The organism is Asprobacillus argus (assembly GCF_032248395.1).
Taxonomy (GTDB): domain Bacteria; phylum Bacteroidota; class Bacteroidia; order Flavobacteriales; family Flavobacteriaceae; genus Polaribacter; species Polaribacter argus.
Genome location: NZ_JAVTTO010000003.1, coordinates 461370 through 519040 on the forward strand (window position 1 = coordinate 461370; position 57671 = coordinate 519040).

Annotated in this window: 53 protein-coding genes and 4 tRNA genes (2 of these 57 cut by a window edge); 34 read left to right on the forward strand and 23 right to left on the reverse strand. The window is 36.0% G+C overall.

Translation table 11 applies throughout. The features are described from left to right. On the forward strand, positions 1-8 hold the 3' portion of the coding sequence (locus tag RQM59_RS09480) for a hypothetical protein (protein WP_349241868.1). Its footprint begins 490 nt before the window's first position; only the last 8 of its 498 coding nucleotides appear in the window; the start codon falls outside the window, past its left edge; its stop codon occupies positions 6-8. Here RQM59_RS09480 and lepA read toward each other — a convergent pair. Beyond that, positions 5-1801: a translation elongation factor 4 gene (gene lepA / locus RQM59_RS09485; protein WP_349241869.1), complete on the reverse strand. Its 1797-nt coding sequence runs from the start codon at positions 1799-1801 to the stop codon at positions 5-7. The two genes, RQM59_RS09480 and lepA, sit on opposite strands and share 4 nt — an antisense overlap. A 79-nt stretch (positions 1802-1880) precedes the next feature. After that, positions 1881-2984: a TolB family protein gene (locus RQM59_RS09490; RefSeq protein WP_349241870.1), complete on the reverse strand. Its 1104-nt coding sequence runs from the start codon at positions 2982-2984 to the stop codon at positions 1881-1883. 56 nt (positions 2985-3040) lie between these two features. On the opposite strand from RQM59_RS09490, the gene RQM59_RS09495 reads away from it, so the two are divergent. Beyond that, positions 3041-4261 (forward strand): M20/M25/M40 family metallo-hydrolase, encoded by a 1221-nt coding sequence (locus RQM59_RS09495; protein ID WP_349241871.1) that lies wholly within the window; start codon positions 3041-3043, stop codon positions 4259-4261. A gap of 11 nt (positions 4262-4272) precedes the next feature. Then, positions 4273-4812, forward strand: a complete 540-nt coding sequence (locus RQM59_RS09500; RefSeq protein WP_349241872.1) for a YceI family protein — start codon at positions 4273-4275, stop codon at positions 4810-4812. Positions 4813-4814: 2 nt separating this feature from the next. Here RQM59_RS09500 and RQM59_RS09505 read toward each other — a convergent pair whose 3' ends face one another. The 3 genes from RQM59_RS09505 to RQM59_RS09515 all read right to left on the reverse strand — a co-directional run bounded on the left by RQM59_RS09505 (position 4815) and on the right by RQM59_RS09515 (position 6830). Continuing rightward, a complete protein-coding gene (locus tag RQM59_RS09505; protein ID WP_349241873.1) occupies positions 4815-5531 on the reverse strand; it encodes a VOC family protein in 717 nt (238 codons plus the stop codon). Positions 5532-5537: 6 nt separating this feature from the next. Further along, a complete protein-coding gene (locus tag RQM59_RS09510) occupies positions 5538-6503 on the reverse strand; it encodes a sterol desaturase family protein (protein ID WP_349241874.1) in 966 nt (321 codons plus the stop codon). A gap of 63 nt (positions 6504-6566) precedes the next feature. After that, complete coding sequence (locus tag RQM59_RS09515; protein ID WP_349241875.1) at positions 6567-6830, reverse strand: hypothetical protein; 264 nt, start codon at positions 6828-6830, stop codon at positions 6567-6569. A gap of 125 nt (positions 6831-6955) precedes the next feature. Between RQM59_RS09515 and RQM59_RS09520 the strand changes: the two genes are divergently transcribed. The 6 genes from RQM59_RS09520 (at position 6956) to RQM59_RS09545 (ending at position 10850) form a co-directional block, all read left to right on the forward strand. Continuing rightward, positions 6956-7351 carry a hypothetical protein gene (locus tag RQM59_RS09520; protein WP_349241876.1) on the forward strand — a complete coding sequence of 132 codons (396 nt, stop codon included), beginning with the start codon at positions 6956-6958 and terminating at the stop codon, positions 7349-7351. Next, positions 7338-8483, forward strand: a complete 1146-nt coding sequence (locus tag RQM59_RS09525) for a hypothetical protein (protein WP_349241877.1) — start codon at positions 7338-7340, stop codon at positions 8481-8483. Before RQM59_RS09520 ends, RQM59_RS09525 begins: the two co-directional genes overlap by 14 nt. A gap of 222 nt (positions 8484-8705) precedes the next feature. After that, the gene (locus tag RQM59_RS09530) at positions 8706-9056 is read left to right on the forward strand and encodes a c-type cytochrome domain-containing protein (protein ID WP_349241878.1); all 351 of its coding nucleotides are present in this window, start codon (positions 8706-8708) and stop codon (positions 9054-9056) included. Positions 9057-9062: 6 nt separating this feature from the next. Next, positions 9063-9605 carry a YceI family protein gene (locus tag RQM59_RS09535; protein ID WP_349241879.1) on the forward strand — a complete coding sequence of 181 codons (543 nt, stop codon included), beginning with the start codon at positions 9063-9065 and terminating at the stop codon, positions 9603-9605. A 22-nt stretch (positions 9606-9627) separates the two neighbouring features. Continuing rightward, a complete protein-coding gene (locus RQM59_RS09540) occupies positions 9628-9969 on the forward strand; it encodes a hypothetical protein (RefSeq protein ID WP_349241880.1) in 342 nt (113 codons plus the stop codon). Then, complete coding sequence (locus RQM59_RS09545) at positions 9954-10850, forward strand: DUF5777 family beta-barrel protein (RefSeq protein WP_349241881.1); 897 nt, start codon at positions 9954-9956, stop codon at positions 10848-10850. The genes RQM59_RS09540 and RQM59_RS09545 overlap by 16 nt, the downstream gene beginning before the upstream one ends. Before the next feature lie 51 nt (positions 10851-10901). Here RQM59_RS09545 and RQM59_RS09550 read toward each other — a convergent pair whose 3' ends face one another. Further along, positions 10902-11462: a Crp/Fnr family transcriptional regulator gene (locus RQM59_RS09550; RefSeq protein ID WP_349241882.1), complete on the reverse strand. Its 561-nt coding sequence runs from the start codon at positions 11460-11462 to the stop codon at positions 10902-10904. Between the two features lie 81 nt (positions 11463-11543). On the opposite strand from RQM59_RS09550, the gene dusB reads away from it, so the two are divergent. Then, on the forward strand, positions 11544-12545 hold the full coding sequence (gene dusB / locus RQM59_RS09555) for a tRNA dihydrouridine synthase DusB (protein WP_349241883.1): 1002 nt from the start codon (positions 11544-11546) through the stop codon (positions 12543-12545). On the opposite strand, the gene RQM59_RS09560 is transcribed toward dusB, so the two are convergent. The 3 genes from RQM59_RS09560 to rbfA all read right to left on the reverse strand — a co-directional run bounded on the left by RQM59_RS09560 (position 12546) and on the right by rbfA (position 16405). Further along, entirely contained in the window at positions 12546-14618 is a 2073-nt protein-coding gene (locus RQM59_RS09560) for a T9SS type B sorting domain-containing protein (RefSeq protein ID WP_349241884.1), read from the reverse strand. 120 nt (positions 14619-14738) lie between these two features. Beyond that, positions 14739-15941: an ABC transporter permease gene (locus RQM59_RS09565; protein WP_349241885.1), complete on the reverse strand. Its 1203-nt coding sequence runs from the start codon at positions 15939-15941 to the stop codon at positions 14739-14741. A gap of 68 nt (positions 15942-16009) precedes the next feature. Next, entirely contained in the window at positions 16010-16405 is a 396-nt protein-coding gene (gene rbfA, locus RQM59_RS09570) for a 30S ribosome-binding factor RbfA (protein ID WP_349241886.1), read from the reverse strand. Positions 16406-16467: 62 nt separating this feature from the next. Between rbfA and mce the strand changes: the two genes are divergently transcribed. From mce to RQM59_RS09600, 6 genes are all read left to right on the forward strand, one after another. Continuing rightward, positions 16468-16869: a methylmalonyl-CoA epimerase gene (gene mce / locus RQM59_RS09575; RefSeq protein ID WP_349241887.1), complete on the forward strand. Its 402-nt coding sequence runs from the start codon at positions 16468-16470 to the stop codon at positions 16867-16869. 83 nt (positions 16870-16952) lie between these two features. Further along, a complete protein-coding gene (locus RQM59_RS09580) occupies positions 16953-17831 on the forward strand; it encodes a cell division protein FtsX (protein ID WP_349241888.1) in 879 nt (292 codons plus the stop codon). Positions 17832-17834: 3 nt separating this feature from the next. After that, positions 17835-18074 carry a DUF3098 domain-containing protein gene (locus tag RQM59_RS09585; protein WP_349241889.1) on the forward strand — a complete coding sequence of 80 codons (240 nt, stop codon included), beginning with the start codon at positions 17835-17837 and terminating at the stop codon, positions 18072-18074. Next, on the forward strand, positions 18075-18884 hold the full coding sequence (locus RQM59_RS09590; protein WP_349241890.1) for an undecaprenyl-diphosphate phosphatase: 810 nt from the start codon (positions 18075-18077) through the stop codon (positions 18882-18884). It abuts the gene before it with no gap. A 3-nt stretch (positions 18885-18887) separates the two neighbouring features. Then, a complete protein-coding gene (gene truB, locus RQM59_RS09595; RefSeq protein WP_349241891.1) occupies positions 18888-19580 on the forward strand; it encodes a tRNA pseudouridine(55) synthase TruB in 693 nt (230 codons plus the stop codon). A gap of 29 nt (positions 19581-19609) precedes the next feature. Next, entirely contained in the window at positions 19610-20146 is a 537-nt protein-coding gene (locus RQM59_RS09600; RefSeq protein WP_349241892.1) for a hypothetical protein, read from the forward strand. Here RQM59_RS09600 and RQM59_RS09605 read toward each other — a convergent pair. From RQM59_RS09605 to RQM59_RS09620, 4 genes are all read right to left on the reverse strand, one after another. Next, complete coding sequence (locus RQM59_RS09605; protein WP_349241893.1) at positions 20133-20852, reverse strand: hypothetical protein; 720 nt, start codon at positions 20850-20852, stop codon at positions 20133-20135. The genes RQM59_RS09600 and RQM59_RS09605 overlap by 14 nt on opposite strands. Before the next feature lie 47 nt (positions 20853-20899). Further along, on the reverse strand, positions 20900-21382 hold the full coding sequence (locus RQM59_RS09610) for an ABC transporter ATPase (protein ID WP_349241894.1): 483 nt from the start codon (positions 21380-21382) through the stop codon (positions 20900-20902). 75 nt (positions 21383-21457) lie between these two features. Continuing rightward, positions 21458-22048 carry a thioredoxin family protein gene (locus RQM59_RS09615; RefSeq protein WP_349241895.1) on the reverse strand — a complete coding sequence of 197 codons (591 nt, stop codon included), beginning with the start codon at positions 22046-22048 and terminating at the stop codon, positions 21458-21460. Between the two features lie 47 nt (positions 22049-22095). Continuing rightward, positions 22096-23064: an NAD-dependent epimerase/dehydratase family protein gene (locus RQM59_RS09620; RefSeq protein WP_349241896.1), complete on the reverse strand. Its 969-nt coding sequence runs from the start codon at positions 23062-23064 to the stop codon at positions 22096-22098. 179 nt (positions 23065-23243) lie between these two features. Between RQM59_RS09620 and RQM59_RS09625 the strand changes: the two genes are divergently transcribed. From RQM59_RS09625 to RQM59_RS09635, 3 genes are all read left to right on the forward strand, one after another. After that, the gene (locus tag RQM59_RS09625) at positions 23244-23966 is read left to right on the forward strand and encodes a hypothetical protein (protein WP_349241897.1); all 723 of its coding nucleotides are present in this window, start codon (positions 23244-23246) and stop codon (positions 23964-23966) included. A gap of 100 nt (positions 23967-24066) precedes the next feature. After that, entirely contained in the window at positions 24067-27483 is a 3417-nt protein-coding gene (locus tag RQM59_RS09630; protein WP_349241898.1) for a T9SS type A sorting domain-containing protein, read from the forward strand. A 145-nt stretch (positions 27484-27628) separates the two neighbouring features. After that, positions 27629-34048, forward strand: a complete 6420-nt coding sequence (locus RQM59_RS09635) for a DUF8693 domain-containing protein (RefSeq protein WP_349241899.1) — start codon at positions 27629-27631, stop codon at positions 34046-34048. A gap of 55 nt (positions 34049-34103) precedes the next feature. On the opposite strand, the gene RQM59_RS09640 is transcribed toward RQM59_RS09635, so the two are convergent. The 5 genes from RQM59_RS09640 to RQM59_RS09660 form a co-directional block, all read right to left on the reverse strand. After that, on the reverse strand, positions 34104-34577 hold the full coding sequence (locus RQM59_RS09640; protein WP_349241900.1) for a regulatory protein RecX: 474 nt from the start codon (positions 34575-34577) through the stop codon (positions 34104-34106). Between the two features lie 66 nt (positions 34578-34643). Continuing rightward, the gene (locus RQM59_RS09645; protein WP_349241901.1) at positions 34644-38111 is read right to left on the reverse strand and encodes an efflux RND transporter permease subunit; all 3468 of its coding nucleotides are present in this window, start codon (positions 38109-38111) and stop codon (positions 34644-34646) included. Between the two features lie 4 nt (positions 38112-38115). Continuing rightward, positions 38116-39306 carry an efflux RND transporter periplasmic adaptor subunit gene (locus RQM59_RS09650; RefSeq protein ID WP_349241902.1) on the reverse strand — a complete coding sequence of 397 codons (1191 nt, stop codon included), beginning with the start codon at positions 39304-39306 and terminating at the stop codon, positions 38116-38118. 10 nt (positions 39307-39316) lie between these two features. Continuing rightward, the gene (locus RQM59_RS09655) at positions 39317-40723 is read right to left on the reverse strand and encodes a TolC family protein (protein WP_349241903.1); all 1407 of its coding nucleotides are present in this window, start codon (positions 40721-40723) and stop codon (positions 39317-39319) included. A gap of 4 nt (positions 40724-40727) precedes the next feature. Further along, entirely contained in the window at positions 40728-41315 is a 588-nt protein-coding gene (locus RQM59_RS09660; RefSeq protein WP_349241904.1) for a TetR/AcrR family transcriptional regulator, read from the reverse strand. A gap of 128 nt (positions 41316-41443) precedes the next feature. Here RQM59_RS09660 and RQM59_RS09665 point away from each other — a divergent pair, with 128 nt between their 5' ends. The 3 genes from RQM59_RS09665 (at position 41444) to RQM59_RS09675 (ending at position 42829) form a co-directional block, all read left to right on the forward strand. Continuing rightward, complete coding sequence (locus RQM59_RS09665) at positions 41444-42415, forward strand: polyprenyl synthetase family protein (protein WP_349241905.1); 972 nt, start codon at positions 41444-41446, stop codon at positions 42413-42415. A 63-nt stretch (positions 42416-42478) separates the two neighbouring features. Further along, positions 42479-42552: transfer RNA gene (locus tag RQM59_RS09670), tRNA-Ile, on the forward strand. A gap of 88 nt (positions 42553-42640) precedes the next feature. Next, a complete protein-coding gene (locus RQM59_RS09675) occupies positions 42641-42829 on the forward strand; it encodes a PID-CTERM protein-sorting domain-containing protein (protein ID WP_349241906.1) in 189 nt (62 codons plus the stop codon). Here RQM59_RS09675 and RQM59_RS09680 read toward each other — a convergent pair. Then, positions 42826-43413 carry a riboflavin synthase gene (locus RQM59_RS09680; RefSeq protein WP_349241907.1) on the reverse strand — a complete coding sequence of 196 codons (588 nt, stop codon included), beginning with the start codon at positions 43411-43413 and terminating at the stop codon, positions 42826-42828. The two genes, RQM59_RS09675 and RQM59_RS09680, sit on opposite strands and share 4 nt — an antisense overlap. A gap of 59 nt (positions 43414-43472) precedes the next feature. Between RQM59_RS09680 and pdxA the strand changes: the two genes are divergently transcribed. The 10 genes from pdxA (at position 43473) to RQM59_RS09730 (ending at position 52095) form a co-directional block, all read left to right on the forward strand. After that, positions 43473-44507: a 4-hydroxythreonine-4-phosphate dehydrogenase PdxA gene (pdxA, locus tag RQM59_RS09685; protein ID WP_349241908.1), complete on the forward strand. Its 1035-nt coding sequence runs from the start codon at positions 43473-43475 to the stop codon at positions 44505-44507. Between the two features lie 74 nt (positions 44508-44581). Next, positions 44582-45124 (forward strand): YceD family protein, encoded by a 543-nt coding sequence (locus tag RQM59_RS09690; RefSeq protein WP_349241909.1) that lies wholly within the window; start codon positions 44582-44584, stop codon positions 45122-45124. 1 nt (position 45125) lies between these two features. After that, complete coding sequence (gene rpmF, locus RQM59_RS09695) at positions 45126-45320, forward strand: 50S ribosomal protein L32 (protein WP_349241910.1); 195 nt, start codon at positions 45126-45128, stop codon at positions 45318-45320. Positions 45321-45494: 174 nt separating this feature from the next. Continuing rightward, positions 45495-46490: a beta-ketoacyl-ACP synthase III gene (locus RQM59_RS09700; protein ID WP_349241911.1), complete on the forward strand. Its 996-nt coding sequence runs from the start codon at positions 45495-45497 to the stop codon at positions 46488-46490. A gap of 26 nt (positions 46491-46516) precedes the next feature. Next, positions 46517-47005, forward strand: coding sequence for an acetyl-CoA carboxylase biotin carboxyl carrier protein (accB, locus tag RQM59_RS09705; protein WP_349241912.1), 489 nt, complete (start codon positions 46517-46519; stop codon positions 47003-47005). Between the two features lie 56 nt (positions 47006-47061). Continuing rightward, entirely contained in the window at positions 47062-48402 is a 1341-nt protein-coding gene (gene accC, locus RQM59_RS09710; RefSeq protein ID WP_349241913.1) for an acetyl-CoA carboxylase biotin carboxylase subunit, read from the forward strand. Between the two features lie 96 nt (positions 48403-48498). After that, positions 48499-48954, forward strand: coding sequence for an Lrp/AsnC ligand binding domain-containing protein (locus tag RQM59_RS09715; protein ID WP_349241914.1), 456 nt, complete (start codon positions 48499-48501; stop codon positions 48952-48954). A 108-nt stretch (positions 48955-49062) separates the two neighbouring features. Beyond that, positions 49063-50256 (forward strand): DegT/DnrJ/EryC1/StrS family aminotransferase, encoded by a 1194-nt coding sequence (locus RQM59_RS09720; protein ID WP_349241915.1) that lies wholly within the window; start codon positions 49063-49065, stop codon positions 50254-50256. A gap of 15 nt (positions 50257-50271) precedes the next feature. Further along, entirely contained in the window at positions 50272-51003 is a 732-nt protein-coding gene (gene kdsB, locus RQM59_RS09725) for a 3-deoxy-manno-octulosonate cytidylyltransferase (protein WP_349241916.1), read from the forward strand. Between the two features lie 9 nt (positions 51004-51012). Continuing rightward, a complete protein-coding gene (locus RQM59_RS09730) occupies positions 51013-52095 on the forward strand; it encodes an iron-containing alcohol dehydrogenase family protein (RefSeq protein ID WP_349241917.1) in 1083 nt (360 codons plus the stop codon). A gap of 220 nt (positions 52096-52315) precedes the next feature. Here RQM59_RS09730 and RQM59_RS09735 read toward each other — a convergent pair. From RQM59_RS09735 to RQM59_RS09745, 3 genes are all read right to left on the reverse strand, one after another. Then, positions 52316-52400: transfer RNA gene (locus RQM59_RS09735), tRNA-Leu, on the reverse strand. A 21-nt stretch (positions 52401-52421) separates the two neighbouring features. Beyond that, positions 52422-52493, reverse strand: a tRNA-Gly gene (locus RQM59_RS09740). 43 nt (positions 52494-52536) lie between these two features. Beyond that, positions 52537-52610: transfer RNA gene (locus RQM59_RS09745), tRNA-Asn, on the reverse strand. A gap of 183 nt (positions 52611-52793) precedes the next feature. Between RQM59_RS09745 and RQM59_RS09750 the strand changes: the two genes are divergently transcribed. Both RQM59_RS09750 and odhB read left to right on the forward strand, forming a co-directional pair. Next, positions 52794-55538: a 2-oxoglutarate dehydrogenase E1 component gene (locus RQM59_RS09750; RefSeq protein ID WP_349241918.1), complete on the forward strand. Its 2745-nt coding sequence runs from the start codon at positions 52794-52796 to the stop codon at positions 55536-55538. Positions 55539-55561: 23 nt separating this feature from the next. Beyond that, on the forward strand, positions 55562-56773 hold the full coding sequence (odhB, locus tag RQM59_RS09755) for a 2-oxoglutarate dehydrogenase complex dihydrolipoyllysine-residue succinyltransferase (protein WP_349241919.1): 1212 nt from the start codon (positions 55562-55564) through the stop codon (positions 56771-56773). Positions 56774-56844: 71 nt separating this feature from the next. On the opposite strand, the gene RQM59_RS09760 is transcribed toward odhB, so the two are convergent. Further along, positions 56845-57671 carry the end of an inorganic phosphate transporter gene (locus tag RQM59_RS09760; RefSeq protein ID WP_349241920.1) on the reverse strand. It continues 1429 nt past the right edge of the window, so 827 of the gene's 2256 nt are visible here — the last part of the coding sequence; the start codon falls outside the window, past its right edge; it ends in the stop codon at positions 56845-56847.

Consider the following 57671-nt stretch of genomic DNA (forward strand, 5'->3'; position numbering starts at 1 on the left):
AGTATTAATCATTGAGCTTTAACACAGCCATAAATGCTTCTTGTGGGATTTCTACATTACCCACCTGGCGCATTCTCTTTTTACCTTTTTTCTGTTTCTCTAACAGTTTACGCTTTCTAGAAATATCTCCACCATAACACTTAGCGGTTACATCCTTACGCAATGCTTTCGTGGTCTCCCTGGCAATAATTTTTGCACCGATTGCCGCTTGAATTGGAATATCAAATTGTTGTCTAGGAATTAACTCCTTCAACTTTTCAACAATCTTTTTCCCAATGTGATATGCATTGTCAGCATGTAGTAACGCAGAAAGGGCATCCACAGGTTGTCCATTTAATAGAATATCTACACGCACTAATTTAGATGATTTCATTCCAATCGGACTGTAATCGAAAGAAGCATATCCTTTAGAAACTGTCTTTAATCGATCATAAAAATCGAATACAATTTCCGCCAAAGGCATATCAAAAGTTAGTTCTACTCGTTCCGTAGTTAAATATGTTTGGTTTGTAATCTCTCCTCGCTTTTCTATACACAAGCTCATGACTTGACCAACAAAATCTGATTTTGTAATAATAGATGCTTTGATATAAGGCTCTTCTACTCTATCTAGTTTTGACGGTTCTGGCAAATCTGATGGGTTGTTTAATAATACAATTTCTTCAGGGTTCTTTTTAGTATAAGCGTGATAGGAAACGTTTGGAACGGTAGTAATCACAGTCATATTAAATTCACGTTCTAAACGCTCTTGAATAATCTCCATATGCAGCATCCCTAAGAATCCACAACGAAAACCAAATCCTAATGCCGCAGAACTTTCTGGCACAAATACTAGCGAAGCATCATTCAGTTGCAGTTTTTCCATGGAATAGCGCAATTCTTCATAATCTTCTGTATCTACGGGGTAGATACCTGCAAAAACCATTGGTTTCACATCCTCAAAACCATCAATAATTTCGGTTGTTGGTTTTGCAGCATCTGTAATAGTATCTCCAACTTTTACCTCCTTAGCTGTTTTAATTCCAGTAATTAAATACCCTACATCACCTGTTTTTACCGATTGTTTTACAACCTGATTTAATTTCAACGTACCTACTTCATCCGCGAAATACTCATTATTGGTTGCCATAAACTTAATGCGCTGCCCTTTCTTAATCTCCCCATTCATAATTCTAAAATAGGTTTCAATACCTCTATAGGAATTATACACTGAGTCAAAGATTAAGGCTTGTAATGGCGCTTCTGGATCTCCTTCTGGAGCAGGAATTCTCTCTATAATAGCTTGTAAGATATTATCAACTCCGAATCCTGTTTTCCCACTAGCATGAATCACCTCTTCTGCATCGCAACCTAATAAATCTACAATATCATCCGTTACTTCTTCGGGGTTTGCAGAAGGCAAATCCACCTTGTTTAAAATTGGAATAATCTCTAGATCATTCTCTAATGCCAAATATAAATTTGAAATGGTCTGGGCTTGAATACTTTGTGCAGCATCAACAATTAACAGTGCTCCTTCACAAGCAGCAATAGAACGAGATACTTCATATGAAAAATCTACGTGGCCTGGAGTATCAATTAAGTTTAGAATATATTCTTGTCCTTCAAATGTATATTCCATTTGGATAGCATGTGATTTGATGGTAATTCCGCGTTCACGTTCCAAATCCATATTATCTAATAACTGATTTTGCTTTTCTCTATCAGTTACAGAACCCGTATAATCTAACAATCTATCTGCCAATGTACTTTTACCATGATCGATATGCGCGATAATACAAAAGTTTCTAATATTCTTCATTTGTTACATTTGATATTCTAAAATAGTCCGCAAAGATACGTTAATTAAGGGCTTGCGCAAATAAAAATAACCATGACGGTTACTCCTGCCACTCGGCTATAAAAAGATTCGTATCTCTTCCTCCTCCATTATTTCTGTTAGATGAGAAGACCAATTTTTTTCCATCATTAGAAAACACCGGAAACGCATCAAACGTTTCACCATGTGTAATCCTTTTTAAATTTTTACCATCGACATCTATCATATATAAATTAAAAGGGAACCCTCTTTCGGCTTCAAAGTTTGATGAGAATAATACTTTCTTTCCCGAAGGGTGAAAAAATGGACTCCAGTTTGCATTTCCAAGATCCGTTAGCTGTCGTAAATTAGATCCATCTGCATTACAGATGTATAATTCCATGTCCGTTGGCTCTACCAATCCTTGCGCTAATAAATCTTTATATGCTTTGATCTCTTTGTCTGTCTTAGGTCTTGAAGAACGGAAGATCAACTGAGTACCATCTGGCGAAAAGAAAGCTCCTCCATCATATCCTAATTGATTGGTGATTTGTTTCACATCCGTTCCATCTATATTCATGGTATATAATTCCAGATCACCTGACCTTGTAGAGGTAAATACAATCTTATCTCCTTTTGGAGACACCGTTGGCTCTGCATCATATCCTATTTCGTTTGTCAATTGTTTTACAATATTACCTTCTAGATCTGCTACAAAAATGTCATAACTATCATAAATAGGCCATACATATTTTCCATTCTTTCGCAATGGAGCATCTGGGCATTCATTCTGCTTAAGATGTGTTGAGGCGTAAATAATATGTTTATTGTCAGGTAAAAAATAAGCACACGTTGTTCTGCCTTTACCTGTACTGATCATTGGAGGAATTTTGTCTTTAAAAGTTTCATCAGCATTCATCAAAAACATCTGATCACAGCCAACATTCCAGTTTTTATTATTCGATTGAAAGATCAGTTGTTTATCATCAAAGCTCCAGTAGGCCTCTGCGTTATCGCCTCCAAATGTAATCTGTTTAATACTCTTAAAATGAACCTCTTCAGGATAGATCAATGAATCTTTCCCAGCTACCAACTCTACTTCTTTCTTTACTTTCTTTGGCGCATCATTTTTACAGGAAAAGCAAAAAACAGCAATAACTAAAAGACTTAAAATTCTGATTTTCATATGAGTGATAAATAATATTTAATGATTAATTTTGAGCAAAAATAACATTTAATCCCATGAGACACATTCTATTTAGCATCTTTTTACTGAGCTTGATCTCCTGTCAAACAGAAATAAGAAATACTACCATAAAAGAAGACGTTCAGTTTTTAGCTGATGACAAATTAGAAGGAAGGCAAACTGGAACTAAAGGAGAACTTGAAGCTGCTGCTTATATCTCGGAAAGGTTTAAAACTCTTGGATTAAAACCAAAAGGAACGAAGGATTATTTACAACCATTCTCGTTTACTCCAAAAACAAATCCACATGAGAAGGTGAAATTCACAGAAAACAAGGACGGAACTATCACTGGAAACAATGTTATAGGTTTTATAGATAATCAAGCTGCCAACACAATTATTATAGGTGCACATTATGATCATTTAGGATACGGAGGAGATGGATCCTTATATAGGGATTCTATTAAAGCTGTACATAATGGAGCGGATGACAATGCAAGTGGTGTAGCTGTGATGCTGGATCTAGCAAGAAAAATCAAAGAAACGAACACGAATAACAACTATCTGTTCATGGCTTTTTCAGGAGAAGAAATGGGCTTACTAGGATCCAACTATTTTGTTAAGAATCCAACTATAGACACTAAGAAAGTTAGTTATATGATCAATATGGATATGGTAGGTAAATTGAAAAAAGATAGCACGTTAGCTGTTTATGGAACTGGCACCTCACCAATGTTTAAGCAAGTATTAAAAGCACATAACACCGCCTTTAAGTTGATTCAAAAAGAATCTGGAGTGGGCCCAAGTGATCATACTAGTTTTTACCTTGCAGACATCCCAGTTTTACATTTCTTTACGGGCCAGCACGAGGATTACCATAAGCCTAGTGACGATTCAGAAAAGTTAAACTATGCTGGTATGAAACAAATTTCTGAATATATTTTTAAAATAATTGGAGATCTAGACGATAATGGAAAGTTAGCATTCAGAAAAACAAAGAACGAAAGTGATAATACACCGAGGTTCAAAGTTGGTTTAGGCGTTATTCCTGATTATTTATTTGACGGAAAAGGAATGCGTATCGATGGTGTTTCTGAAGGAAAACCTGCTCAGAAAGCCGGATTACAAAAAGGAGATATTGTTATTCAATTAGGAGATAGTGCCGTGATAGATATGATGAGTTATATGAGAGCACTTTCTATCTTTGATAAAGGAGATAAAACCAAAGCCATTGTGAATAGAAAAGGTAAAAAAGTGAAGGCTGAAATTCAATTTTAGTAAATTCTTTCATGAAAAAAATAGTGCTTATACTCTGTTTCATCACTTCATTTCAAGCGCTGGCTCAACAATACTATACAAGAACGGGAGTTACTGAATTAATGGCTTCGGTAAACCTTTATGATTCTATAAAGATCTATAACTGGAGTACAAGTGTAGTATTAGATGCTAAAAACGGAGACCTTTCTGCAATAATCTTTGTAAAGGCCTTTCAATTTAACAGAGTCATATTAGAGAGTAGTTTTAATGATGAGGTAATGGAATCTGACATCTACCCAAAAGCAACCTTTAAAGGAAAAATACATGATTTTGACCCTGAAATCGGAACTAGGAAAGAATTTAAAATAAGTGGAGAACTAACGATAAAGGGGATTCAAAAAAAAGCAGAAACAACAAGTTTCATTTCAAAAAAAAAGAATGGAGAATTATGGCTTATGGCTACATTTACCATGAATCCAAAAGATTTTAATATTAAAATTCCCGATTTGGTGAAAGATCGAGTTGGTAGGTTTATAGATCTGACCGTTTATTTTAAGTTAAAGAAAAAATAATATTATATCTCCTGAACATAAAAAAAAGCTTCTGACCCATCTGAACACATTACTTTATTGCCTTCATCAAAAATAACGTAGCCGCCACATTGTTTAATCTTAACTGTGGTTTCTCGAATATTCCGAACTCCAAATGTACACACCCAATATTGATGTTTTCCTTTAAAAAAATTATCTACCTGTGATATCGTTGCCAGCTTCTCCATTGAAGATTTACAGAATACTTCCACCTGAGTTTCATTTGTCCACATACACCTCCAATTAAATAAATCTTCATAAAACTCTACGGCTTTTTGCACATTTGAGACATGCAGTTCATTAAAGATCAAACTGTTCTCTACTGAGGTCGTGCGGGCATCTAGATACGTTCCTTCATAGACAGTAAAGCCTGCACCTTGTGTATCTCTTATCAAAGCAACTGCTCTAATAGGGTTATTCATATCCACTAATTCTACAATCCCCCCTAAATGTTTCGCCTTCTTCACTATTTCCTCAACACTTTCCACCTGGATGTAGGACATCCAAAAAGAAGGCATTTTTATTCTCTTAAATTTTTCAGGTGTCTCGTATAATCCTGATGTAGCTATATTACCTACATATGCCGTAAGATATCCTTCAGCATCATAATAACTCCAATCAAAAACGGTCTCGTAGAAAGATCTTATTTTCTTTGGTTTGTAACTAGATAGGTCTGCCCAAATAAATTTATTCTGAATCATTTACGTCTATCTTTGAATAGGTTCTTTTGGCAACCAATCCGGCGGTTTTACCAATACCAATAATTTATTTTTAATTCCTTTTACTTTACCCATCTTCGCCCTTAATCTACTCAATCCATGTAAAAAGACCTTAAATGGATTTACGCTATTCAACGGTTCCGAAATTCCATATACTACTTTCTCTTTTTCTGGCTCAAAAGTTCCCAATATTCGATCCCATACGATCAAGATACCTCCATAGTTTTTATCCCAATACTGTCTGTTCGATCCGTGATGCACTCTATGATGCGAAGGCGTATTAAAGATATATTCAAACACTTTGGGAAATTTCCCTACAACCTCAGTATGCAATAGTGTTTGAAAAACTTGTACAAAGACCTCACAGGCCAATAACAAAAAAGGGTTAAAACCTAAGAGTACAGCAGGAATGGAAAAAAATAACGGAAAAACAGAGTCCAAAGGTCCAAATCTATAAGCCACAGACATATTAAAGTGTGGCGAACTATGGTGCACGGTATGTGTAGCCCATCCAATTCCAATCCTGTGCATTAACCTATGTTCCCAGTAGTATAAAAAATCTGCTAAAAGAATGCAACTTGCAATAGTTACCCAGTTGATAAGAAGTTCAGGTAAAATAGCATAATAAGAAGCATACGTATACAACTTAATGACTAATAAAATTCCTAGTACGTACTCTATTCCTATAAAAAGGAAAAAAGTGATCACGTTAGCTATCGAGTCCAGAATTAGATCTTTGTTCAACCTTTTCAAAACAACATATCGGATTAGTTCAATACTAAAAAATGGAACAATAATATAACCTAGGCTTAAATCATTAAATATATAAAAGAGGTAAGCCACCCAATCCGAATCCAACACCTCGAGGCTAAAGTTACTACTTGCCCAATGTGGAAACCACACAACAACCGAAACAATAACAATACTGTATATTACTAATCTTACTCTACTCATCTTTCTATTTTATAGTACAAAACTCTTAAACTTTCCTAAACTCTCTTTTGATATATATCAAAATCATCCATAGAAATGATTATAATCTATGAATAAGGTTGATAAAGAATAGAATGCCATCAATATCCAGCTTAAAATAATGACCCAGTATAAATTTGAAGTTTCTTTTTTATAAATAGGTTCCACAAAATAAGTTACTCCTGAAAATATATCTGGAATAACCCAATAGAAGAATAAAACACCCCACATCCATTCCCAATTCATAAAAACGGCAATATAAACCAGAATCAGTGCTACAATTGTTCTCCATTTAATGTTGCTAGTCATGCCTATAATTTTTCTAAAGTTATCATTTTTTTAAAATTATCCATGCGCTCATTTTTCATTTTTGACATAAGTCAAAAAAAAAGATTGATGAAGCGCTCATCTTTGCACAATCAATACTAATACCAATGAAAAAACTTATTTTCTATTTACTGTTGTTAGCACTCATTTCATGCTCTAACTCTCCTAAAGAACTTGCCGGAATATGGGAAGTAAAAAGTCCTTTTTATAAAGCAATATATTCCATAGAGGATCAAAATGATAAAATGGTCGGAAAGATACTATACTACAACGATGACACCTATATCTACAGAGAAACCGGCACCAAAAAAGATGTTTTTCTTCATCAACTAGAAAAAAAGGGGGACCTCTACATAGATGCTATTTCGGGAGCCACTATTTCTAAAAAAGGAATCACCTTGAAACTTATTGGAAAAGATACTTTAGAAGTCACCTCCTACATAAGAAACAACCCATTAAAAGAATTTTGGATTAAAAAAACAAATTACAATGAACATTACTAAAAAATTATTCATACTAATTTTCGTCACTTCTATTATAAGTTGTGAAGATGGTATAAGAGATATTACAGGCGGAAATACCAATGGTTCACCTACAAACGTTACTGAGGTAAAACCAATAGATATTACACAAGATGGGTTTGACTTTCTAGAAAAAATGCAAGGGCATTGGACTGGAATGAACAGGGTTATTACGGATGATTATCCGTGGTTTGCTTTTGATTACAGAGCTATTTCTCCATCACACATTCATGGAATTCACGAAGGCGGTACAGCAGGGAATCTCCTAACTTCTTTTTTTGTTACTGACTATAAAAACACTAGGACTATCATAGCAAGAAACGGCGGACTACTAAACGGTATTTACAGAAGTAGCTATTTTGTAATGGACAGTATTAGTCAAATTGCGAGTAATGAAAAGTACTTCCGATTTGTAGATGCCATTGGAGGTAAAGGCATTATGTTCTTCGAGTTAAAGTTTAAAAATGATAGCTTGTACTTTAATGCTTATACTAGTAATTTAGGCTTAAGGACACTTCCTACACGTCATATGACCTTTAAAGCCAAAAAAAGAGATCTTGAACTTTCTCAAAGTGCTGCAAACGAAGTTGGGTTTCCTCAAAACATTGCAGCCTGGGATTTTTCAAACGGATTTATAACAGATAATCTTTACATAACCTCAGGAGAAACACGTCCTGTTTCGGCCACGTTTTTAGCGCAAGCCAATAATAACGATGTATATACTTTGGCAACGCAGTCAGGAGATCCTTTTACAATATTGGATCACCCAAGGTTAGGGTCTTTAACTATAAACATGGACAGAAATACTCAAATTACAGGAGATGTACTGCTATGCTATTTATCCAAAAAACCATTGACAGACACTAATGGTTTTTTCACTACGGATGCAGATGCCTATGAAACCATTCTACATTTCCCCGCTTTAAGCGCTGGAGAAGATCGGTTCTTTTATTCGTACTTACATCCGGGCAATTATTATGTAACTATTGTTGCCGACAAGGATAATAGTTTTGGCCCAAGTCAAGGAGATTTTAGTTCTAGAAGTACACTAATTACCATTGGAAATGAAGAACACAAGACCATATCTATAACCAATATTAACATTCAAAATTAATTGTTAGATTTGTTAGGGCACAGAGCGTTTGGTTACAAAAACCAACGTAACACAACTAAATATTTTTCCTTTTTAAAGCTGTTTTTTCCGCTTTATGAAAGTTTTGTTGCTTTCAAATGAGGTTTTGTATTTAGTTTGTCCTATCAAATCGATTCTTGCACAGTTATTTAGAAACTTGTAAATTAAGGATCTCGATTTGTTTGAAAACTTAAAAACATCACAATGAAAAAACACCTTTATGCGCTTCTAGTTATCGGACTCATCATGTCATCATGTACCACTGCTGAAATTCCTTTAGAGGAAGATCCAGATCCGATTCTTACGACTATTACTTATACGGCAGATGTAAAACCTGTTATTGACAATAACTGTGTTACCTGTCACGGTGCCGTCAATCCTAACGCTGGTTTAAGTTTGACTACGTATTTACAAGTAAAGAACGCTGCCGAAAATGGAAACCTTATTGCAAGAATGAATAACGCTTTAAATCCAATGCCTCCTGCGGGAATATTGCCTGCTCAGACTAGAGCAATTATAGATAAATGGAGAGACGATGGCTTTCTAGAAAACTAATATATTATGAAAAAACTACTATTCTTATTCGTCCTTATTACTGCTCAAACTGTTGTAGCACAAACATACTTTACTAGAACAGGCATGACTGAATTCAAAGCTTCTGTAGAAGCATTTGAACCTGTAGAAGCAAAGAACAGCAGTACCACTGCAATTCTAAAAGCTGGATCAGGCGATATTGCTGCTCAGCTTTTTATCAATGCTTTTCAGTTCAGAGTTGCGTTAATGCAAGAACATTTTAATGAAAATTATATGGACTCTGATAAATTTCCTAAAGCAGTTTTCAGAGGAAAGATCAAAGATTTTGATCAACAATCCATAGATCCAAACAAGGAATACTCATTAACAGGCTCGCTCACTGTACGAGGTATTAAAAAAGATATCCAAACTACAATTAAAATAAGCACCTCTAATAATACAATCAAACTAACTTCATCTTTTTCGGTAGCTCCAGAAGACTTTGGAATTAAAATTCCAAGCATAGTGAGTAATAAAATCGCTGAAAAAATTAACATCACACTAGATTATGAACTTGTCGAAAAGAAGTAAAATTATATTGTTCATATTAGTTATGGGGATACTTACCGCTGCTGCGGTATATCTCTACGCTATGAGACCTCCTGCGAAGATTGAATCTAAAGCTGTTGATTTTTCAGGCACTTCTGATAGTTTTATGGCTAAAGTGAAGGAAGATGCTACCGTTTGGGAAAATAAAGTAGTGTCATTAATGGGTAAAATCACAAGCAAAGATGACAAAGGAATTACACTTAGTAACCAGATCTACTGTCAGTTTAGAGATGATGTCGATTCCTCACTTTTAAATGTAGGATCAGAAATTACATTAAAAGGTCGTGTTATAGGTTATGACGACCTGCTTGAAGAATTAAAACTAGATCAATGTATCATTCAATAATTAAATCAACCATGCCAAAAAAATATTTTTTACTCATCGCTTTTTCAATTTTATCATTTACCTCCATACAAGCTCAAGATGATCTGTTGGATGAACTTGATAGTGAAACAAAAAAAGAAACCCAATTCGAACTTCCTGCTTTTAAAGCAATGAAGATTGGAAACCTGCAATCTACTAAAGTAGCAGATAAAGGAGATTTATACTTATACGTTTCCCATCGATTCGGAACCTTGCAAAACGGACTTAAAACCTTCTTTGGGTTTGATGATGCAAACACAAAGATTCAACTGGTATACGGTTTTTGGGAAGGTGTTCAAATGGGAATCAGCAGAGAGTCACTTGGACAAACATATGCTGCCTCTTTAAAAGTACGATTGGCCAAACAGAGCGACAACATGCCATTCAATTTTGTTGCGTACGGAACTGCTAATAGAAATACTCAACTAAGTGAAACCCAATACCCTTTCTTAAAATCTGGAGATCGAATGAGTTATGCTACGCAATTACTAATTTCAAGAAGGTTTTCTAAGAATTTTTCATTTTTAATTGCGCCATCATATATTCGTCAAAATCTTCAAAATATAAATCTGACTGGTGCCAATAATCATAATCAGTTTGCCATGGGATTAGGAGGGAGAATAAAAGTGAGCAAACGAATGAGCATTAATATGGATTATGCTTATAATTTTAATAGAGATAGTAATTCATTATTTAGTGATCCTCTTACTATTGGTGTAGACATCGAAACCGGAGGTCATGTATTCCAATTACTTTTTTCGAATGCGCAATCTACTAACGAACCAGGTTTTTTAAGTAATGCTGAAGGAAACTGGGGAGATGGCCATATCTTTTTCGGATTTAATATCGTACGTGTATTCTAACAATAGATCATATAATTATTTGAGAAGGGCTTTCTACATGGAAAGCCTTTTTTATTTACCTCTTATCCTACTCAATGTTTCTTGGGTTATTCCCAACATCGAAGCGATATGTCCCAAATTTGCCCGCTGCGTTATACTAGGAAAAACCGCAATCAATAATTCGTATTTCTCTTTAGCCGATAAGAAATAATATCCTTTGTAAAACTCGTCAATGGCCGCAATTTGCTCTTCCAACATTAGTCGTACAAATCTTTCTAGTTCAGGATGTTTTAAATACAGTTCCTGCCAATCATCATAAGACAATGAAATCAACTTTGATTCTTCCGTTACCTCTATGTATTCAGTTGATGGTTTTTTTAAGAGATAACTATGCCATGAAGTAATCATTCCTCCTTCAGGATATATCCAATGGGTGATATCCTTCCCTTTCTGGTATAGATACGTTCTTACCGTACCAGACTCCATATAATATAAATGTCGTGATGTTTTGCCTTCTTCAGCTAACATCGTTCCTTTTGGAAATACTATGGCTTTAGCCAATTCCTTTATCGTATTTTCAGCTTCCGCTGACAAAGAAATATAGGTCTTTATATAACTAATAAATGTATCCATTGATTGCAAAATAAGTAAATTCCATGCAGGAATATATAGATACCGCTTGCTATTTGTTATTTTTGTCAAAAATTTAAGCCTTTGGTAAAAATAGATCACATAGAGTTACCTGATTTTCCATTATTGCTAGCGCCAATGGAAGATGTTTCGGACCCTCCTTTTAGAGCATTATGCAAAGAAAACGGAGCGGACGTGGTATATACCGAATTCATTTCTTCGGAAGGCTTAATTCGTGATGCAGCAAAAAGCGTGATGAAATTAGATATCTATGAAAAAGAACGTCCGGTTGGTATTCAGATCTTTGGAGCCAATTTGGATTCTATGCTGCGTTCTGTAGAGATAGTAGAAAAAACAAATCCAGATATTATCGATATCAACTTTGGCTGTCCTGTAAAAAAAGTAGTTTCTAAGGGAGCAGGTGCCGGTATTCTAAAAGATATTGATCTTATGGTAAAATTGACGGAAGCCATGGTAAAGCATACCAATCTTCCTATTACTGTAAAAACACGTTTAGGGTGGGACCATGATTCCATTCGCATTGTAGAGGTTGCCGAAAGATTGCAAGATGTTGGATGTAAAGCCATTGCTATACATGGAAGAACTAGGGCTCAAATGTATAAAGGTGATGCAGATTGGGGACCAATTTCCGAAGTGAAAAACAATCAAAGAATGCACATTCCCGTATTCGGAAATGGAGACATCACAAGCCCAGAAAGGGCCATGGAAATGCGAGACAAGTATGGTCTGGATGGAGCTATGATTGGTCGCGCTTCTATTGGGTATCCTTGGTTCTTTAATGAGGTAAAGCACTATTTTAAAACGGGAGAACATTTAGCAAAACCAACTATAGCACAACGCACCGAAATGGCTAGGCGTCACCTGCAAATGTCTATTGACTGGAAGGGAGAACATTTAGGTGTGGTAGAAACAAGGAGGCATTATACTAACTATTTTAAAGGCATTCCGCATTTTAAAGAGTATCGCTTAAAAATGGTAACTTCAGATGATCCTAAAGATGTGTTTGCTACTTTTGATGAGGTTGAACAAAAATTTGGAGATGCATTGATTCCAAAGATTGGATAGTTATTTCCGCAACAAACTAAAATGACCTCGCACTTTTCTAACAGTACCATCTTGTTCTATAAGACGAACTTCATACCAATAATCATTTGATGGTAGGGCACTACCCGCATACATTCCATTCCAACCGATATCTTGTAACGTAAATTTTCCTAGTGGTTTCCCGTATCTACTAAATATGGCAACACTAGCATCTTGGTAATACGCTCGTTCCAGGCCTCCAATACCCCAATAATCATTCACTCCATCTCCATTAGGCGTAAAGAAATCAGGAAAATTTAATAAGGATAATTCAAAAGAACGATTTCCACAACCTGCTTTGTCTCTAATATTTAACAGATAAATCCCTACTTCTAAATTCGTGAAGTTGGCGTTACTTTGATAATCGGCAATAACGTTAAAGTTCCCATCCAACAATTGAAATTCGTAGTCCACTCCGCGTATATTATCCAATCGAACACGAATCGTATTACTATCCGAATTGTCAATTATTTCAATATGATCTCTTGTAATTTCACTAATGGTAGATCCTACAATAGTCACTGGTTTTATATCCGAAGTACATCCTGAAGAAGCCGTAGCAAATACTTTATAAGCCCCTGAATCTAACTCCGAGATATCAATATCATTTCCAATAACAACATCATTCGCATCTAACCATGTAAAAGTGTAATCAGCACCAAAATGTTGAATAGATATGCTTTGTGTGAATTCATCTAATTTACAAATAGTTCCCTCCCCAAGTATTTCAAAATTTGGTTTTTCATGAATCCTAATAACATTTTCCTCCGTATAGGTACTGGCGCCAAAAACAGCATTAACACTTACCGTATACAGACCTGGTGTATTGTATATATGCGAAGGTTCCAGTAAGGTAGAAGTATTGTCAGTTCCAGAAGATGGATCTCCAAAATCCCAAACTACGGAGTCTGGTTCATTAGATAATAAAAAATCAGTTGGACTCCCTGCGCAGTAATTTTGGCTTTCAAATGTAGTCAAGGCATTAGGTCTTGCAATAAAATCAGGTAACCCTAAACGAGACTCCCTCAAACCAAGTGACAAACCATCATGTATATAATTACAAGCAGTTCCTCTTTCTTCAGGACTATTTATGACTCCTAGATAATCACTTAAACGAGCTACATATATTTTGTCATCCGGACCTAATTGCATTTGCCAAACAGATTGAGAACCTGTTGGCGTAAAAACATTCATTCCTGAAGATGGTATGTCTGAAGCACTTATGTCGTATTGATAGATTCCCCTTTCATCTTCAGAAATATATAATAAGCTACTTGAGGGAGAAAATTCTGCCCCATAGTTAAAACCTCTCGTATTTAAAACTATCCCATTCGTTACTGTTCCATCTGAAATATTGAAATCGAACAATTCTGCATTTGTCTCTGTACACATCACTAATTTACTTCCATCCGGAGATACTTTAATACTCCCTACCGAGAAAGTTCCTCCAAATGCAATTGTACTTCCAACCGGACTTGTTATTCCGATGTTACTTACTCCAGAAGGAGTTACTCTAAACGAACGAAAGTTATTATCTAGCTTATCATGGGTTATTACCCAAACATCTTCTCCATTTTCATGTAAAACAGCAGTCAGTTTTTCTGTGATGTCATCGATTAGCATCCTATTTTTAAGACTGGTAATGCCTCCTAAACCGCCATCTAAAGACATGTTTACTTCAGAATAATTTAACCCATTACTTCCCTCGGTTCCAACAGTAAAAATGTAATAAATATTAGCATCGTTTGGTTTTGGGACGATCAAGGCTGATTGCGTTGACGAATCCCCACCGAGCAACTCTGTACCATTTAACATCACTGCATGGTTTCTGTTCCAAACGGTAACTCCATCTGTATAGAATAATAAGTTTCCAAAACTATCCGAAATGGAAGCGCTTCCCTCTTGTGTAAGCATAGCTGAATTTCCAAGTGATATGGGAGTTCCGCTATTAAAATCTAACCCAGAAGTACCAAAGTACCAGAAGTTTGCTTCCTTTTGGGCATGCACGGAACAGGCCATAAGAAAAGCTACCACCAAAATTCTAAGACTCCCCATACCCCTAAGATACTAATTTTTAGTTTTTTAAATTAGACGTAAGAACCTATGAATTCTTAACAAGGTCGTTGAAAATTCTCTTAATACTGTGATAAAATTTGGTTTCTCAAAAAAAGAGTATTATTCCTCTACAAATTTTTGAGAGATCCTACTACTAGCAATTTTTGCAGCTAGATAACCGAGGGCTATGATGGTGAGTGCTACAATAATAAAATTTTCTAATTTAAATTCTACAGGATATGCTATATTCTGTGTAATCATAAATAGCTCATACTTTTGTTGTATAAACACCATCACAATTCCTAAGCTCAAACCAATAAAAGTCCCTATCACCGTTAATAAAAAACCTTGAAGGACAAATATTTTCTTGATCTCTTTTAAAGAAGCTCCCATATTAAATAATGTCTTCAGATTCTGTTTTTTATCTATGATCATCATAATAATAGCTCCAATCACATTGAACAAAGCAATAATAACAATCAGCGTGAAAATCAAATATGACACAAAATTTTCTGTATTGATCACTTTGTAGAATAACGCATTCAACTGAGCTCTAGTTTCTACTTTAAAGCCACTCCCCAAGGTTTTTTGAAATGCTGAAGCAAACGCCTCCGAATATTCACTATCTCTGAGCTTTATTTCTATACCCGAAACTTGATTGGTATCATATCTTAACAATTCTTGAGCTAGGGGAAGGTTCACAAAAACGTACTTATTCTCAAACTCTTCAGTGCCAGAATAAATTCCTGTGATCTGAGCTTCTACTTTGCGAAATGCATTTGCGGGATTTGCTATTTTAGTACCAGGTTTAGGAACATAGATTTCCAATGGTTCGGTAAAATTCATGATTCCTAAAGAAAGTTTGTAGGAGATCCCATTACCCAATATAGCTGTATTCTTATATCTAGAATCTAGCCAATCTCCAACTACGATGGCAGAATCTATCTGAGTAACATTTGTATAATTTCGATCTACTCCTTTTATATAGGCAATATGAGGCTTCTCCTTATACGTTAGAAAAACGCGCTGCTCTAAAATTTTTGAATATGCAATGATATCTTCTTGTTCCTCTAAAATACTTTCCAGACTATCGGTGATCATAAAAGTCTTTCCTTTGGTTGTAGAGATTTTAATATCAGGATCTGAAATATCCAATAAAGAATAACTAAACGTTCTCAACCCAGAAAACCCTGAAAGAATAATGAACAATGCCAAGGCTCCAACGATAACACCAAACGACGCTATGAGCGTTATAATATTAATTGCGTTATTCCTATTCTTGGTAAATAGGTATCGTTTCGCTATGTAGTATGAGAAATTCAATTTTCTAAATAGATAAAGCAGAAATATACCATTTAAAATTGTTTTTCTACTTGGCTAGCAGTAAAATCTTATTGCTTTTTACGACGGGGTAAAATATCAGGATTTGCTATCGGATTTTCATCTTCTCCACGCAATGATTTATCTATATTTTCGATATAGTCTAGAGAGTCGTCACCAAAAAACAATAACTCAGGCATTCTTCGTAATTGATTCCTGGTTCTTTTAGCCATTTCATGACGAATTAATGGCGTATTAGATTGCACTCCTTCAATTATCGCAGTCCTCTTTTCCGAAGGAAAAACACTCAAATAAACTTTGGCAACACCAAGATCTGAAGTAACAGATACTTTAGATACAGAAATAATAACTCCTTGCATTCCATCTTGAGCTGCCTTCTGTAGTACGTCTACTAGATCCTTTTGCAATACCCCGGCAATCTTCCTTTGTCTATTTGTTTCTTCCATGCGGCAAATTTACTCATATTTACTAAAAGATTTAGTTATTTTTGTCGATAAGAAACAATCCTATGAACAAAATAGAGCACATTGGTATCGCAGTTAAAGATCTAGAACATTCAAATAAGTTGTTTGCCTCACTCTTCAACAAACCTCATTACAAAATAGAAGAAGTCGCTTCTGAAGGTGTTAAAACATCTTTTTTTGAATCTGGACCCAATAAAATAGAATTGTTGGAAGCTACCAAACCTGATAGTCCAATTGCAAAGTTTATTGAAAAGAAAGGAGAAGGGATTCATCATATTGCTTTTGCGGTAGATGATATTTTTTCAGAAATAGCCCGATTAAAAGGCGAAGGGTTTACCGTGCTTAACGAAACTCCAAAAAAAGGTGCAGACAACAAGTTGGTGGCTTTTTTACATCCAAAAACTACCAATGGCGTCTTAATAGAATTGTGTCAAGAAATTGCATAAAGTTTAACAATTTCACTTCCAATTAAAATGGAAAAGTGACGTTGTATTTTTTGTATCTTGCGTGCATTAATCTAGTCTAAACTATGTCTTCCAAATTTGATTCTTATCAAAAACGCAGATTAAGATCTTCTTATATTTCTGTAGTTATCAGTATTGCCTTAGTACTGTTTATGGTGGGAATATTAGGCTTAGTACTATTAAAGTCGACCAAAGTTGCAAATCTGTTTAAAGAGCAGGTTGCCATGACGCTTTTTTTAAAGGATGACTTAACTAAAGACAATATTGAAAAATTAAGGGAATCTTTAATCGCAGAAGATTTTACACGAGAGATCGTATATATCACGAAAGAGGAAGCAGCAAAAGCCTATAGTAAAGAAATTGGTGAAGACTTTTTAAAATTTCTTGGTGCGAATCCATTAAAGAACGGAATCGATATTTATTTAAAAGCAGCCTATGTCACTCCGGAAAAAATGGAAGCCCTAGAGAAAAAGTTCGAGGACAATGCTTTTGTTTCTGAAGTTTCTTATGACAAGCCCCTGATCCAATTATTAACACAAAACATTCAAAAGATTAGTTTTTGGTTATTGGCTTTAAGTAGCTTTTTTGGGTTAATTGCGATTATCTTAATCAATAGTTCCATCAGGCTTTCCATCTATTCTAAGCGCTTTAATATTAAGACCATGCAAATGGTTGGCGCCACAAAGCGATTTATACGTAAACCGTTTATTTGGCAAAGTTTACGACTTGGAATCCTCGGTGCTATTATTGCGTTAATAGGACTCTCAGTCGTGATTTATTATTTGAACAACCAAATTCCAGATCTCGCATTACTAAAAGATTATATCAGCCTAAGTTATTTGGGCGGAGGCGTTCTTATTGCAGCATTCTTAATTACTTGGTTAAGTACTTTTTTTGCAACGCAACGTTTTTTAAATCTACAAACAGACGAATTATATTACTAAAATATGAGTACAGAAAATAATAAACCTAGGTTCCTTTTTGGAAAAAAGAATTACCTCTTCATGTTCATCGGAATTGCTGTAATTGCTATTGGTTTTATCCTAATGGCCGGTGGCGGAAGTGACGATCCAGAAGTGTTCAATGAAGCTATTTACAGTTGGAGACGAATTCGTTTAGCTCCCACTTTAGTAATTGTTGGGTTGGGTATTGAAATTTATGCAATCATGCTAAATCCAAAAAAATAAATGGATATCATTGGAGCTATTATTTTAGCTGTTATAGAAGGAATTACAGAGTATTTACCTGTTTCCTCTACTGGACATATGATCATTGCTTCTTCTTTTATGAGGATCGCAAGTGATGACTTTACGAAACTTTTCACTATTGTTATTCAACTGGGAGCCATCTTATCTGTGGTAGTACTCTATTGGAAGCGTTTCTTTCAAAGCTTTGATTTTTACCTAAAATTATTGGTTGCATTTATTCCTGCTGTTGTTCTTGGACTGTTGCTAAATGATGTTATAGATAGCCTTTTAGAAAGTCCAGTGACTGTTGCTATATCTTTAATTATAGGTGGTTTTATCTTATTAAAGGTTGATGACTGGTTTAAGGCTAATGAAGAGTTTGATAAAGCGAATCCAACCGCGCATACAGAAATCAATTACATGACAGCGTTAAAGATTGGTTTTTTTCAGTGTTTAGCAATGATTCCTGGGACATCCAGAAGTGGAGCTAGTATCGTAGGTGGTATGACTCAAAAAATCAACAGAAAAACAGCGGCTGAATTCTCCTTCTTTTTAGCAGTTCCTACCATGTTAGGAGCTACTTTAAAAAAAGGATATGATTACTTTAAGGCAGGTTTTGAAATTACGAGTGAACAAGTAAATTACCTGATCATTGGTAATGTCATTGCCTTTGTAGTGGCGTTAATTGCTATCAAATCATTTATTGATTATTTAAGCAAAAAAGGATTCAAAATTTTCGGATACTACCGTATCATTTTTGGAATCTCCTTATTAATTATTCATTTCTTTGTCTATAAATTGACTATCTAATTTATGACTGGTGAAGATTATAAAAACGGTCAGGTCTTATTAATTGATAAACCTCTGCATTGGACCTCTTTTCAAGTAGTTAATAAGCTACGTTGGCATATTCGAAAGCGCTTTGACATTAAGAAAATTAAGGTGGGGCACGCGGGCACATTAGACCCCTTGGCAACGGGTTTATTAATTATTTGTACTGGTAAACAGACTAAAAGTATTCATGAGTATCAGGGACAGATCAAAGAATATACAGGTTGTATTACTTTAGGAGCTACTACTCCTAGTTTTGACTTAGAAACTGATATAGACCAGAACTATCCTATAGATCATATCACAAATACAATGATCCATGAAGCAACGTCTCAATTTATTGGAACCATTCAGCAAAAGCCGCCTATTTTCTCAGCTATAAAGAAGGATGGAAAGCGTTTATATGAACTCGCCAGGAAAGGGGAATCTACTGAGATAAAATCGAGAGAAGTTTCTATCCCCGTTTTTGAAATCACAGAAATTGACATGCCTAAAGTGTCATTTAGAGTCGTGTGTAGTAAAGGCACTTATATTAGGTCTTTAGCAAATGATTTTGGAGTAGCTCTAAATTCTGGAGCCCATTTATCAGCATTAAGGAGAACAAAAATTGGAGATTTCCAAGTCTCTAATGCCCAATCCATAGAAAGTTTTATTGAAAATTTAGAAATGGAATAGTTTTTGGTTTTGTACCGAAAACCATTTTGATGAAACATATATTACTCGCGATCTCCCTTCTCTTTATTGTTCAATCTATTAATTCACAAGAAAAGAAAAAAGGGTTTACCTTTTTTACAGGATCTTTTAATCTAAGCTTAGCCATTAATGAAGATTACACCATAGAAGATGACGATCAACCGCTACTTGTGCCTACTGCTATTATGATACGCACAGGGTTTGGTTATCAATTTAACAGAAGGATAGGTGTCAGTTTTAATGTAGGTTATGATTATCATTATAAATATGTGATCACTGCGATTCCAACGTATATAAGTGTAAAATATAATCTTTGGGAAAACGACAATGATGCATTTTTTGCCGAATATGGTCAGGGGAAAATGTGGAGGCCAACTCCTAAATATCCTGATGGGAATTATTATAATTTTGGATTGGGGTGGCAAATGAATACAGGGAGTAAATGGAAACCTGTGTTGCAGTTTATGTATCATCGAAAAAAAATAGCTGGATTTGACAACGGAAATCTAGATAGTGTTTCTCTTGGAATCGGATTTACTTTTTTCTAGCACCAAACATCATTTTGTTAAACGCCACAATATCTTCTAGTGCCTTTCCTTTTATCAGCCATGAAAATCCAAAAGCGCCCACGGATATCGTTTCCAAAATGAACACATCGTATTTCGTTGCGTGAAGATCTGCACCAAATTTTTCCCCTACAAATTGTATCAATAAAATAGCAATACAGATCCATACAGCATACCCGCAACATTTATAAATAGCATTTTCAAACTTCATCTCTTCTTTATTTGTAGTGCGAGTAAACCTATAGATCGACATCCATCCCATAGTAAATAGAAAGATCGCAGCACTTACCAAATGTATTATATTCCATAGCGATTTGTCGTGCCCAAACATGGGATAATTTCTCGTGTCGCATATTGTTTTTGTAATAAACTCGCTGCCACTTTCCGAGCAAGACGTTGGAATCAACACAACGATCAACACTGCAAACCCGCTAATATTTGTGATGATGTTATCACTTAACATCTCTCTACTAGGGTCCTTATCATACCCTCGATAAGAGATCAGGAAAAATCCAAACGCCGAAAGAATAGCAATAAAAAAAACGGCTGATTCTGTATAATAATAATGGCTTATCGATGCTAAAAGGTCCTTATGAAACAAGTACACCAAAACAGGAAGTGCGATTCCTAATGTACCAATAAGTTTACGAATTCTCAGGTATGAATTTAGTATCGCTTTCTTTTCCATCTTATTTAGGGTTAAGATTAAGTAGCTTAAAGTTAAGGATTTAAACCTTATAAAAATCGATTATACCAACTTTCTTCAATTGGAGCTTCCCAATAATGTTCGTACTCTTCTTTCGTTTGCACTAAGTTATCAAACACAATACTCTTTCCGGTTAACGCCTTGTTTTTGAGTAATTTTTTAAAGTCTTTTAATTCTTTATATTGAACATATTCCCCTTGCTTAAAACAAACATTCATTTTATCCAACAAAATAACATTGTGCTCTTCTTGCAATTGCAAAATGAACTGAACAGAAGTATCAATATCTTGAGTAGTCATTTTGGCTTCCATGTCGTCCGCGGCCAAAATAATAAATCGATTGTATTGTATTTGATAGGACGCTTTAAATGAAGGTGATTCCTCTTTCCATGTTCCCAAGAACTTTTTAATCTTTTCCTCTATTTCCGGAGTCTCATCCGCATAAAATTTCCTACTAGAAGGATACACCCATAATCTAGCTGTTTCAGGTAACAAAGTGAATTCTACAAACATGCTGCAAATATATAGAAAAGAAAAACCCTTTAGCTCCAAAAGCCAAAGGGTTTAATCGCATTTAGTTAACATTCGTCAATTGAACAATGACAAAATATCTTCTTGAGTATTCACTCCTTTATCTTTGTTATACCAAATCTGTAGATCCTTTTTAAAATCTGCATCTAACTGGCCATGTTCCGATTTATAATCGTTAACCATTTTAGTAGCAACACTCGGTCTAGGCCCCCATGAATTTACAACTTCGTTATTGCTATCTATTGCTATCAACTTAGGAATAGATCGTCCTCCATTGGTTAAAAACTCGTCCATTAACGCCTCATTCTCGTCACGTAATACAATCTTTAAATCGATATTTGGATTTAATTCAGCAATTTTATTGATCACGGGTAGGGTCTGTGCTGCATCTCCACACCAGCTTTCTGTTAAAACCAACCATGTTTGTGCAGCTTGTACCTTGTTTATATTGGAAATTGTCTCCTCACTCAGCTTACTTGTTTTATCCAAACGATTCATTCTTTTGTCGTTTAGCATACTGTAGTTTAATAAGCTATCTGATTGATTCGGTCCGGTAGATTTTCCTTCTGCTAATAGTTCTTTTACAAGAGTTCTATACTCATTGTATGTGATAGCTTTATGTAAGCTATTTTCAATAATTTCTTTCATCTTTTTTCTTTCATTTTCAAAAGTTTAGACGATAAAAAACCTAAAACTTACACACTTTCCAGCTGCTGATCTTTCTGTGACTTCAAATTCGAAATAATATCTTTTGTCATCGAAGTTAGATCGAATTTATGCGACCAATTCCAATCATTTCTAGCATGAGAATCATCTATTGTTTGCGGCCAACTATCAGCGATTTTTTGTCTAAAATCTGGCTCGTAATCAATGGTGAAATTTGGTATTGACTTTTGAATTTCAGCTGCAATTTCCTGAGGAGTGAAATCTATTGCTGATAAATTATAAGATGTTCTTATTTTAATTTGATCTGACTCAGCTTGCATAATCTGAATAGTAGCATCTACAGCATCATCCATATACATCATCGGTAATCTAGTATCTTCCTTCAAGAAACAAGTATATCTTTCATCTTCTATCGCCTTAAAGAAAATATCTACCGCATAATCTGTAGTACCCCCTCCTGGCTGCGTCTTCCAACTTATAATTCCTGGATAACGGAGACTTCGCACATCCACGCCATACTGCTCGTGGTAATAATTACACCAAAATTCACCAGAAAGTTTGCTAATCCCATATACCGTCGAAGGCTCCATGACGGTGCGCTGTGGAGTGTCAAGTTTTGGAGTTGTAGGTCCAAAGGCAGCAATAGAACTCGGCCAATATACCTTGTTAATGAGCCCTTCTTTAGCAATATCTAACACTGCCAATAAAGAGGTCATATTCAATTTCCACGCCTTATCTGGGTATTTTTCTCCGGTGGCAGAAAGCATTGCCGCCAAAAGATATATTTGAGTCGCTTTGTACTTCTTAACTACCGTAATGATATCATCTTTTTTAGTCGCATTTAAAATCTCAAATGGTCCAGAACTCATTAACATCGTATCCCCTTCTCTAATATCGGTCGCTACTACACGATCTCTACCATATAGCTTTCTCAATTTTGTTGTTAACTCTGTCCCTATTTGACCACATGCACCTATAATCAAGATGGTTTCACTCATAAGTAAATTGTATTTTCTTAATCTCAAAGGTACTTAAATTACATATCCTTTAAAAGTAAAAGAAAAAAAAACGAAGTTTTTAACATATGTTTAAAATACCGCTCTTTTTATTTTAATTAGATTTCAAATCTTAATTACCTGATTTTGTTTAATTTTAGGCAAATTTTGAATCGCAGTCTATGAGGCTTATTATTTTTTTTCTTTTTGTTTCTTTTTTAATTTCATGCGGAGATCCTGCTACCCAAGAGGTTGAAAAAAAACCCGTAGCTACTTCACAATTTAGTATGGCTAAAGAACATAATGTTTTAGTATATATTAAAACGTCAAATGAAAAGGAGATTTCTAATTGGGAATACTATACAACGGTAAGAGAGTTTTTGGATAAGTTTAAAAAGATAACGCCTAATGAAGCTTTGGGTAATGCCCTTGAACTAACTTCTTTAATCAAAGCATTAAAGGACAGTGCAAAGCCAGAAGCGTTAAATACATCATCCTTAAAGGCTAGGATAAATCTCCTAGAAAATGAATCACTTCGTTTATCAGATATGACAAAAATTTCGGCAATCAAAGCTGAAGAGGTTAACAGACAGGTTACTAAAGTTTTTGATGCTTTTTCATCATTAAATTCTAAGATAAATACAGTTTTTCTGCAACAAAACCTATCGAAAGATCTCGATTTTAAAGATTTTGATTTCTCTGTCCCAGAAAAAAAAGAAAGCACTTCTTTACCAGAGACCAAAAAGAAGGTCATACCCAAAAAATCGAGTCCAACTTTAATGGAAAGTTTAAACAAAAAAGAAAAAACAAACCCTAAAAAACTTCCTTTTAAAGATAAAGTCAAACTCAAAAGAGCAGCTTCTAAGAAAGTTCAAAAGAAAAAATCGACTGATACTAAAAATTAGGTGGATATAGGGTATTTATGCCATACACTGTTTAATTAACATAATTATAAGACTACAACACTAATTCATTACACAAAACCTGAAAAAACTACTGACTACTATGAGACTATCATTACTTTCCCTATTACTTATATGTTCTATAAGTACTTATGGTCAATCCCTTCAGAAAAATGCACCATGGATGGGAGTAAACACAGATTCAAAAAATGCTAAGAAAACACTTCAAGAAATAACCGCTGCAGCCGAAGCATATTTTAATACTATTGATAGAAACAAGAAAGGTAGCGGGCTTAAGCCTTATGAAAGATGGAAGTATCGATCCAGTCATTTTTTAAACCCTGATGGCACTATTGCTACTTCAAAAGATTTATTCACAGCTTGGGAACAGAAAAATGCAATGAATGCTACTCAAAGAGCAGCAAATGATGTAAGCGCTTGGTCTTCGGTAGGACCATTTACACATACAAACACAGCTTCCTGGTCCGCAGGTCAAGGAAGGGTAAATACCGTTGCGGTTGACCCTTCTAACTCAAACACCTATTATGTAGGTGCGCCAGCAGGTGGAATATGGAAATCTACGGATGCCGGAGTGAATTGGACTCCACTTACAGATTACCTTCCTCAAATTGGTGTATCTGGGATCGCGGTTCATCCTACAGATTCTAACACAATTTATATCGCAACAGGTGATGATGATGCAGGAGATAGTAGCGCCATTGGAGTATGGAAATCTACCGACGGTGGAGCTACCTGGAATAATACTGGAGCCTTATCTGGTAACCCAAACTCTATGAATGAGATTTACATTCATCCTGACAATCACGAAACTGTTTTAGTAGCAACTAGTTCTGGAGTACATAAGACTATAAACGGAGGTACTACTTGGACAAGAAAGTTAGTGGCTAACATGGAAGATCTTAAAATGAAACCGAATGATCCAACTACGTGGTATGCAGCTTCAGGAAACACCTTCTATAGATCTACAGATTCAGGAGAAAATTTCGTTTCGATTACCATTGCTGGTTTCTCAAATTCTCGAAGAATAGTTATTGATGTAACTCCTGCTAATCCAAATATCGTGTACTTTTTAAGTTCATCAACTTCCAATGCTTTTAATGGAGTTTATAAATCTACCAACAGTGGTGCTAGCTTCACGAAAACTTTTGAGAATGATGACATTTTTCAAAGTTCACAAGCGTGGTATGATTTAGCTTTTACAGTTTCTGATACAGATCCAGACATCCTTTTCGTTGGAGTATTAAATATTTGGAGATCAACGAATGGTGGAGACAACTTTACTAAAATAAATGATTGGAATGCACCAAATGCTGCTTCATATACGCATGCAGACATTCATTTTATGCGTTATATAGATGGTAAGTTTTTTGCAGGAACAGATGGTGGTGTGTATGTCTCTACGAATAATGGATCTAACTTTACAGATCTAACTAAGAATATTGCCATTGGTCAGTTTTATAGAATATCTGTGGCGGCTCAAAATTCAGGAAATATTGTGGGGGGCCTTCAAGATAATGGAGGGTACGCTTACTATCAGAATAGCTGGAGTAACTATTTCGGCGCAGATGGTATGGACTGTTCTGTAAACCCATTAGATCCAAAAAATTATTTTGGGTTTATTCAATATGGAGGGTCATTATATGAAACCAAAGATGGAGGTTTAACTCGTACTGGTGGTGTAGGAGCTCCTTCTTCAGAAACTGGTGCAAATGATAGTGGTGGAAGATGGGTAACCCCGATGGTTTCCAATAGCCAAGGTGTAATTCACGCAGGATATGCTAACTTATATAAATTAGAGAATGGTGCTTGGACACGTCTTTCTAACGAAACCTTCTTCGGAGATCTACAGCATATAGAGATCGATCCTAAAGACGACAACAATATTTATGTAAGCATGAGTGGTGATCTGTACAAAAGTACAGATGCTGGTGCTACTTTTTCTCAGCTAACATTTTCTAACGGAACCATAAACTCTATTGAAGTAAGTAATACGGATGGTAATACAGCTTGGATTGTGACCAATAATGCTGTGTATAAAACAACAAACCTTTTAGGTACTACACCAACATTTACAAATATTACGGATAATTTACCATCAGAGTCTAAACTAGTATTAAGACATCATGAAAGAAGCGGTAACAACACCGTATATCTTGGAACATCACTTGGGGTATATACAATTAGCGATGATTTGACCGAATGGGAAGCTTTTGATAATGATTTACCGAATGTTGCCATTCGTGATTTAGAAGTAAACGAAGAAGATGCAAAATTGATCGCCGCAACCTATGGTAGGGGAGTTTGGGAAACTGCAATTCCTGAAACCACTCCAGCAGTAGAGATAAGGCTTTTATCTATTAATGCTCCAACGGATCAGATAAACTGTAGCACTTCTATTTCACCGAACATCACGGTAAAAAACAAAGGAACGAATGCCATTACTGATATTGCAGTTAATTACACCGTAGATAATGATCCTACAAACGTATACAACTGGTCTGGGTCTATTGCTGCTGGGCAAACGGAAGCAATTAGCATTCCTAGCTTTATTGTATCAACTGGAGGTCATAGCATAACTGTAGAAGTAGTTACCACTGGAGATACATACGCTTCAAACAATACCGCATCCACAAACTTCTTATCTAATAATTTTAACAGTTCACCTATTACTCCAAATGGATTTGAAGATGATGTAACAGATGTCTTGGTTAATGAAACAACAGGAAGCACAAGCGATGCTTTGTGGGAAATTGCAAGACCAAGAAAGAATTTACTTAATGGTGCGCCAACAGGAAACAAAGCATACATTACAGGAGCAACAGATAATTATCCTGACAACACTGTGAGTTATTTATATACAAACTGTTACGACTTGACTACTGTTAGCAATCCTGTTCTAGCTTTTAAAATGGGGTTTGATATTGAAAATAACTGGGATTATTTGTTAGTTGAATACTCAACAAACGGAGGTCAAAACTGGAATATTTTAGGAGATGCTTCGGACTCTAACTGGTACAATAGTGCTTCAACCGCCAATGGCTTACCTGGTAAGCAATGGACAGGAGAAGGGGAAAATGCGAATCCAGCTGGAAACACAAACGCTGACTATAATGATTACAGTTATGATCTATCTGCATTTACCGCTGAACCAAGTATCGTATTTAGATTCAAATTCTTCACAGATCAAGCTCAAAATGAAGAAGGAGTCGTGATAGATGATCTAGTGATTAACGGAGTGCTTTCAGTTTCAAATGAAGAACTGTTGCAGTCATTAGCAATATACCCAAACCCTTCTAATGACACTTTCAACATTAGCTGGAATAGTAATGAAAAGGCAGAAATCTCTGTATATAATTACCTTGGCAAGCTAATCTTAAAAGAGAAAAGCACGTTGAGTAACAGCCATGCAATACACTTGCAAGGCTATAGTAAAGGACTTTATTTACTTAAGATAGTTACGGACAACAAACAAGCGATCAAAAAGATCATTTTAGAATAAAACCATTTTACATCTTATCTACCCTCACTGAATCTAACTATTTTCAGTGAGGGTAAAATTTCACCATTTTTAGGGATTTTGTTATTTGTTAAAAAAGTTTACATTTGTGTGTAATCATTTTTTAACCCCTAACTCCCCCGAGAAAATGAGACTTTTTATTACGGGATTGCTACTATTGGTAGTAAATCTTACCTATGCTCAAATTCCAACATACTACAACGATGTTGATTTAACTTTGACAGGCACTGCACTAAAAAATGCACTGGCAACAAAAATTACGACCACACACACGAATTTTTTATCCTATACTCCTGGCGTTTGGGAAGCCTTAATGGTTACTGATGAGGATCCTAGTAATGCTTCAAACGTTCTTTTAATATATGGGTATAATGATGCAGATGCAAATTATATAACTGACCGATCCAGAGGCAAGACCTTAAATGGCGGTACAGCAGGGACACACTGGAATAGAGAACATACTTTTCCAAAATCACTGGGAACTCCAAATTTAGGAACGTCAGGTCCTGGAGCAGATGCACATCATTTAAGACCTTCGGATGTTACCATGAATAGTAATAGAGGAAGTTTAAAGTTTATCGATGGATCTGGAGATGCTGCTATAACAGGTAGTGGTTGGTATCCAGGAGATGAGTGGAAAGGAGATGTTGCTAGAATGATACTGTATATGTATGTACGATATGGAAATCGATGTTTACCTTCTAATGTGGCCATTGGTACTACAAATTCTATTGACTCAAATATGATAGATCTTTTGTTAGAATGGAATGTAGAAGATCCTGTATCAGATTTCGAAAAAGATCGAAATACATATCACGAAAATACATCTAACACTTATGCTCAAGGAAATAGGAATCCCTTTATTGACAATCCTGCATTCGCCACAAGTATTTGGGGAGGTACTCAAGCAGAAGATTTTTTCTCAGCATCGCTGGCAACCTGCGATGATCTTTTCATTTCCGAATACTTAGAAGGCTCTTCTAACAATAAATACATTGAAATATACAATCCTACCGATGCCTCTATTAATTTAAGTAGCTACGATTTGGTTATTTATACGAATGGATCAAGTTCAGTTTCTAATACATTAGCACTATCTGGAACGATTAACTCTTATGGAACCTTTGTAATAGAAAATAGCTCAGAGGCACTTGGAGTCACTGCAGATTTATCAACAAATAGTGCTGTTATGTCCTTCAATGGAGATGATGTTATCGCACTTAGAAAATCATCTACAAATATTGACATTATAGGTCAAATCGGTACAGATCCAGGAACTCAATGGGTTGGATCTGTTTGTACAGTTGGTACTGCTGATGGAGTGCTTCGAAGGAACGAAAATGTAAATAAAGGAGATAGTGAAGGAAGTGATACTTTTGACCCTGATTCTGAATGGACGTGTGCTACTGCTGATGACGTAAGTAATCTAGGTATCTATAGCAATAATTGTGCTCCAAACCCAGAAATTGATGTTCAAGGAAACGGGAGTTCCATTGCAGATGGATCTACAACTACGCAGCTATCGGATTTTACTGATTTTGGTTCTGTTGCGGCTGCTTCAGGTACTATTTCTAGAACCTTTACTATTGCAAATACGGGTACCAGTGCCCTAACATTATCTGGAAATCCTTCAGTATCGGGATCTGGTTCTTCAGACTTTACCGTAAGTTCTAATCCTAGTTTAAGCATAAGTTCTTCAGGAACAACAACATTTCAAATTACATTTGACCCAAGTACTGAAGCGACCATCACAGCAACCGTAACTATCAATAGTGATGATTCAGACGAAGCCGTATATACCTTTGACATTTCGGGAATTGGAACGGCGGGATCAGGATCTAGCTGTGGAAATGAATTATTTATATCAGAATATATTGAAGGTTCTAGTAACAATAAATACATCGAAATCTATAACCCTACAGAAGCATCTGTCGATCTTTCTTCCTATGACCTGGTAAAGTATACCAATGGTAGTTCGTCGGTCTCAAATACGTTAACCTTATCAGGAACTATAGCTGCTCAATCTACTTTTGTTATTGAAAATGATTCAGAAGCATTAGGTGTAACAGCTGATCTTTCTACTAATAATGCGGTTATGGATTTTAATGGTGATGATGTTATTGCTTTAAGGAAATCGTCCGTCAACTTAGATGTGATCGGGCAAATTGGAACAGACCCAGGAACACAGTGGGTAGGAGCTACATGTACGGTAGGAACTGCTGACGGTGTTTTAAGAAGAAATGCTTCGATAAGCATAGGAGATTCTAATGGAAGTGATGTTTTTGATCCAGATACTGAATGGACTTGTTCTACAAACGATGACGTTAGTAATTTAGGTTCTCATTCTGTAGACTGTGCTGGAGGAGGTGGAAGTAGTACTCCTTGTGGTGACGATCTATTTATCTCGGAATATATCGAAGGTTCGTCGAATAACAAATATATTGAGCTGTACAATCCTACTGATTCTTCTATAGATTTATCGTCATATGATCTTGTAAAATATACAAACGGAAGTGCAACAGTTTCAAATACACTTGCCTTATCAGGAACAATTGCCTCAAAAGGAACATTTGTAATTGAAGATAGTGCTGAAGGTTTAGGTGTTACAGCAGACCTCTCTACAAATAGCGCTATGATGGATTTCAATGGTGACGATGTAGTTGCATTGAGAAAATCATCTGTAAATATTGACGTCATTGGTCAAATTGGCTTAGATCCAGGTTCGCAATGGACAGGAACCGTCTGTACCGTAGGTACGGCTAATGGTGTTTTAAGAAGAAATGCATCTATCACTACAGGAGATGCAGATGGAAGTAACGCTTTTGATCCAGATGATGAGTGGACTTGTGCAGCAAATGACGATGTAAGTAATTTAGGTTCTCATACAGAAGATTGTGGTTCTAGCGGTAGTTCCAGTTGTAGTGAGCTATTCATATCAGAGTATATAGAAGGTTCCAGTAACAATAAATATTTAGAAATCTACAACCCCTCAGACTCTTCTATTGATCTTTCATCTTACGACATAGTATCTTATGCAAACGGAAGTGCTACAATTTCTAATACGCTAACTTTGAGTGGAACTATCGCTGCAAACGGGACATTTGTAATCGAAAATAGTTCAGAAGCATTAGGTGTAACTGCCGATCTTTCTACTTCAAATGGCGTAATGTCTTTTAATGGGGATGACGCTATTGCGCTAAGGAAGTCTTCTGTTGCCATAGATGTTATAGGTCAAATAGGTACAGATCCAGGCTCAGAATGGTCAGGTACTACCTGTACCTTAGGAACGGCCAATGCGGTTTTAAGGAGAAATTCTTCTGTAAGTGCTGGAGATTCTGATGGCAGTGATGCCTTCGACCCTGATACAGAATGGACCTGTTCTGCGACCGATGATGTAAGTGATCTTGGGTCTTATACGAGTGATTGTAACTCGGGAGTTATTAGTAGTTGTTCAGAGCTCTTCTTTTCAGAATATATAGAAGGAACAGGAAATAATAAATTCCTAGAAATCTACAATCCATCAGAAAATACAATAGATCTTTCTTCATATGATATTGTGCGATATTCAAATGGTAGTTCAACCATCACAAATACATTAACGTTGTCAGGAAGTATTGCTCCGAAGGGAACATTTGTTATTGAAAACAGCGGGGAGGCACTTAGTGTAAATGCCGACTTTTCTACGGCGGATGGAACTATGACTTTTAACGGAGATGATGCCATTGCTTTGCGAAAATCTGCGGTGGCCATAGATGTAATAGGTCAAATAGGTACAGATCCGGGATCGGAATGGAGCGGAACAACTTGTACTACTGGAACCGCTGATGGAGCGCTTAGAAGAAATGCAACTGTAAATAAAGGAGATTCGGATGGAAGTGATGCTTTTGATCCAGATGCAGAGTGGACCTGTGCTACAGTAGATGACGTCAGTGATTTAGGGTCTTATACTAATAATTGTGATTCGGCCATAGGGTCACCTGAAATTGATATAGTAAGTAATAGTATTTCAATTATCGATGGCACATCTACTACCTCCACATTAAATAATACAAATTATGGTACAGTAAATATAACAGCTGGTACCATTGTAAAAGAATATACAATCACGAATACTGGTACGGCTACTTTAACATTAACTGGGAATCCAAGTATTACAGGGTCTTCAGATTTTACGGTTACTACGAATCCAAGCACATTGGTTCTTGACCCAACAGATTCCGTCACATTTCAAATCACTTTTGACCCAACAACAAATGCCAACATCACAGGTACTGTAGAAGTGCTTAGCAATGATAGTGATGAAGCTTCCTTTACATTTGCAATTGATGGAACAGGTACAAGCTCTGCTGGTTCATGTACCAACGTTGTCGGGGGTACATTATTTCAGCAAGATTTTGAGACGAGTGCTGCCAGTCCAGAATATACGTACACGTCTTCAAGTACGTCAACTGCAACGGGTAATGGGAATACGCCATCAGATCCCAAATATGTTTCTGGATCTCAAGGAATTCAAGTAAATAACGGTACAGGAGAGATTGTTTTCTCTACTGTGGATGTTTCCGGGAGTACTAACGTCGAATTTTCGGTTCGTTTAGCATCGTTTTCCGGAACAGCCTTTAATGGAGTAGAAACCAGTGATTATGTGACTGTATTTGTAAGTACAGACGGAGGGTCAAACTACTCGGATGAGCTTACAGTAACTGGAGCTTCGGCTAATAATGCACGATGGTCTTTCACAAGTGGAACAGGGGAAGCTTCCGTAGCATATGATGGGGATAACACCACAACAACTTTTGCGCCAGCTGGAGGTGGAGCAAGAACAACGGATGGCTACAGTACATTAAAAATAACTGGTCTGCCTTCTTCATCAGAATTAAGAATTAAACTAGAAATCAAGAATAATAGTAATAGTGAACTTTGGGTACTTGATGACGCAGTATTGATAGGCGACTCCGAATCTTCTTCTACTTGGGAGAGTGGTAGTTGGAGTAACGGAGTCCCTTCTTCTACGGATAAGGTTATTATTGATGGATATTATGATATGACAGCCAATTCGAGTATTAATACTTGTGAATGTGAGGTCAAGGCAGGAGCAACCTTAACTATCGGAATTGATAAGTATTTAAAAGTTGAAAATAACATCGTAAATAACGGTACTATTATAATAGAAGAAAACGGTGGATTGATTCAGGTATCTTCTAGTGCTACGATTACAGGTTCTGGAAACTATATTGTTAGAAGAAATTCATCCTCAGTCCCTTCTGAAAATGTATTCACATATTGGTCAACACCTTTGACAAACTCTACTTTAACCGAAGTTGTATCTAATGCACAATGGTATTATGGATTTGATGGAGCAACACAATCCTATCAAAACCTAAGCGCATCATCTTCAATGACCCCTGGAAAAGGCTACTTAACACAAGGGCCTGAAGATGCAAGTTACCCAGGAACATATACAGCGGTATTTACTGGATCAACTTTTAATAATGGAGATATCAATGTAACCTTAGGATTTATGAATGATGCAGATACAGATAACGATTGGAATCTACTTGGAAATCCATATCCATCTGCTATAAATGCAGACGCTTTTATTGCTGCGAATTCTAATATTGGAGGTACCTTATACTTTTGGTCAAATAATACAGATGCAAGTACTTCTGAGGATTTCACTCAAAATGATTATGTAACCTGGAATGGTACTGGAGGAACTGCCGGATGTGGAGGTTGCATCGCTCCTACTGGGACTATTGCTACAGGTCAAGGCTTTTTTGCACAAGCTTTATCAGCTAGTGATATTACGTTCACAAATGCCATAAGAGATAATGCCAGCAATGATAATTTCTATAGAAATGCAGATGAAGAAGATAAGATTTGGTTGAACTTTTCTGGATCGAATGCATTTAGCCAGATTCTGATTGGTTTCTTAGACAAAGCTACTGATGGCGAGGATCGTTTGTACGATGGTAGGCGTCTTGATGGAGGAGCAAATGCTGCCTTCTATTCAATCGCAGATAATATTCCGTATGGAACACAAGGAAAATCCAACTTGAAAGAAGTTGAAGAAATTCCGTTAGGTGTTCAGCTGAATGTAACTGGAGATTTTAAAATCAGTATAGAAAAATACGAAGGCCTTTTAGAAGATTCTGAAATCTATCTTAAGGATCTTGTATTGGATATTGAACATGACCTAAAAGTATCTGATTATGAAGTTACATTAGACGAAACTGGAAAAATCGATGATCGATTTATTCTAAGAATTGTTACCTCTGCAGATGTATTAGGAATTGAAGATCTAGACAGCGGTAGTGATCTTATAATAGCAGATCATGGAAATGAACTCGAAGTAAAAACTTTAGATAATGCTGTTATCAAAGACCTATTTATGTATAATTTATTAGGGCAAGAAGTATTCACTCAACGAAAATCTACACATACATCTGTTACGGTTCCAAGCAGGAACATTCGAAAAAACACAGTTACGCTGGTAAAAGTTATACTCGAAACAGGTCAAATAAAAACAATGAAATTCTTTAGGAAATAATATTTTTTGAGGGGATGCTATGATAGTAGTTAAAAGCCGATCTTTTAGGTCGGCTTTATTTGTTTAATACTGCATCTATGGCTTCATTTATGAGGTCATACTCATATCCTTTGCGCACCATATGGTCAAAAAGCTTTTTCCTTTTCTTAAAGGTGTTCGATTCGGTAAGACTAGCGTTTTTCTTTATTGCTAGTTCAAAAGCCGTCGCTCTATATACATCTTCCTCTATTTCAAGTAGCGCCTTTTTGATATTGTATGCGGTTATGTTTCTACGCTTTAATTCTCTAATGATACGTTGTTTCCCATATTTCTTAATTCTAAACTTCCCTCTGGCATAACTTTGAGCAAAACGTGTTTCATTTAAGAAATCATGCTCCATTAAGTGTAAAAGGATTTCCTCCTTGGCTATAACGATCAAGGAAAATTCTCTTAATTTTTCCTCAACTTCCTGATGACATCTATCTTGATAGACACAGTAATGCTCCATCTTTCTTTTGACTTCCTCTATGGTAAACACTTTTCGTTGCATCCTGCTAAAATATAAAAAGGCTCATACATACATGCACAAGCCTTTTTTGTTAACTATTATTAAAAATTATGCGAATCGTACTCGCAACCACATTTTAAACTTCGTGATTAAAAAGAACAAGATCGGTACAACAATCAATGTTAAGAATGTTGCGATAATTAATCCATAGATTACAGTCCATGCCAATGGACCCCAGAAGATCACGTTATCTCCTCCTACATAAATATGGGGATTAAATTCACTAAACAATGTATAGAAGTTGATGTTTAATCCTGTTGCTAATGGAATTAATCCTAAAATAGTAGTAATCGCAGTTAGCAATACGGGCCTTAAACGCGCTCGTCCTCCTTTTATAATTGCCTCTTTAAGTACTGGGATTCCAACATACTCATTCTCATCAATATTGTTTTCAACCTTCTTTCTATCAATTAACAACTGCGTATAATCTAAGAGTACCACTCCATTATTCACTACAATTCCAGCCAGAGATATTATTCCCATCATCGTCATCATAATAACAAAAGAAGACCCTGTAATTACGATTCCTCCAAACACTCCAATCAAACTTAAAAAGATTGCGAGCATTATTATCGCTGGTTTTGAAATAGAGTTAAACTGGAAGATTAAAATAAAGAAGATCAACGCCAATCCTGTAAAGAATGCTCCCATCAAGAATAACATCTGTTTGTTTTGCTCTTCGATCTGACCTGTATAATCAATATCTACGGTAGTAGGCTTATCTTTAAAACTGTTCATTTCATTTTTGATCTGATCAACAATAGCCGCTGCATCTGTGTATCCAGGTGAGAGAGCCGAATATACTGTTACTACACGCTTTACATCTCTATGTTTAATAGCACTATATCCCGATGTATTTGATTGTTTTGCCACTGCGGATACCGGAATTTCCTTAACCTGCCCTGAAGCTTGATCTCTAAATGTGATCTTCTGATTAAAGATGGCACTTTTACTATATCTATTTTGCTCATTAAAACGAACATAAATATCATAGTCTTCTCCATCTTCCTTGTAAATACCAGCCTTAGCACCGAATACAGCGTTTCGGAGTTGCTGTCCTACCTGACCGTTGCTAATTCCTAATTCTCCTGCTTTCTTACGATCTACCTGAACCAGCATCGCGGGCTTTGCTTTGTTTACATCTATCTTCAATTCATCAATACCAGCAATATTTTTAGTATTGATAAAATCCCTCATTTTCTCAGCTGTCTCTATAAGCTCCTTATAGTTCTGCCCTTCTAATTCAATATTAATAGGATATCCGGCTGGTGGGCCAACTGCATCTTTTTCAACTGAGATCGCAATTCCTGGATACACATCTTTTAGTGACTCTTGAACTTTTTTCTGAAGTTCTTTTGATTTAGCTCCTCTACGATACTTGAATTCGCGCATGGTCGCCGTAATCTTTCCTCGATGTGGCATTTCTGCGCTAGATCCACCATCAGTTTGAGGGTTACCAGAACCAGAACCTACTTGTGACACAGCACTTTCCACTAAGAAGTTGTAGCCATTATCTACATATTCTGGTGAGTTAACTACCTTATAAACTCTTTGCTCAATATCCTTTGTAATCTCATTTGTTTTGGCAATATCGGTCCCTTGAGGATACTCTATATACACAATAATCTGATTAGGGTCATTGTCCGGGAAGAATTCAACTCCCGTTCTTTTACTCTGAACAGACGCTCCGAAACCTCCAAATGCAGCAAACAATAACACAAATGTCCCGGCACTAATTACATAAGGTCTCCACCCTTTAAGGGCTCCGGTAATCATTCTTTCATAAAAACGTTCTAATCTAGGTAAAGCTTTATTTTGGAATCCATTTGCCATCGGTCTTAATGCAAAACGATATACCCATAGCATGATCGCTGTAAACACCATGATAGTACCAATAGCCCTAAATTGACCTCCTAAGATCAATATCAAGATTCCTATTACACCTACAATTGTCGAAGTTAAAATGATTCGTCTTTTCGGCATATTCTTATCTTCAGTACTCATAAATTGAGATACCAATACCGAGTTAAAAAAGATAGCTACAAAAAGAGACGATCCTAATACCACGGATAAGGTTACTGGGAAGTAGATCATAAATTGTCCCATTACTCCTGGCCATAACCCTAACGGAACGAACGCAGCCACGGTCGTTGCCGTAGAAATAATAATTGGAAATGCAATTTCTCCAATCCCTTTCTTCGCAGCTTGCACACGGGTCATTCCCTCTTCATCCATCAAACGATATACATTCTCAACAACTACAATACCATTATCCACTAACATCCCCAGCCCCATAATCAATCCAAATAAGATCATTGTATTCATAGTATACCCCATTGCACTTAAGATCATCAAAGACATGAACATAGACATGGGAATCGCAAACCCAACAAATAGTGCATTTTTAAATCCTAAGAAGAACATTAGTACGATTACTACCAAAATAACACCGAAAATGATGTTGTTTACCAGATCATCTACCTGTCCAATCGTTTTTGAAGATTGGTCATTCGCTATAGTAACTGTTAAATTTTGAGGAAAGACCTCTTCTTTTGCTTTCTTAACAATCTCTTGAATCTTTTCGGCAGCTGCCACCATATTTTCTCCTGAACGCTTCTTCACGTCCAACATCACCACAGGTTCACCAAACTCTCTCGCATACGTAATCTTTTCCTTATCCTTAAACTCGATAACCGCTACATCTTTCAAATATATTGGATTTCCTTTTTCGGATTTCACCACAAAATTCTCTAGATCACTTGGTTTTTCAATTTCCCCTAAAACACGAATGGTTCTTCTTTGCCCACTTGCAATTAGATTTCCAGCAGAGATCGTTGTATTTCCATTTTGAATAGCAGAAGTAATATCTTGAAAGCTCACCTTAGCCGCCATCATCTTATAAATATCTACCGCAACCTCAACTTCTCTTTCTTGAGCTCCCCGAATATCCACTTTTTTAATTTCAGATAGATCTTCAATTTCATCTTGTAAATATTCTCCATACTCCTTTAACTTATCTACCGGGTAATCTCCTTGAATATTAATGTTCAAAATTGGAAATTCCTCAGACATGCTCAATTCAAAAATATTAGGATCTACTTTAGCACCATTAAATGTTGGCCAGTCCTCACTTGAAGTTTCTGAATCTACTTCATCCTTTACTTTTTGCTTTGCAGCATCTACTGAAATCTTTTCGTCAAACTCTACCATAATCATGGAATAGTCTTCCTGAGATGTTGAAGTAACCTCAATGACTCCGCTAACCGTTTTCAGTTTATCTTCTAAGGGGTCTGTAATTAACTTTTCAATATCTTCAGCCGTATTTCCTGGGAAAATTGAGCTTATATATATTTTTGTCTCTTTGATCTCTGGGAAATTTTCTCTTGGCATGCTTAAAAAAGCTGATATTCCAAGAAAGAAGATCACCACCATCAAGACATAGATCGTGGTCTTGTTGTTAATTGCCCACGAAGACAATTTAAACTCTTTATCTACTTTTTTCTGTTGGTCCGTCATGATCTTATTTCTTAGTTTTCACTTCTTTAATTTTCACTAACTGACCTTCCTTTACACTTCGTGCTCCTTCATCCACAATTTCATCTCCTGCTGTAATCCCAGTTAAAACTTCTATATCATCTCCTTCTGTCTTTCCGGTTGTAATAATAACTTGTTCAGCTGTTCCTTGTATTACATCCTTCACCTTTTTGGCATCTTTAATCACATATACATATTGTTGTCCTTTTCCATTTTCAGAAACAATACTCTGTGGAATCAAAATAGCTTTTAGACTTGTGTAATCGTTAATTTTTAACTTCGCTGTTAGGTTTGGCTTAATGGTTCCTTTTTTATTTGGAACAGCTACTTCTATTTTGAAAGTTCTATTTACTGGGTTGATAAAATTCCCAGTTTGACGAATTTTTGTATCTACTGTAGTTCCTAAGATTGGGAAATCGACCTTTACTTCTTTTCCGTTCGTTACATTTTTAATGTAACTTTCTGGCACGTCTGTTTCGATGTACATGTTTTGCAAATTCACAATCCTAAAGATCTCTGCTCCTTGTCCTGGCGCTACTACTGTTCCTTCATCCTTTAATACATCGTCAATAACTCCTGTAAAAGGTGCAGTAATATTAAACTTCGCCAATTGCTTTTTAACTTGAGCCACCTGGTTTTGCAAGGATTCATAGTTAGTTTTTGCCTGTAAGAATTGGATCTCTGAACCGATCTTTTGGTCCCATAATCTTTTTTGACGTTCATAGGTAGTCTTTGCCAATTGTGTATTTACTTCTAATTGCGCCAATTGTTCTCTAGACCCTGCATCATCTACTCTAGCTAAAACTTGCCCTTTAGATACACGTTGCCCTTCTTTTACATATACTTTTTCAAGAAGACCAGCTACCTCAGGGTAGATCAACACATTTTGCTTGGTCATTACATTTCCTTGCAATTCTAAATAGTGATTAAATACATCTTGCTTCGCTACGAAAGTAGTAATCAAAGGGATTTTCTCACTCGGATCCAGTACAGCAATAGTGTCATTTAAACGCTTAATTTGCTCCGCTAAGGTTTGTTGTTCTTTATCCAACTCTGCCTTCTTTGCACGTATTTTCTCAACGTCTTTCGTTGCTAATACAGTTTCTATTGTTTCCTCCTTCTTTCCACAAGAAATGAAAAGGAATGTTGCGATTAATAGTGAATATATAGTTCTCATCTCTGGTAGATTATTTTGTTTTAATATTTAGTGCTGTTTCTAATGCCGCTTTTTTTGCAATCACATCTAACATGGATTGAATATATGATTGTTGTTGTGTATATAATTGATTTTGTGCCTGAGTCAATTCAAAGCTAGATGAAATTCCCTCAAAGAACTTAATACGTTGTTTGTTCTCAATTCTTTCTGCTAAAGACACGTTTCTTTTTGCGGTTTCGTAATTTTCAATACTTAATTGATAATCACTTTTCGCTTTTTCTGCTTGCAAGTTTAGCTTCTGTTTGGTCTCTTCTAAACGAATATCAGCAGTTTCTAGTGCTATTTTAGCTTGTGCAGTTTTAGATCTTCTTTGAAAACTACTAAAGATCGGTACATTTAAACTTACTCCTAATAAAGAAGAATTAAACCATTGCTGATTACTATTGAAGAATGAAAATGAATCCGAATTCGCAGTTGTGCCATAGTTAACAAAAGCACTTAACGTAGGCAATGCTTTACTTTGCTCATAACGCATTAATAATCGTTTAGATTCTCTATCATTTTCTGCAATCTTAAAATCTATATGATTGTTTAGATTAAACGATTGAGAAATCAAACTAAAATTAATATTTCGCTCAGTTAAAGAGTCCAAAGAATCAGTAAGAATTAATTGAGTACTTATAGAGCTTCCTAATGTAATATTTAACATCTGATAAGCGATTGCTTTCATTCGTTTTACATTATTTAACTGACTCTTAATGTTTCCTAAGGTAATTTCTAACTGTTCTACATCTTCTTCTTCATTCAAACCATTCTCAAAGATCTTTTTGGTTTCATTCAAATTCTTTTCAAGAATCTTTTTATTATTCTCTAAGATGTCAATACTCTTTTCAGCAATCAGCACATTTCCATATGCATTAATAACTGCCTCTCGAACACCTTGCTCTGTTTTTTCTTTAGCTTGTTCAGATATCTTTAAAAAAGTTCTTGCAGATTGTAGTCCTACCAAATAAGATCCATCAAACAATAATTGCCTTAATGTTATTGTAGCATTTAAATTTTGCTTCGTTCCAAATGTCAATGGAAGAAAACCTTCAGGAGTAGATGGTGTACTTGTTGGAGTAATTCCAAAATACTGCTCAACTGTTTCTACTACAGAAGATGTATTGTCAAAAGCTGCTGCAGGCAATAACGAAACCTGTTGTTTTATCCAGTTCTGATAATCAACTTTCGCATCTATTTGTGGTAATCCAATGGTGGTAGTTTCCCAAACTCGCTTTTTTGCAGAAGCAATGTCATTCTCTGCGGCTTTGGCATCATAGCTGTTTTTGATGGCATAATCTATCGCTTCTTGTAGCGATAGGCTCTTTGTCGTTTCTTGTGCTGATACCGTTACAGCAAGAAAAATTAGTACGCCTAAAATTTTAATTCCCTTCATATGTTTAACTCTGTAGTTGTTTTTCTAGTTCTTTAATTCCTTTCTCTGTTGCAATTGCCCTCGTATGGTACTCTAATGCTTCTCGTTCTAACTCTGGTATTTTGTAGTTTTCTACGGTAGATTCATGAATACTAAATACCAACGAGAAGTAGAACTGAATGTACAGTTCAATATTAATTTCATTTCTGTAATACCCTTCCGCAATTCCTCTTTGCAAATTTGACCGAATACATGCAGAAAAAGCAACCATCTCCTTTTTCATCACTTTTTCGTGAATCCGAGGATAATATTTTTTAAGTTGATAAACTGGAGAAGAATCGGCTGTTTGAAACATCTCTTTAAACATTTTTTTCACCTCAAAATTTTCCTTGATTGTGTTATGTCCTTGGCCAACAATCATGTTAATCATGGTTAAACAAGATTCGTGCATCGCAATTGTTGCTTCTTCTACAAGACTCAATTTATTGTCAAAATACTTATAAATGGTCTTTTTAGATACTCCCATTTCTGAGGCTATATCGTCCATCGTAACGCTCTTATACCCTAAGTTTAAGAACATTTCTCCTGCTTTATGTAATATTTTTTCTCTCATTTTCGAGGACAAAAATACGAAAGGAAACTTTAGAAACAAAAAAAGTTTCCAAAGTTTTAATCTTTTTTTAACATTGATCCCTCTAAAAAAAGTTTCATTGCCTTATTTTTACAAAAAATTTACACGCATTGGATATCATACAATATCAAACAGAGTTCTTAAACTATTTAAACGATAAGCAATGGGTCAAAGAACCAAAGAACCTGTATACACCCGTAGATTATATTTTACAATTAGGAGGGAAAAGAATTAGACCAATCCTTACCCTAATGGCAGCTGATATTTTTTCAGGTGATTTTGAAAAAGCTATGCCTGCAGCTCTAGCTATTGAAGTTTTTCACAATTTCACCTTGGTTCATGACGACATTATGGATGATGCTCCATTAAGAAGAGGAAAAGAAACCGTGCATGAAAAATGGGATTTGAATACTGGGATTCTTTCTGGCGATGTGATGCTCATTCTCGCTTATCAGTATTTCGAAAACTACGAAGCCGAAGTTTTTCAAAAACTAGCAAAGCTATTTAGTAAAACTGCGTTAGAAGTCTGTGATGGTCAGCAATTGGATATCGATTTTGAAACAAGAAATGATGTTACCATAGACGAGTACCTTAACATGATTCGTTTAAAAACATCTGTTTTAGTAGCCGCTGCTCTTCAAATGGGTGCGATTGTTGCGAAAACTGACAATAAGAATGCCGATTTGATTTATGATTTTGGACTAAATCTTGGTATTGCATTTCAGCTACAAGATGATTTCTTAGACACTTTTGGAGATCCCGAAACTTTCGGAAAACAAGTAGGTGGTGATATCATTGAAAACAAAAAGACGTTTCTTTATTTAAAGGCTTTAGAACTGGCAAATCCAGAAGACAAAGAAAGGTTACACCATTTTTATCGTCAAAAGTTAGAAGAGAACTCAGTAAAAATTACGGAAGTCACTCAAATTTTTGAAAAGTATGGAATTCCTGCTAGTATCCAAACACTTATTAATGACTATACACAAAGAGCTTTTAATACATTAACCGCTCTTAATATTAGCGAAACCGCTAAAAATCAGCTAAAAGAATTTGGGCATTATTTAATGGGTCGAGTGAAATAAAAGTATTTTAAAAAAAAGAAGTTACTTTCTCAAAAAGTTTTTACATTTGCGTTCAATTATTGAGGACCCATAGCTCAGCTGGTTAGAGCACCTGACTCATAATCAGGGGGTCGAAGGTTCGAGCCCTTCTGGGTCCACATTTTTTTGCTTCAGTACATATATTAGCTTATATTTACTGATAATACATTAATTCTATTTCATAATTTTAATCTGGGGGGATATAAAATGAAGAAAAGACTCTTACTTACAATTATTCTAGTTGTAACCTTTGCCCTTACGGCAAAAGGTCAAGTAGTCCCTCCTCCTATTCCACCACCTCCTCCTCCAGGATTACCTATTGATGGCGGTGTTGTTTTCTTATTGATTTCAGGAGTTTTTTATGGAATAATTCGAGTTTCTAAGAAAGGTTCCTAGCGATTGTTTGCAAATAATTTTGCTACGTACTTCCCAATTACATCAAACTCAAGGTTAACCGAATCATCGATTTGAAGGTTTTTGAACATTGTGTGCTCTAATGTATATGGAATAATTGCAACACTAAACTCACTCCTTTTGGAATTCACCACTGTTAAACTCACACCATTAACTGTAATAGAACCTTTCTCTATTGTTATATCATTCTGCGAAGAATAGGTAAAAGTAAATAACGTGCTACCTTCTTCATCTTCTTTCCCAATACAAACACCAGTTGTATCAACATGTCCTTGCACAATATGACCATCCAATCGCTCACCTAACTTCATTGCTCTTTCTAAATTAACAACATCGTCAATTTTCAGCGAGTGCAAATTAGTCTTAACTAGCGTTTCTTTAATCGCAGTAACCACATAATCACGATTCTGAATATCGACCACCGTTAAGCATACACCATTATGTGCAACACTTTGATCAATCTTTAACTCATTTGTAATATCACTTTCAATAGTAAAATGAACATTTTCTTGATCTTTAGTAATACTCTTTACAACTCCCAGAGATTCGATAATTCCAGTAAACATGTCTTATAAATTAGTTACTTTTGCGTGTACAAAAATAGGAATAATACAATAGTATCAATATGAATACATCAAGTAATATAATTGTCGGTATTTCCATTGGCGATATCAATGGAATCGGAATAGAGGTGATTTTAAAAACATTTGCCGACAAAAGAATGCTTGAATTTTGTACTCCTGTTCTCTTTGGATCTGCAAAAACCGTTTCTTTTCATAAGAAAACTTTAGATATCCAAACTCATATCCACGGAATCAACACCATTGATAAAGTAGTTCATGGAAAAATAAACTTACTGAATGTTTGGAATGAAGAACTTAAAATTGACCTAGGGACTGCCTCAAAAGAATTAGGGAACTACGCTTTTAAATCACTGGACAAAGCCGTTGAAGCATTAAAGAACAATAAAATAGATCTATTACTTACGGCTCCAATAAATAAGGATACTATTCAATCAGACGACTTCTCATTTCCTGGGCATACTGAATACCTGCAGAGTCATTTGGAAGGTAAAAGTTTGATGATCTTGCTAAATGAGGAACTTAGAGTTGGCTTGTTAACTGGCCATATTCCAGTATCGGACGTGGCGTCTACAATTACCCCAGAACTAATTGAAGACAAAGTGGCTATCATGTACACCTCTTTAGTGGAAGATTTTGGTATTAGCAAACCCAAGATTGCCGTTTTAGGACTAAATCCTCATTCCGGTGATAATGGTTTAATTGGAAAAGAAGAAAAAGAAATTATTGCTCCCACGATTAAAAAAATCAGAGATACTGGGAAACTTGTATTTGGTCCATATGCCGCGGATGGTTTCTTCGGTTCGAAAACCTATGAACAGTTTGATGGTGTATTAGCCATGTATCATGATCAAGGCTTGGCTCCTTTTAAAGCGCTTTCTTTTGGTGCAGGGGTGAACTTTACTGCAGGATTAAGTAAAATAAGAACGTCGCCCGATCACGGAACTGGTTTCGATATCGCTGGAAAAGGTATCGCCAATTCAGATTCATTTAAAGAAGCATTGTTTACTGCATTGAAAATCCATAAAAATCGAGCAGCCCATATAGAAATTACCAAGAATGTTCTAAAAACAAAATGATTTTTTCTTTATAAAGATTAGTTTATTATCAAAACATTTTTTTATCTTTGCACGCTCAATTTGATTCATTGATAATGAAAGACTTGAAAGATTTTAATATTCCTTTTATAGGTTTAAAACTAGGGAGTCATTTATTTGAACATCAAATTGACAATACGTTCTTTGAGGCATTTAATTTTGATGAATATTTTGATGCAGCTATTTCTGTGAAGATAGACTTTGTTAAAAAGACGACTTTACTAGAAATCGACATGCATGTAAAAGGTACTGTGAACGTTCCTTGCGATACTACAAATGTTTCTTTTGATCAAGAAATTGATGGAACACTTCATTTGGTTGTAAAGTTTGGTCCAGAGTATAACGATGACAATGAAGATATTTTGATCCTTCCATATGAAGAGTATCAACTGAATATCGCACAATACATATATGAACTCATTGTGTTGTCAGTTCCTTCAAAAAGAATTCATCCAAAAGTATTGGATGGCACCATGCAATCGGTAGCTTTAGATAAATTAAATGAACTTCAGATAACAACTGAAAAAACTGTAGAAGATACAGAAACAGACCCTAGATGGGATAAATTAAAGAATTTAATAACAGAAAAAAAGACATAAAATGGCACATCCTAAAAGAAAAATTTCTAAAACTAGAAGGGATAAGAGAAGAACTCATTATAAAGCTTCTGCTCAACAAATAGCCGTAGACCCAACAACTGGTGAAGCTCATTTATACCATAGAGCACACTGGCACGAAGGTAAACTTTACTATAGAGGTCAGGTTGTATTAGAATCTGCTGCTGCAGAAGCATAATCCTGATTTAAAAAAGATTTAAAAACCCTCATTTTTGAGGGTTTTTTTATGTTTTTGAGCATAAAAGCACCTTTTTGTGTCATTTTTTCACAAAAGGAGTTATTTTTTACTATTTTAGTTGCCCATTTTTATGGCAAACAAACAACAACAAAAACCTTTCTAAAAGGTAATCTTATGACAAAGTCAACTGCAGCAATTACGGCAGTAGGAAAATATATTCCTGAGTACGTGCTAACCAATAAAGAACTTGAAACTTTAGTTGATACTAACGATGAATGGATCACTACTAGAACTGGAATTAAAGAGCGTAGAATTTTAAAGACCCCAAACCAGGGAACCTCTTTTATGGCTATTGCAGCTGCGAAAGACCTTATTCAAAAGGCTAATATTGACCCTTTAGAAATTGATATGGTTATCGTTGCAACCGCAACACCTGACATGCCAGTTGCCTCTACAGCGGTTTTTACGGCTTCAGAAATTGGAGCCACCAATGCTTTTGCTTTTGATCTGCAAGCAGCATGTTCAAGTTTCTTATATGGAATGTCCACAGCTTCTGCATATGTAGAGTCTGGAAAATATAAAAAAGTACTATTAATAGGAGCAGATAAAATGTCTTCTATTATTGATTATACAGACAGAGCTACTTGTATCATTTTTGGCGATGGGGCTGGTGCTGTTCTTTTTGAACCAAATTCTGAAGGTTTTGGTTTGCAAGACGAATATTTAAGGAGTGATGGTGTAGGAAGAGAATTCTTAAAAATTGATGCTGGTGGATCTATTTTACCTCCGTCCGAAGAAACTGTAAAAAACAGACAACACTTCGTACATCAAGAAGGAAAAACAGTTTTCAAATTTGCGGTATCTAATATGGCAGATGTTTCAGAAAGAATGTTGACCAGAAATAATCTAAACAAAGAAGATATTAGCTGGTTAGTTCCGCATCAAGCGAACAAAAGGATTATTGAAGCTACGGCTAACAGAATAGATTTAGACCCTGCTAAGGTGATGATGAATATTCACAAGTATGGAAATACAACATCTGCAACATTACCATTATTGTTAGCAGATTATGAAGATCAATTAAAAAAAGGAGACAATTTAATTTTTGCTGCATTTGGAGGTGGATTCACTTGGGGATCTATTTATCTAAAATGGGCATATAACTCATAAAACTAATATTACTTAAAATCAAGAACATGGATATTAAAGAAATTCAAAGTCTTATTAAATTTGTAGCAAAGTCTGGTGCTAGTGAAGTAAAACTAGAGATGGAAGATGTAAAAATCACCATTAGAACGGGTTCTGCAACTAGCGAAACTACGATTGTACAAGCTGCCCCGATGGCAATGCCTCAACAACCAATAGCAGCAGCACCTGTAGCAGCAGCTCCACAACCGGTTGCAGACACACCAGCAGCTCCAACCCCTGCAGATGATGATTCTAAATATATCACTATAAAATCACCAATCATTGGTACATTATACAGAAAACCTTCTCCCGATAAACCTTCTTTTGTAGAAGTAGGAAGCGATATCAAAGCTGGAGATACTGTATGTATTATTGAAGCCATGAAGTTATTTAACGAGATCGAATCAGAAGTTTCTGGTAAGATTGTTAAAGTATTGGTAGACGATTCTTCTCCTGTAGAATTTGACCAACCATTATTCTTAGTAGATCCATCATAATTTTCTTTTACATTTTTGATATTAAATCAACATTGTAAAAGGTAAAACCTACAATTATGTTTAAAAAAGTATTGATTGCCAATAGAGGTGAAATCGCTTTACGAGTAATTAGAACTTGTAAAGAAATGGGGATTAAAACAGTAGCTGTATACTCTACAGCTGATGCAGAAAGTTTACATGTAAAGTTTGCCGATGAGGCTGTATGTATTGGCCCTGCCCCAAGTAGTGAATCCTATTTAAAAATGTCCAATATTATTGCAGCTGCTGAGATCACTAATGCAGATGCAATTCATCCAGGCTATGGATTTCTTTCTGAAAATGCGAAGTTTTCTAAATTATGTGATGAGCATGATATTAAGTTTATTGGTGCAACTGGAGAGATGATCGATCGAATGGGAGATAAAGCTTCAGCAAAAGCAACTATGATTGCTGCTGGCGTTCCTTGTATTCCAGGTTCGGAGGGCATCATGAAAGATTTCGAAGAGTGCCAAAAGTTAGCTGATGAAGCAGGGTATCCTGTTATGCTAAAAGCAACTGCTGGTGGTGGTGGTAAAGGAATGCGTGCTGTTTGGAAACAAGAAGATTTACAAGACGCTTGGGATTCTGCACGTCAAGAAGCGAAGGCCGCTTTTGGAAACGACGGAATGTATTTAGAGAAATTGATAGAAGAACCTAGGCATATTGAAATCCAAGTTGTTGGAGATTCTTTTGGAAAAGCTTGTCACTTGTCAGAAAGAGATTGCTCTGTACAAAGACGTCACCAAAAATTAACAGAAGAAACTCCATCTCCTTTCATGACCAAGAAGTTGAGAAACGATATGGGAGAAGCTGCAGTAAAAGCTGCTGAATATATAAAATACGAAGGTGCTGGTACCGTGGAATTCTTAGTGGACAAACACAGAAATTTCTATTTCATGGAAATGAATACGAGAATTCAGGTAGAACATCCAATTACAGAAGAGGTAATTAATTACGACCTTATTAGAGAGCAAATCTTAGTTGCTGCTGGAGTTCCAATCTCAGGAAAGAATTACTTGCCTAAATTACATTCGATAGAATGTAGAATCAATGCAGAGGATCCTCATAATGGGTTTAGGCCTTCTCCCGGGAAAATCACAACATTACACCTGCCAGGAGGGCATGGAGTAAGAATTGATACGCATGTGTATTCTGGTTATATGATTCCACCAAACTACGATTCTATGATTGCTAAGTTGATTGTAACAGCGCAAACAAGAGAAGAATCCATTAACAAGATGAGAAGAGCTTTAGACGAGTTCGTAATTGAAGGAGTTAAAACAACAATTCCTTTCCATAGACAGCTAATGGATCATCCAGATTATATTGCAGGAAATTATACAACGAAGTTTATGGAAGATTTTGAAATGAAATCATAAACTACTTAATACGTTAAAGTAAATAATCAAAACGAAGAATATCCTTTTATTCTTCGTTTTTTTTATATTTATAACTTACAATAAATAAAGCAGCATATGGGAGTTAAAATAGACGGTATAGACAAGATTATTATCAATCGCCTGATTGAAGATGCACGAACGCCTATATTGAGTATTGCTAGAGAAGTTGGTATTTCAGGGGCCGCGATTCATCAACGTCTCCGAAAATTAGAGGTTTCTAAGTTAATTGCTGGCTCGCAATTAATGTTAGACCCAAAAGTATTGGGATATACCACCACTGCCTTTGTTGGCATCTTTTTAGAATCGGCCAGCATGTATGCTTCGGCCATCAAAAGATTAAAGAATATTCCTGAAGTTGTAGAGAGTCATTATACCACTGGTAATTGGGCAATTTTTATCAAGATACTATGTAAGAACAATACTGATTTGATGCACTTGTTAAATCACGATATCCAACGCATCAAAGGAGTAGCTCGAACGGAGACTTTTATTTCACTGGATCAACAGATCAACCGTCAGATCAAAGTATAGACAATTCCATGGAAATTTGCTAATAATGGAGCGTACATCCTTTGAAAACATATTCTCTTCATCCGATTAATTTTTTACCTTTGAGCATTCTTATTAAAAATTAAACGAATGCCTGGATTTGAATTATTTGGAGACGCAGAACGCAAAGAAGTAAATGACGTTCTTGAAAGCGGTGTCTTAATGCGTTACGGCTTTGATGGAGCCAGAAATGGTCACTGGAAAGCTAAAGAACTGGAACAAGAATTGCAGACTACTTTGGGAGTTAAACATGCTCAATTAACGAGTAGTGGTACTACAGCTCTAAATGTAGCTTTGGCTGTATTGGGAGTTGGAGCTGGTGACGAAGTGATCATGCCTACATTTACATTTGTAGCAAGTTTTGAGTCTATTTTGGCTGCGGGTGCCACACCCATTTTAGTGGATATTGACGATACATTAACCTTAGACCCTAAGGCCGTAGAAGCAGCGATCACACCAAAGACAAAAGTAGTAATGCCTGTTCACATGTGTGGCTCCATGGCAGATCTAGATGCTTTAAAAGCTATTTGTGATGCACATAACTTAATTTTATTAGAGGATGCATGTCAGGCAATTGGCGGATCTTATAAAGGAAAAAAACTAGGAACTATTGGTGATGCAGGTTGTTTTTCTTTTGATTATGTAAAAACGATTACTTGCGGAGAAGGTGGCGCGATGATCACAAACGACCCAAACCTTGCCGTCAATGCAGACCATTATACAGATCATGGACACGATCACATAGGAAACGATAGAGGTGCAGAAGCACATCCTTTCTTAGGGTATAATTTCAGGATTTCTGAATTGAATGCCGCGGTTGGTTTAGCACAAGTGCGAAGATTGGAGGATTTTGTTTCACTGCAAAGAAAGCACAAGAAAATATTGAAAGATGCATTGGCAACAATTCCAGAAGTGTCTTTTAGACGAATCCCTGATGAAGATGGAGATAGCGCTGGCTTCTTATCTTTCTTCATGCCTACAAAAGAATTAACAGACAAAGTAGTGGTTGCATTTAAAGAGCATGGTGTAGACGCTTATTGGAACTATTTTGAAAATAATTGGCATTATATTCGAAAGTGGCATCATTTAAAAGAAAAAACTTCGTTATTCCCTTTATCAGATCAAATTATAAATGGAATGCAGGATTTAAATACAACAGATTTTTCGCAGTCAGATGACTTTATCTCAAGAAATATTTCTTGCCTGATCAAACTGTCATGGACCCAAGCTGAAGTACAAGAACGTGCAGGAAAAATGGTTGCCGCGATCAGATCCGTTTTATAACATAAGAATAGACCAATGAAAATCATTGCAATGATTCCAGCTCGATATGGAGCTACTCGTTTTCCCGGTAAATTGATGGCCGATCTAGGAGGAAAACCCGTAATTGTAAGAACCTATGAAGCAACTATCGCTACTAATTTATTTGATGCAGTGTATGTCGTTACCGATAGTGAGATCATTAAAAATGTTATTGACGAGCACGGAGGAAAGGCTATTATGAGTCTTAAAGAGCATGAATGCGGTTCGGATAGAATTGCAGAAGCTGTTGAAGATTTAGAGGTTGATATTGTGGTAAATGTACAAGGTGATGAGCCTTTTGTAAAAAAAGAACCTTTAGAAAAAGTACTAGCCGTATTTGAAGGTGAAGATGCAACCCAAATTGATTTGGCTTCTTTAATGCAAGAAATTACAGACTGGAAAGATATAACGGATCCCAATTATGTGAAAGTGATAGTGGATGAGAACGATTTTGCCTTGTATTTTTCTCGTTCCCCGATACCTTATCCAAGAGATAAAGATGCTGGTGCACGATATTTTGAACACATTGGAGTCTATGCTTTTAGAAAACAAGCAATCTTAGATTTTTACAATCTACCAATGCGTTCATTAGAAGCAACAGAAAAAATAGAATGTATTCGATATTTAGAATACGGAAAAAAAATAAAAATGGTGGAAACAGATTTTATGGGTATCGAGATCGATACACCCGAAGACCTTGTCAAAGCCCAAGAATACTTAAATCAATAAACCCAAAAAATGAGCTTTAGAAACTTCCCGATGGTTCCTCGTGTCGTATTTGGCAGAGGATGCTTTAACCAATTAGATGAAATACTAACCCCCCAAAGAAAAAGTGAAAAAGCGCCATTCATATACATTGTTGATGATGTTTTTAAAGGTAATGATTGGCTAATTAGCAGAATTCCTTTACATCATAATGATAAGATCATTTATGTAAGTGCTTCAGAGGAGCCAAAAACAAGTTATGTAGATGGTTATAGAGATGATATCGTAGCTGAATTTGACGAAATTCCATCTGGAATTATAGGTATTGGAGGTGGCACCATGCTAGACTATGCGAAGGCCGTTGCTTTGATGCTGACAAATCCTGGTAGTTCTGCAGATTATCAAGGCTGGGATCTCGTAAAGAATGAAGGAGTCTATCATGTAGGAATTCCTACGATTTCAGGGACTGGAGCTGAAGTTTCCAGAACAACGGTATTAACTGGACCCGAGCGTAAGTTAGGAATGAATTCTGATTATACACCTTTTGATCAGGTAATATTAGACCCTGAATTAACCAAAGACGTACCCACGAACCAATGGTTTTATACGGGCATGGATTGTTATATTCACTGTATAGAATCTTTGACTGGGACGTATTTGAATGCGTTTAGCGAAAGCTACGGCGAGAAATCTCTGGGTCTTTGTAGAGAGGTATACCTTGAAAAAGAGACACGGGATGAAGATGCGCAAGATAAATTGATGATGGCCTCTTGGCATGGAGGAATGAGTATCGCGTACTCTCAAGTAGGTGTTGCACATGCAATGAGTTATGGACTGTCTTATTTATTAGGTACCAAACACGGGATTGGAAACTGTATCGTTTTTGATCAATTGGAAGAATTCTATCCGGAAGGGGTCGCTGAGTTTAAACAAATGGTAAAGAAGCACAACATTGATATTCCGAAAGGATTGTGCGCAAATCTTACGGATAAAGAATTTGACATTATGATAGATGTTTCTTTAAGCTTAGTTCCTCTATGGGAAAATGCTTTAGGTAAGGATTGGCAGCAAACCATTACCAGAGAAAAATTAAGAGCTATGTATGAAAAGATGTAGATAGCATCTTTTCATACATATAAAACAAAAAAGCCGAAATCATATGATTTCGGCTTTTTTACTGAAGGCGGGAATTACCTTCGGTGAGTCCCGTGATGCCATGCTGAGAAAAACCACTCACTCATAGTGAGCAATTCTTTTACGGAAAATCTCCTTCAAATACATTTGCGTTTATTTTCCATAAAAAAATCCGAACAAAATTGCTCGGATTTTTCATTTGTACTGAAGGCGGGACTTGAACCCGCACGACCTTTCAGGTCATTGGATTTTAAGTCCAACGTGTCTACCAATTCCACCACTTCAGCATTGGTCTTTTAAAAGAATAGAGCGAAAGACGGGATTTGAACCCGCGACCCCCACCTTGGCAAGGTGATGCTCTACCCCTGAGCTACTTTCGCAGTCATTTTCTGTAAATGAACGTAAAGTTTTACAACTTCTTTGCTCCCCCTCTTGGACTCGAACCAAGGACCCTCTGATTAACAGTCAGATGCTCTAACCAACTGAGCTAAGGAGGAGTTTACGAAACCATTTTGGTTTAGCGTGTGCAAATATATACCTTTTTGAAAAAACGCCAAAAGAATTCTAAAAAAAAGAAAATCTTTTTCATCATTTAAAATCTCGTTTTTAAGTATCCGTTTTTTTGAAATGTTGTATTTTTGTACTTTATAAAAGCTTATACGCAAAGCACACTATTCTTTATGGACAAGTTTTCGTTCTTAAACGCAGCACACACAGGCTTTATAGCCGATCTATACGACCAATATTTACAAAATCCTGATTCCGTTGAACCTAGTTGGAGAAGCTTTTTTCAAGGATATGATCTAGCCAATGAAAATTATACTTTTTCTGATGAGGAAATTTCAGCCGAGATCCCTCAGGAAGTTCGTAAAGAATTTTTAGTGATAGACCTGATCAATGGATATAGAACTCGAGGTCATTTATTTACGAAGACAAATCCTGTACGAGAAAGAAGAAAGTATGCTCCCACATTGGAGATCGCCAATTTTGGATTGAGTGAGGAGGATCTAAACACACCTTTTAATGCAGGTTCTATTCTAGGTATTGGAAAAAAAACATTACAAGAGATCATCAACCATGTAGAGCGCATTTATTGTGACTCTATTGGTGTTGAATATATGTATCTGAGAAATCCTGAAGAATTAAAGTGGTGGCAGAATCGTTTGAACGAGAATGACAATCACCCTAATTATTCTTTAGATGCTAAAAAATACATTCTATCTAAACTAAATCAGGCAGTTACTTTTGAAAGTTTTTTACAGACTAAATACGTAGGGCAAAAGAGATTCTCTCTTGAAGGTGGTGAAGCATTGATTCCTGGAATTAGTGTAGCGCTAAGAGATGCTGCCGAAAAATATGGTGTAGAAGAATGCGTCTTAGGAATGGCACATAGAGGTCGTTTAAGCACCTTGGTAAATATCTTTAAAAAGCCTGTTCGAGATCTGTTTAGTGAGTTTGAAGGGAAAGATTTTGAAGATGAAAATATTGATGGAGACGTAAAATACCATTTAGGATTGACCTTGAGTAAAACCTTTAGAGATGGTAAAGAGATAAAAATGAACTTAGTTCCCAATCCGTCGCACTTAGAAACGGTGGATGCAGTTGCTGAGGGAATTACGAGAGCTAAGATCGACAGAAAATATAATGGAGATGAATCTAAGATCCTTCCGATCTTAGTGCATGGAGATGCCGCTATTGCGGGCCAAGGAATTGTATATGAAGTCACACAAATGGCACAGTTGAATGGATATAAGACTGGTGGAACGATTCATATTGTTGTCAATAATCAAATTGGATTTACTACTAACTATCTAGATGCGCGTTCAAGTACATATTGTACAGATGTTGCTAAAGTGACCTTATCACCGGTATTGCATGTAAATGCGGATGATGCCGAAGCGGTTTGCCATGCTATGGAAATGGCTTTGGAGTTTAGAATGAAATTTAAGCGTGATATATTTATAGACTTATTGGGCTATAGAAAATATGGTCATAACGAAGGAGACGAACCTCGTTTTACGCAACCGAAACTATATAAAGCGATTGCGAAGCATTCGAATCCAAAAGATATTTATGCAGAAAAATTAATCGCTGAAGGATCAATAGATGCAGCCTATTTAAAATCTATTACGGATAATTTTAAACAAATGCTGAATGCGGAGTTCGATAAATCGAAAGAAGATAGTACTTCCAAGGTAAAAGAATTCATGCAGTCTACCTGGAAAGGGTTTATCCGACAACAATTAGAGGCGATGTTACTTCCAGTAGACACTAGTTATGAAATCAATAAACTAAAAGATATTGCGAAGGTGGTATCAACCGTTCCAGAAAACGTAAAATTCTTGCGTAAAGCTGAGCGAATCTTACAGGGTAGATCTAAAATGGTTTTTGAAACAAACCAATTAGACTGGGGAATGGCAGAAACCTTAGCCTATGGCACCTTACTAGAAGAGGGGTATGATGTTCGTATCTCAGGACAAGATGTAGAAAGAGGAACCTTTTCTCATCGTCATGCAATATTAAGAGATGAGGTTTCGGAAGAACGTATCAACTTATTAAACACAAATACAAACAACAAAGGGCAAATGCGAATTTACAACTCGCTATTGTCTGAATATGGTGTACTAGGTTTTGACTATGGGTACGCCATGGCAAATCCAAATACCCTAACCATATGGGAGGCACAATTTGGTGATTTCTCTAACGGTGCTCAAATTGTATTTGATCAATATATTTCTGCTGCAGAAGATAAATGGAAAATGCAAAATGGAATTGTCGTACTCTTACCGCATGGATATGAAGGACAAGGTTCGGAACATTCTTCGGCAAGAATAGAACGTTATTTACAGTTATGTGCTGAAGATAATATGACGGTTGCGAATTGTTCTACACCTGCGAACTTCTATCATTTATTACGTCGTCAGATGAAACGTAACTTTAGAAAGCCGTTGATTGTATTTACGCCAAAGAGCTTGTTGCGTCATCCTAAAGCGGTAAATACTATAGAGGAGTTAGCGAATGGTGAATTCCAGGAAGTGATCGATGATACATTGAACCCGCAGCATGTAACCAAGTTGGTATTCTGTATGGGTAAATTCTATTACGATCTACTTGCAGAACGTGAAAAGTTAGAAAGAGAGGATGTAGCTTTAGTAAGAATAGAGCAATTGTTCCCACTACATCTGGAAAAGTTACAACAAGTTATAGATCGCTATCCAAATGTGACCGAATATGTATGGGCACAAGAAGAGCCTAGGAATATGGGAGCATGGAGTTTTATGTTAGAGCGTTTTGACTTGGTTAGATTACAGGTTGCTTCTCGTAAATATTACGCAGTACCTGCAGCCGGATCTAGTACACGATTTAAAAAGCGTCATCAAAAAGTGATTGATAGCGTTTTCAAAAATAATAAAGACAATAAATAATATATTCGATAAAATTATAACGCATGATTTTAGAAATGAAAGTTCCCTCTCCGGGAGAATCTATTACAGAAGTAGAAATCGCAACATGGCTTGTTGAGGATGGAGATTATGTAGAAAAAGATCAGCCTATTGCCGAAGTAGATTCAGACAAAGCGACGCTTGAGTTACCTGCGGAAGAAAGTGGTGTAATTACTTTAAAAGCGGAAGAAGGTGATGCTGTTGAAGTTGGCGCAGTAGTTTGTTTAATTGATATGGATGCTGCAAAACCTGAAGGAAGTGCCGCTCCAGTTGCTAAAACGGAAGAGAAAGCAGCACCAGCAGTTGCTGCTCCTGTTAAAGAAACAACGCAAACTTATGCAACGGGTAGTGCTTCTCCTGCCGCTAAGAAAATCTTAGCCGAAAAAGGGATGGATGCTACTGCGATTCAAGGAACGGGTAAAGATGGTCGTATTACCAAGGAAGACGCTGTTAAAGCAGTTCCTAGTATGGGATCTACTCAAGAAGGTGCAAATCGTGGGTCAACTACGAAAAAGCTATCTATGCTTCGTAGAAAGGTCGCACAACGTTTGGTTTCTGTAAAGAACGAAACAGCGATGTTAACTACTTTTAATGAAGTAAACATGCAGCCTATTTTTGATCTACGTGCTCAGTATAAAGAAGACTTTAAATCAAAGCACGGTGTTGGGTTAGGCTTTATGAGTTTCTTTACCAAAGCAGTAGTGAGAGCCTTACAAATGTATCCGGATGTGAACTCAATGATCGACGGAGATTATAAAGTCTCTTATGATTTCCAAGATATTTCTATCGCAGTTTCTGGACCTAAAGGATTAATGGTTCCTGTGATCAGAAATGCAGAAGAGCTAACCTTTAGAGGAGTAGAAAGCGAAGTAAAGAGATTAGCGATACGCGCAAGAGACGGTCAAATAACTGTGGATGAAATGACAGGCGGAACATTTACCATTACCAATGGTGGCGTTTTCGGTTCTATGTTATCTACACCTATTATCAACCCTCCTCAAAGTGCTATCTTAGGAATGCATAATATTGTAAACAGGCCCATGGCTGTTGACGGAGAAGTTGTGATTCAACCGATCATGTATGTAGCATTGTCTTACGACCATAGAATTATTGATGGTAGAGAGTCTGTAGGATTCTTAGTTGCCGTAAAAGAAGCACTAGAAAATCCAACTGAGCTATTAATGGATAACGATGTTAAAAAAGCCTTAGAGATGTAATCTAACTTAGATTCAAATACTAAAAAAGCCGAACGATATCGTTCGGCTTTTTTTTATGTATTGTATGTTTTTTACTCTTCTATTTCTTTGGTACTCATATGAAACTCATCATAGATCTGTAATAAATTCATCAGTGCAGAAATCAAGTCTTGCGTTTCTAATAATACACTAAAGTATAGTGTGGTGTTTTTTGGACTTGTCTCATCCGTTCTAATTCGAGACACTTGTTTTTCAATAGAAGCCGAAACATCTTTTAATAGCTTATGCTTTTCTATTAATATTCCATTTAAGTCGTCAAAGGATCTATTCTCAAAAGCAGCACTAATCTTTGCCAATAAGTCTGTTAATTGATTATCAATTTCTTTAAGGTCCTTTAATTGCCCTTTCTTTAAATTCTTATGGTTATTGTTTACATGCTTATAACTCGCTCTAGAAATATAACTAATAGATTGTGCAACATCTTGTAAATATCCTAATACTAGTATGTAAAACCTACTCGCCTGAACGGAGGTATCATCTAAAGACTTAATAAAATAGAAAACTCCATCCTTTAAATCATCTATTTCATCATTCAGTTTAGCAACGTGCTTATCTGTCTTACGCAGCTTATTCAAATCATGATTCGCTAAATCATTCACCACATTTGTGTACAATTTATTTACACGCTGTGCCACTTCAGCAATATGATCTGCGCTTTCCTCAATAACCCCATTAATGGTAATTAATTCTGCCCTTTCTATATATTGTTGCTTTTTAACTTCTTTGGACTTCTTTCTATGAATTAATGTGTTCCTTACTATTAAGAAAGCTACAAGACCTAACAACACTGGAATCATAAACATATGCCAGCTAATTAAATAGGCAACAATAGCAGCAGCTATAAATGCCGTAATCGCTG

What these genes read in the sequence shown, in the direction of transcription:
- lepA (WP_349241869.1), bottom strand. Translation starts at nt 1,801, where the DNA reads ATGAAGAATATTAGAAACTTTTGTATTATCGCGCATATCGATCATGGT.
- RQM59_RS09715 (WP_349241914.1), top strand. Translation starts at nt 48,499, where the DNA reads ATGGGAGTTAAAATAGACGGTATAGACAAGATTATTATCAATCGCCTG.
- rbfA (WP_349241886.1), bottom strand. Translation starts at nt 16,405, where the DNA reads ATGGAAGAAACAAATAGACAAAGGAAGATTGCCGGGGTATTGCAAAAG.
- RQM59_RS09540 (WP_349241880.1), top strand. Translation starts at nt 9,628, where the DNA reads ATGGGGATACTTACCGCTGCTGCGGTATATCTCTACGCTATGAGACCT.
- RQM59_RS09585 (WP_349241889.1), top strand. Translation starts at nt 17,835, where the DNA reads ATGAGTACAGAAAATAATAAACCTAGGTTCCTTTTTGGAAAAAAGAAT.
- RQM59_RS09610 (WP_349241894.1), bottom strand. Translation starts at nt 21,382, where the DNA reads ATGTTTGTAGAATTCACTTTGTTACCTGAAACAGCTAGATTATGGGTG.
- RQM59_RS09615 (WP_349241895.1), bottom strand. Translation starts at nt 22,048, where the DNA reads ATGAAAGAAATTATTGAAAATAGCTTACATAAAGCTATCACATACAAT.
- pdxA (WP_349241908.1), top strand. Translation starts at nt 43,473, where the DNA reads ATGAATACATCAAGTAATATAATTGTCGGTATTTCCATTGGCGATATC.
- RQM59_RS09655 (WP_349241903.1), bottom strand. Translation starts at nt 40,723, where the DNA reads ATGAAGGGAATTAAAATTTTAGGCGTACTAATTTTTCTTGCTGTAACG.
- RQM59_RS09530 (WP_349241878.1), top strand. Translation starts at nt 8,706, where the DNA reads ATGAAAAAACACCTTTATGCGCTTCTAGTTATCGGACTCATCATGTCA.
- RQM59_RS09730 (WP_349241917.1), top strand. Translation starts at nt 51,013, where the DNA reads ATGAGCTTTAGAAACTTCCCGATGGTTCCTCGTGTCGTATTTGGCAGA.
- RQM59_RS09500 (WP_349241872.1), top strand. Translation starts at nt 4,273, where the DNA reads ATGAAAAAAATAGTGCTTATACTCTGTTTCATCACTTCATTTCAAGCG.
- kdsB (WP_349241916.1), top strand. Translation starts at nt 50,272, where the DNA reads ATGAAAATCATTGCAATGATTCCAGCTCGATATGGAGCTACTCGTTTT.
- RQM59_RS09600 (WP_349241892.1), top strand. Translation starts at nt 19,610, where the DNA reads ATGAAACATATATTACTCGCGATCTCCCTTCTCTTTATTGTTCAATCT.
- RQM59_RS09545 (WP_349241881.1), top strand. Translation starts at nt 9,954, where the DNA reads ATGTATCATTCAATAATTAAATCAACCATGCCAAAAAAATATTTTTTA.
- RQM59_RS09700 (WP_349241911.1), top strand. Translation starts at nt 45,495, where the DNA reads ATGACAAAGTCAACTGCAGCAATTACGGCAGTAGGAAAATATATTCCT.
- accC (WP_349241913.1), top strand. Translation starts at nt 47,062, where the DNA reads ATGTTTAAAAAAGTATTGATTGCCAATAGAGGTGAAATCGCTTTACGA.
- RQM59_RS09525 (WP_349241877.1), top strand. Translation starts at nt 7,338, where the DNA reads ATGAACATTACTAAAAAATTATTCATACTAATTTTCGTCACTTCTATT.
- RQM59_RS09640 (WP_349241900.1), bottom strand. Translation starts at nt 34,577, where the DNA reads ATGCAACGAAAAGTGTTTACCATAGAGGAAGTCAAAAGAAAGATGGAG.
- RQM59_RS09720 (WP_349241915.1), top strand. Translation starts at nt 49,063, where the DNA reads ATGCCTGGATTTGAATTATTTGGAGACGCAGAACGCAAAGAAGTAAAT.
- rpmF (WP_349241910.1), top strand. Translation starts at nt 45,126, where the DNA reads ATGGCACATCCTAAAAGAAAAATTTCTAAAACTAGAAGGGATAAGAGA.
- RQM59_RS09495 (WP_349241871.1), top strand. Translation starts at nt 3,041, where the DNA reads ATGAGACACATTCTATTTAGCATCTTTTTACTGAGCTTGATCTCCTGT.
- RQM59_RS09620 (WP_349241896.1), bottom strand. Translation starts at nt 23,064, where the DNA reads ATGAGTGAAACCATCTTGATTATAGGTGCATGTGGTCAAATAGGGACA.
- RQM59_RS09625 (WP_349241897.1), top strand. Translation starts at nt 23,244, where the DNA reads ATGAGGCTTATTATTTTTTTTCTTTTTGTTTCTTTTTTAATTTCATGC.
- odhB (WP_349241919.1), top strand. Translation starts at nt 55,562, where the DNA reads ATGATTTTAGAAATGAAAGTTCCCTCTCCGGGAGAATCTATTACAGAA.
- RQM59_RS09505 (WP_349241873.1), bottom strand. Translation starts at nt 5,531, where the DNA reads ATGATTCAGAATAAATTTATTTGGGCAGACCTATCTAGTTACAAACCA.
- RQM59_RS09680 (WP_349241907.1), bottom strand. Translation starts at nt 43,413, where the DNA reads ATGTTTACTGGAATTATCGAATCTCTGGGAGTTGTAAAGAGTATTACT.
- RQM59_RS09650 (WP_349241902.1), bottom strand. Translation starts at nt 39,306, where the DNA reads ATGAGAACTATATATTCACTATTAATCGCAACATTCCTTTTCATTTCT.
- RQM59_RS09690 (WP_349241909.1), top strand. Translation starts at nt 44,582, where the DNA reads ATGAAAGACTTGAAAGATTTTAATATTCCTTTTATAGGTTTAAAACTA.
- RQM59_RS09535 (WP_349241879.1), top strand. Translation starts at nt 9,063, where the DNA reads ATGAAAAAACTACTATTCTTATTCGTCCTTATTACTGCTCAAACTGTT.
- RQM59_RS09675 (WP_349241906.1), top strand. Translation starts at nt 42,641, where the DNA reads ATGAAGAAAAGACTCTTACTTACAATTATTCTAGTTGTAACCTTTGCC.
- RQM59_RS09750 (WP_349241918.1), top strand. Translation starts at nt 52,794, where the DNA reads ATGGACAAGTTTTCGTTCTTAAACGCAGCACACACAGGCTTTATAGCC.
- RQM59_RS09560 (WP_349241884.1), bottom strand. Translation starts at nt 14,618, where the DNA reads ATGGGGAGTCTTAGAATTTTGGTGGTAGCTTTTCTTATGGCCTGTTCC.
- RQM59_RS09605 (WP_349241893.1), bottom strand. Translation starts at nt 20,852, where the DNA reads ATGGAAAAGAAAGCGATACTAAATTCATACCTGAGAATTCGTAAACTT.
- mce (WP_349241887.1), top strand. Translation starts at nt 16,468, where the DNA reads ATGAACAAAATAGAGCACATTGGTATCGCAGTTAAAGATCTAGAACAT.
- RQM59_RS09630 (WP_349241898.1), top strand. Translation starts at nt 24,067, where the DNA reads ATGAGACTATCATTACTTTCCCTATTACTTATATGTTCTATAAGTACT.
- RQM59_RS09635 (WP_349241899.1), top strand. Translation starts at nt 27,629, where the DNA reads ATGAGACTTTTTATTACGGGATTGCTACTATTGGTAGTAAATCTTACC.
- truB (WP_349241891.1), top strand. Translation starts at nt 18,888, where the DNA reads ATGACTGGTGAAGATTATAAAAACGGTCAGGTCTTATTAATTGATAAA.
- RQM59_RS09510 (WP_349241874.1), bottom strand. Translation starts at nt 6,503, where the DNA reads ATGAGTAGAGTAAGATTAGTAATATACAGTATTGTTATTGTTTCGGTT.
- RQM59_RS09590 (WP_349241890.1), top strand. Translation starts at nt 18,075, where the DNA reads ATGGATATCATTGGAGCTATTATTTTAGCTGTTATAGAAGGAATTACA.
- RQM59_RS09490 (WP_349241870.1), bottom strand. Translation starts at nt 2,984, where the DNA reads ATGAAAATCAGAATTTTAAGTCTTTTAGTTATTGCTGTTTTTTGCTTT.
- RQM59_RS09550 (WP_349241882.1), bottom strand. Translation starts at nt 11,462, where the DNA reads ATGGATACATTTATTAGTTATATAAAGACCTATATTTCTTTGTCAGCG.
- RQM59_RS09515 (WP_349241875.1), bottom strand. Translation starts at nt 6,830, where the DNA reads ATGACTAGCAACATTAAATGGAGAACAATTGTAGCACTGATTCTGGTT.
- RQM59_RS09660 (WP_349241904.1), bottom strand. Translation starts at nt 41,315, where the DNA reads ATGAGAGAAAAAATATTACATAAAGCAGGAGAAATGTTCTTAAACTTA.
- RQM59_RS09645 (WP_349241901.1), bottom strand. Translation starts at nt 38,111, where the DNA reads ATGACGGACCAACAGAAAAAAGTAGATAAAGAGTTTAAATTGTCTTCG.
- RQM59_RS09520 (WP_349241876.1), top strand. Translation starts at nt 6,956, where the DNA reads ATGAAAAAACTTATTTTCTATTTACTGTTGTTAGCACTCATTTCATGC.
- accB (WP_349241912.1), top strand. Translation starts at nt 46,517, where the DNA reads ATGGATATTAAAGAAATTCAAAGTCTTATTAAATTTGTAGCAAAGTCT.
- RQM59_RS09580 (WP_349241888.1), top strand. Translation starts at nt 16,953, where the DNA reads ATGTCTTCCAAATTTGATTCTTATCAAAAACGCAGATTAAGATCTTCT.